The sequence below is a fragment of the Pseudotabrizicola sp. genome (assembly GCF_030656345.1).
Taxonomy (GTDB): Bacteria; Pseudomonadota; Alphaproteobacteria; order Rhodobacterales; family Rhodobacteraceae; genus Pseudotabrizicola.
The window spans coordinates 1-45593 of the sequence record NZ_JAUSNR010000038.1; the positions used below are offsets into that span (position 1 = coordinate 1).

Below are 45593 nucleotides of genomic sequence, written 5' to 3' on the forward strand. Positions count from 1 at the left end.
CTTTTGTGCCCCGTTTTCTTATGTGCCCCGAAGTCAAGATCGGTAGCTCTATCAATGGCTTCTGAGGCAAGGCTGGGCACATAACGGTGCATGCTTGTTGGCATCAGGTGTTTCTGGTTTTGGGCGACAGATGATTGTCGAGACACTGGGCGGCCAATCATGCCGCCCAGTGTCATATCGCTACAGGGATGAGAGCCACGCCAGCATGGCCGCGTCATCTCGCCATGCGGATTTTCGTGCTTTGCCACCAGCAACCGGCTCAAGCAGTTTCAGGGCTTCCGCCTTCATGCGTATGGTTATCTCGGCGTAGCGATTGGTCGTCTCCAGATTGACATGCCCCAACCAGCCCCGAATGACGTTAACCTCCACCCCTGACTCGAGGAGATGGACCGCCGTTGTGTGCCGAAACACGTGGGGCGTGATGTGGGTGCGTGAGGCTTGTACGCCCGCCGCCTCCCAGAGTTTGGCGTGATGGCGAATACGCTTGTAGATGCCGAAACGGGTCATCCCGCCGCCTGTGCCGCCGACGAACACAATGGTATCTGGCGAAAGAACTGTGGCGCGTTCATCCAGCATGTCCTGCAACGCCTTGGCGGTCTGGCTCCAAAGAGGGCAGGTTCGCCACTTTGACCCTTTGCCGAGCAGCCTGACCCGCGCCGGTGAGGCTAAATCGAGTTGGCCCACCTTCAGTTGCGCGACCTCTGAGACGCGCGCACCGGTGTTGTAGAGCAGCATGAGGAGCGCGCGGTCGCGCAGCGAAAGACGATCCTGGGCGGGGATGCAGGCAAAGAGCGCCTCGACCTCATCACGTGCCAGAAACTTCATCTCTGGGCGCTGATGGCGCTTCATCGGTATGGCTGCAACCTTGGCGCTGACCGGCAACATCTCTGGTGCGGTCCGGCAGAGATATTCGAAGAAAACGTGCAGGGCCGTCAGGCGCTGGTTGCGCGTACTGATGGCGTTGCCGCGCTTGACCTCCATGTTGTTTAGGAATGCCTGCACAGCAGAGTAGTCCAAATGCTCGAACCCGAGGCCACTGACCCCGATCCGATTGGCATCCGCAACGAAGATCAGGAATAGACGCAGGCTGTCTCGATAACTGCGGATCGTGCTGGATTGCAGGCCTTTGTGGCGCGGCAGATACTCCAGAAAGTAATGGTGAACGGCGGTGGGAAGGTTCAGCTGTGTCATGCTTGGCCTCCACCGCTCAGCGTCGGTGCGAAGGCCTCGAAACGCTGATTGGCGGCATCGAAAAGATCGTTAGTGATGGTCAGATAAACTGCGGTGCTGCTGGGATTGAGGTGCCCCAGAAATGTGGACAGATGATGGAGGCGGTCTGCCGGCGTGATCCCTTGGCGGTACCAGTTCAGCAGGGTGCGCACCGCGAATGAATGGCGCAGGCCATGAACGTGGGGACCGAAAACTCCAGGCGGGATCACAAGGGCGAGTTGCGGCAACAGGTCATCGCGAAAAGTGTTCCGGATGCTGTTGGTGCTGATCGGTGTACGGCCATTCCAGGAAAATAGGTAATTGGTGCCCGAGCAGGCGAACCCATGTTGCTCGCGTTGCGTCAGGTAGCTGCGTAGCCTGGCGGCCAACTTGGGGCCAAAGGGCACAAGTCGATCCTTGCCAAACTTGGTATTGCGGATCTCCAACACTTCGCGGGTCAGGTCCACATCGCCCCACTGAAGGCGAGCGACCTCCCCGACCCTCAGCCCAAGGCCAGCGAGCAAGGCAAAGATCATCTCGTAGAGAATGCCGCGCTGTGGTGCGCGTGAATTATCTGGCAATGCTGCGGCCAAAGTCAGCAGTAGCCGGATAGTCTTGTCAGAAAACAGGTAAGGCAGCTGTCGCGCTGTTTGCGGCTGAGGCTTGATCGTTACCGGTGAGGCACCAAGGATTTGTTGGCTGGCGATCCAGTCGAACAACCGTCGAACATCTCCGAGCAGATTATTGTAGCTCCGCGGGTTGGTTCGGTTGCGGGAATCCAAGAAGTCCTGCAGGCACTGTGCGTCAATCGCCTCAATGCTTTCCACGCCGCGGTTGTTGAGAAATCGATCGAGCAGCCGAAGTTGGCGATCTTCGCAGGCGAACTTGCATCCCATGGCGCGTTTTGCACGCAGGTATTGTTCGATCTGAGGGGCCAGGATGCTTTGAAAGCTGTTCCAGGGGGCGGTCATAGCACGTCCTCCCCTTGGGCAATGACCATCTCTCGCAGCTTGTGCACCGCCACCTTGCCATAGACCAATGTGGATGCGGGGTGGCGATGACCGACGTAATCGCCAATGACTTTGAAGGGCAGGTCGGCTTCTACAAGGTGCTGAACGCAGGCATGGCGCAATGTGTGCGAGCCGGCACGTGCAACCTGAATGCCAATACTGCGCATGCGGCCAGAAACCATGCACGACACCCCCGTATGCCTCATAGGTGTATATGGCGATCTTGCGGCCAAGAAGACTTGGCGATCGGCGATATCCGTGCGCCGAACGTGCAAATAGGCGATTATGGCTTCGCCGACGGTCGCTGACAGCGGATATCGGGTCGAATGGCCGCCTTTGCGCATTGGGATGCTGATCTGGTCATGCACCCAATCAATATCATCGAGGCACAGGGCCGCGATCTCTCTTGCACGCAATCCGTAGCTGGCCAGCAATGTCAGAATGGCATAGTCGCGTTTGCCCACGTCGGAGCGGCAATCGACGCTGGCCAGCAGGCGCTCGACATCAGGCCATGAAATGGCACGTGGAATGGATGCTTGTCGATAGGCGCGGCCGCGCGGAAGACTGCGTGTGAGATCGTTCGCAATGATGCCTTCACGGTGCAGATAGGCGAGGAAGACGCGCAAGGCGCCGGTCGTGCCGAGCATGCCGGACTTGTGCAACGTCTCCGCGCGGGTGTTAATGAAATCAGTGATGGACGCCGGGGTAAGCGCCGACAGGGTTATGCCCGTCTGCGCCAAGTATGACTCGAACGGGCGCAGGGTGTAGGTGTATTTGTGTAGCGTGGCTTGGCGCAGTCCTTTCTCGTTGAGAAGGAAAGGGAAAAAACCAGGTGCGCTGACACAGAAGGGCATGCGGGGACGATGGCTCGGACGTGTGAAACCAGGCAGAGCTAGGCAAAGCATTCGCTCCACAGGCAAACGGCTTTGGGAAGCGATTGCCGCCCGGTCCTGTGCGCTCTTGCACCACTTGCCGTGTTTAGCAAACCAGTGGCTTACAAACGCATCTACGTGATCTGGAAGCTGATCAAGGCGTTGAACACCACGTCCAACGACGAACTCGTTGAAGTGTCCGAGGGCCCGAACATTCTGCTGAATAGTAGCGGTACCGGTATGTAACTCATCAAGCGATTGAACGTAGCGCTCGATCTGCGGCCCAAGCCACTGGGCTCTGATACGGTCGATCACCTTGAGCGACCTGAAATGGCGTTCCAACATGACAAGCATCCTTCTGGAAAATTGCAGGAGCTGTCATGTTGCACGACGTTTGCCGTTATGTGCCGGGCTTTAGCTCAGAAGCCATTGAAAGAGCTACTGATCTTGACGGCGGGGCACATAAGAAAACGGGGCACAAAAGGTGCACAACCATCCCTCAGGCGATCCTGAGCCGTCCGACGCCGATATTGCCATGACGAAGGAGGTGCAGAAGGCCTGCCAGGCTCTCGGCCTCGTCCTGCATGGCCACATCATCGTTGGCGCCGGCCGGGAGGTCAGTCTGCGCGGCCGGGGTGATCTTGGATGATTGCCCGTTGGTCTGCGGCCCGGGCGGCTCTGAGAGGGAAAGAAGGGAAGGGGGTTTTCGATGGGTTGGAAGTCGAGAGAGAGGCTCTTGGCGCCCGTCGGGAGATCGGTCCGATGACCAACATGCAGAAAATCACCCTCGCATCTTCGCGGGACATCCCTTTCCACAACCTGGTCCTGAGCCAGTCGAACGTCCGGCGCGTGAAGGCCGGCATCTCGGTCGATGAGCTGGCCGAGTCCATCGCTCGCCGCGGTCTGATCCAGAGCCTGCACGTCCGCCCGGTGATCGGCGAGGATGGGGCCGAGACCGGCAAATTCGAAGTCCCCGCTGGCGGTCGGCGCTTCCGGGCTCTGGAACTGCTGGTGAAGCAGAAACGCTTGGCGAAGGCCGCCCCCGTGCCCTGCATCGTCAGCTCGACCGATGACGGCGTGCTGATCGACGAGGTCTCGCTCGCCGAGAACATCGAGCGTGCGCCACTGCATCCGCTCGATCAGTTCCGCGCCTTTCAGGCCATGCGCGAGAAGGGCATGACCGAGGCGGCTATCGCGGCGGCCTTCTTCGTCGACGCGAAGGTGGTGAAACAGCGTCTGCGCCTCGTCACCGTCGCGCCTGAGCTGCTTGAGGTCTATGCCGCCGATGAGATGACGCTGGAACAGCTGATGGCCTTCACCATCTCCAGCGACCATGTACGGCAGGCGCAGGTCTGGGAGGCCGTCAAGAATTCATGGTCGAAGGAGCCCTATCAGATCCGCCGCATGCTGACGGAAACCGCGGTGCGTGCTTCCGACAAACGCGCCCAGTTCCTGGGGCTTGATGCCTATGAGGCTGCGGGCGGCTTCGTCCTGCGCGACCTCTTCCAACAGGATGACGGCGGCTGGCTGCAGGACCCCGTGCTGCTTGAACGCATGGTGGGCGAGAAGCTGAAGGCTGAGGCAGCAGCCATCGCCACCGAGGGCTGGAAATGGATCGAGGTCGCTGTGGGCTTTCCCTACGGCCACACCATGGGCCTGCGCGAATTGATGGGCACCACGGTCGACCTGACCGACGAGGACCGGGCCACCCGCGAGGCACTGCGGGATGAATACGACCGGCTGGAGGCGGAATACGCTGCGTCTGATGATCTGCCCGAAGAGGTCGACCAGCGCCTTGGCCAAATCGAGCGCAGCCTTAATGCCTTCGACAGTCGCCCGATGGCTTTCGATCCCGAGCAAGTTGGCAGGGCAGGGGCCTTCGTCAGCATCGACAGCGATGGCAGTCTTATGGTCGAACGCGGCTTCGTTCGACCGGAGGATGAACAGCACGCCGTACCCGTGGGTGGGGGTGCTGACACCGATTCCAATGGCGCTGCGGCATCGGAGGTCGAAAACGGCGAACACCATGCCGCGATGATCAGCATGGCGGACGAAACCCGCCTGCATGATGACGACGAAGACGAAGGCGATGCGATCAAACCGCTGCCGGAGCGGCTGGTCATTGAGCTGACGGCGCACCGCACCTTGGCGCTGCGGGACGCCGTGGCAAGCAATCCGCGCATTGCGATGACGGCGCTCCTGCACAAGTTGGTCACGGATTGCTTCGTCTCCCGAGCTTCCGGGGCCGCCCTTGAGGCCAATGTGCGCGACATCCATCTGCCGGTGCAGTCTGCCGACCTCGCCGACAGCTTCCCGGCGCAGAGCATCGACGCCAGGCACGCTGGATGGAAGGCTGACATTCCGCTGGGGCAGGGGGATGACGTGCTCTGGGATTGGCTCCACACCTTGGATGAGGCCAGCCGGCAGGCGCTCCTCGCCCATTGCCTCAGCTTCGGGGTGAACGCCTTCTATGAGCGTCCGAACCCCTATAGCAGCATGGGGATCAGCCAGCACGGTCTCGACCGCCGCCTGCGTGAGGCTGACCGCCTGGCCCGCACCACCCGGCTTGATCTGGTCGAGGCGGGCTGGAAACCCACTGTCGCCAATTATCTCGGCCGCGTCACGAAAAGCCGCATCCTGGAAGCCGTACGCGAAGGGGCAGGGATGCAGGCCGTTGAACTGATCGACCACCTGAAGAAGGGCGACATGGCGCGCGAGGCTGAACGGCTGCTCGACGGTTCCGGCTGGCTGCCTGAGCCACTGCGCCTGGATGATCCGGACGTTGGCTCAGAAGCCGTGACAGAGGATGCCAGCATCGAACTGCCCTCCTTCCTCGCCGAAGACGACGATGTCCAACCCGACGACGACGAGGAACGCCAGCACATGATCGCCGCTGAATGACTTTCAACGGGGCGGCTTCGGTCGCCCCGTTCTTTCATGTGAGCGCATTGAGGGAGCTATTTCAGGCCAGTCGTTCGGAATAGCGCTTCTTCACGGCGCGATTGATGAACTGGTTCAGCCCATCGCCTGACCGCGCCAGCACGATCATACGGTCAAGATTGGCCTGTCCTGCCGACACCGAGGTATAGCGGTAGATCGCTCCATCCTTGAACTCGACATCCATATGCGTCGATCCGATCTCGTAGGCCCGGATGCCGGAATCCTGATCCCAATCACGATATGGAGTCATTTCGCGCGCCTCGTTAAACGATGTGGCGTGATCATAGGGTTTGTTCGTGTTTCGTTCAAGCGCGGGTGCAGCATCATGGCCCCGGATTTCGACGGACCTTTGCCAAGCGATCTTCGACGCAGCGGTTGGTTAGGGCAGGAGGGGCAGAGCACTGGTCTAGCCGTCAGATCGTCGCCGAGTAAGCGGATTGCTCAGTTAACCCAGTCTGGATCGACAAGCTCCTCGGCCAGTCGTAGCACTCGTTAGAGGATCGTCCATTGCATCGCCATAACGCTGGCAGACCTGAATCCGGTGGAGCGGCGGGGCCGCGAGGCAGCAGGGCAGGGGGAGCGCAAGCTGGCCAAACTGGCTAGAGTGATCTCATCGCCGGTAGTACCTGTCCTGTCTTCCTGACGGGCCTTCAGGTTTGCCTTGATCTCCGTGGTTTGTCTGTCCAGCCCGCGTCCAACGGCCTCTGGTGATGGGCTGATCTGCCCGAAGGACGGCTTCACCTCGACCGCTTCGACGCAACAGCGTCGTCACAACTTTCTTCCCCTGCCGGTGCGGGCACCGTCATTCCTCGCGCGGCAAGAAAGTTCCTCCTGTGCTGTCCAGCCCCCGGGGAGGGGGTGCGCCAGCGGTCGCCTCCGGGCTGTCGATCGCCATCGAGGCCGCAAGGACGCGGGCCCGAAACAGCAAAACGGAGAAAGAACATGGCAACCATCGGCACCTTCAAGAAGACCGGCAACGACTACACCGGCGAAATCTTCACTCTCAGCCTGCAGGCCAAGGGTGTGCGCCTCGTCCCCGACCTGCGGGCCTCGGGCGAGAACGCCCCCTCCCACCGGGTCCTCGTCGGCCGCGCCGAGATCGGCGCCGCCTGGACGAAGACCTCGAACGAAGGCCGCGCATACCTGGGCCTGAAGCTGGACGATCCGAGCTTTGCCGCTCCGATCTACGCCAACCTCTTCGATGACGAGGACGGCGAGGGCGCGAGCCTCATCTGGTCCCGCCCCAACACCCGCCGCGGCGACTGATCGCCACGGCAAAGGCCCCGGTCGAAAGACCGGGGCCAACACTTCAACCGGAGCAAAATTTCAACGCTTGTTGAAAACCCGCATTTCGATGAAAGACTCGCGTTGCCGGAGACGCTCTATAGCATCTTTCGGATTTGATCCGCGCGTTGCATAGAGTCCGTGATGATCGGATCGCTCACACTGCCTGGCACCTGATCCGCCGCGCCAAGTCTGGTTCTCTCCAATGCCGGACCAAGACGGTCCGCCATCTCTGCGAGAAGGTCCAGAGCACGGTTTTTCGGAAGGCCACTGGCTTTGCCCTCGGCCTCAAAATGGCGTGGTACAATCTCGTCGATGCCGTAGTGGCCGTCGATGGACATGGCGAGCCGGTACCGTTTGCGCTGAAGGCGTCCGGCATGCACGACGGGTGCTACACTCAGGATGTCATAGAGCGGTGCGAGACGGAAACGTCCGCGGCGGCCCAGTTGCAGGCTGAAATTCTTGGCATGCCCGTCAGAGGCACCGATCAGGAAATAGAAGATCTGGGCGCGGAAGAAGGTTTCACGATCCGTTATCGGATCGTCTGATTCCCGCAGGAGTTCCATGATCAGGGCAATGCCCGGACCGCCCGCTTTTTGGTACTTCCGGGCGGAGGGGTAGCCCAGGGATTGGCAAATATCTTCCTGCGGTAAACGCTTCAGGGTTTCGCCTTCCCAATGCCGGTCGAAGCGTTCGACAGCCAGCACGACTAGCCGCGGCAGAGCGATCTTCTCGACCTTTGCCACCGGCAAACCAATCTCGCGGCCCAGCGTCATGCAGAACAATTCGTTCTCGACGCTGTCGCTCATGTCGATTTCGTCAGGGCCGGGCAGGATCCCCATCGGGGTTTTGAAGATGTGGCTTGTCGGCGTGATACCGCGCGGTTTCGCCCAATGGCCGCCAATGCGAAGGTAGGCGGTTTTTTCCTGTGCCCCGGCGATGGATATCCTGAAATCCTCGTCGTCCCCGAGTGCCAAGGGCGCTGCCGCAAGGTTCTTAAGATCGGCGACCATCTCCTCTTCGGAAATCTGACGATAATCCATATCTTGGGCTGCGGGTTCTTCTTCCAAGGGCAGGAATTGCAGCGCGCCCACACAGTCCCGCCCGAGCGCAGACAGGAGAGAGAACACGTCTTTGCCTTCGGCGCCGACCCGCGCTGCGATCTTTTCGCGCAACTCTCCTTCGGCATCGGGCAGCAGGTTGTCGAAAGCGGCAATCACCGGATCGCCTTTCCAGTCTCCTTGGGTCAGTGGCATGATACTGGCGACGGGGAAGGCCAGGTCCGAGGCCAGCCAGGCTGGATCGTAGGAAAAGGCAACGCCGCCATCGGTGGCCTTGATCAGCGTGCCGACCCGTGTCCGTTCATACCAGACTGCCGTCTTGCTACGCCGGATGCCGACCCGCCTGCGTGCCAAGCGTGCCATATCAGTTCGTATCCTGGTCAGGTATGCGCCCGGTCACGACCAACTCAGCACCGAGGGCTTCGAGAAGGCGCAGATAGACGTCGAGGCTGACCGAAACGACGCCCGTCTCGATATCCGAGATGGTGGATTGGGCAGTACCCGTCGTTTCAGCGAGTTGCTTCTGGGTCATCCCCTGGGCACGCCTGCGGGCGCGAAGGGCTGCTGCCGCGTGCCGGAGGCTACGTATGGAATGGGTGAGGGGCTTTTCCATACCAAACTGATAGTCTGTCGGCGATATTTCGTCAATATAGCCAAAAGACGATTTTTCCGTGATATCCCAGTTGAGCTATAATTATGAAATATCGTTCAAGGGCGATGCGGAAGTCTCAGCACGGCGCAAGAAGAAGTAGAACTCGGCTAAGCCGCGCCGGAAAGATAAAGCTCAGCCCGTTGGGATTCCTGGCCTTCCATCGCCGCATTCCGGGCAACGGCGCTGAAAAACGTCTGAACCGTTCGCACCGTACCGCGCCCCGCAGTGGCGACATTGCAGGATGTAGACGATCTGGTTGTGGTCGGTACCCGGCTGTCCGGTGCGGGACAGCACTTCCTGACTATTGCGGTTCACGTAACCTGTTGCCGTAGTTGAGGATCTGCGAGGGCTGTCACTCTTTGGGCGGGAGCGGGGCTTGTCAGTCGGGGGCCAAGTGGTTCCGAGAATCCAGCCTTCGACCTGAGCTGTCATCGCAACACTTTCCGGCTGTGGCGGCGCAAACGCCTGATTGATTTCACCGCTGATACCGGCCTCCTGAAGCCAGCGCGCGATTGCATAGGCATCGTGCTGATCGGGAGTTCTGGCCTCGCTGCCATAGAGGCTGCTCCACAGCCTCGGATAGGCCTCGAGGATCACGGAGGCGTCCTGAGCGGGTTCCCAACCATCAAAAGGCCAGAAATGGATCTGCGGGCGAGCCTGTCGAATTTTGCGCAGCCATGGGATGCCGGCATGAGTTGATTTGGCGACCGTTCCCTGAACGTCGAAATGGAAAACTGACTTTGCCGATCCGGCAGCCTCCTCGGTCAGCCGCCGCCAATGCCTCTCCCCTTGCCGCGCCGCGCCATTTCCAACTGACCCGTCGCGCACGAAATCGACATAAGTGTGCTTGCGATCTGTCGGCCAGTGCGCACAGAAATCGTCGAGGAAATTCGGCCAATCGGGCTCAAGGCCATGCCGCTCGAAGTAGCGTATGGGGAATGAAAAGCCGTGATCAATGCCGACAACTGTCGGCACCGATCCATCCAAGGTTTCGATCAGCCAATCGGCGAGGCTGTGCCTTGTCCAGTATTTCTTGGGGCCGGCGGGCGGCAATACCTCTTCGGCGACGCTGTTGCCCAAGGTCTGATAGCCGCGCAGCCCTTTCAGGCTGGCCTCGGCGGTTTCTGCCCCTGAATAGTCGATGCCGATGGTGCGACGGAATCTGGGACTACCGATCATTGGAAGCTCGCCTGAAACTGTGTGGCGGTCAGCGAAACATGGGCATCAAGTGGCGGTCGCAGCTCAAACGCCTGCGGGGTCCGCGCGAAATCGTACAGACGGAAGAGATACCAATCCTGACGACGCTCCTCTGCCACAGCAAGCTCGTTGCGCGAAATGTGGAACGGAGTACGGTCCCAGCCGTTGGTCGTTTTGACCTCGATCAGACGGTCACGCCCGTCATGGCTGAAGCTGGCGATGTCATATCCTGCTCCATCGCCATCCTCGCGCGAAACCCAGCGGACACGACGCGCCAGATCGTCCCGGCCGTGGTGACGCAGGGTTTCGCGCTCATGATGAAAGACACGCTCTTCTCCTGCGCCACCCAGAGTGCGATTGCGCTCGTCCCGGGCGGCAACGTCGAAGCGGCGGGCAACTGCTTGCATCTGGTCGAGTTCGGGTGGTGACAAATTGCGAAAACTAGGGGCAGTCCCGATGAAGAGGGGCGCGGCTTCAGCCATAGCGCTGGAGTGGGTCCTAATCAACGACGGCTCCCACTCAGGGTGTCCTGCCAGCCAGCGTGACACGGCCACAGCCAGCGCCATCTGGAAGTTAAAGCGTGGTTGATAGCCCCTGATCGTGGGCAGGCCAAACCCACGGAACGCGGCTGAGATGTTGCAGAGTTTGAATTCGATTGATCCCCGACTGCGGCCAGTCTGTTCCTGCAAAAGCCGGTTCTGCGCCGCCTTGTTGTATGCCTCGCCGGCCAATTCCTGCCCGAGCATCGCGAAGTAACTCGCAACGCAGGCATCGTTCTCAAGATCGGTCCAATCGTCTGCACTCATGGGACGAGGCTAGTCGGGCTGCGCTTGGCTGTCATCCTGAAACCCTTTGGATTGCGATGGTTTCCCGTCTGGCCTGGAGTGATCATTGATCAAGGGGAGTTTGGCCAAGACGTAAAACTGTGCCTCGAAGGTGTCGTGTGACTTGGACCAGCATCGCCTCCAAATCGTTTTGACGGGCCTTCGCCAAGCCATCATTGAAGCGGCAGGAACTGGTGCGGAGAACGAGGGCATTGGCCATGCCGTTAGATCATCATCGAGTTGCGCGAGCTGAAGTGGAGTCTCAGCCATTATTGGCCTGCATCTTGGCCCAGTCGCAGCCCTCGTTCGAAAATCGTCCTTTACCTGCCATCACGCGGCGCGACCTGAACCGGGTGGAGTGGCGGGAGCCACGCGCCAGCAGGGGCAGGGGAGAGGCGCAAGCTGACCTGACTGGTCGCTGAGGGGATTTCATCGCCGCTAGTGCCTGACCTGTCTTTCCTGATGGGCCTTCAGGTTCGCCCTGATCTCCGTTGTGTATCTGTCCCAGCCCGCGTCCAACGGCCTCTGGTGATAGGCTGATCTGCCCGAAGGACGTCTTCGCCTCGACCGCTTCGGCGCAACAGCGTCGTCACAACTTTCTTCCCCTGTCGGTGCAGGCACCGTCATTCCTCGCGCGGCAAGAAAGTTGCGCCTCGGCTGTCCAGCCCCCGCGAGGGGGGTGCGCCAGCAGTCGCCTCCGGGCTGTCGATCGCCATCGAGGCCGCAAGGACGCGGGCTCGAAACAACAAAATGGAGAAAGCATATGGCAACCATCGGCACCTTCAAGAAAACCGGCAACGACTACACCGGCGAAATCTTCACCCTCAGCCTGCAGGCCAAGGGTGTGCGCCTCGTCCCCGACCTGCGGGCCTCGGGCGAGAACGCCCCCTCCCACCGGGTCCTGGTCGGCCGCGCCGAGATCGGCGCCGCCTGGACAAAGAAATCGAACGAGGGCCGCGCATACCTAGGCCTGAAGCTGGACGATCCGAGCTTTGCCGCCCCGATCTACGCCAACCTCTTCGATGACGAAGACGGCGAGGGCTCGAGCCTCATCTGGTCCCGCCCCAACACCCGCCGCGGCGATTGATCGCCAAAGCAAAGGCTCCGGTCGAAAGACCGGGGCCGAAGTCTTCAACCTGATAGCCCCAATAGACACGCAGGGCGGTTCTCCGGTGGGTCCGAAAATCCCTACCAGCTACAGCCCGAGTGCGGCATCCATGCGCTCATGTTCGAAGGCCGGGGCACAAGCGTTCAACTCCGTGCCGCCCAGCCCTTGGCGGCGCAACTCGTCCCGCCAGTTGTCGCGGATGCTTCGCCCCATGTCCCGAGCCAAGATCCGGGCTTCCTGTACTTTGAGATCGAAAAACTCGGCCGCTTCGATTGCGGCGGCGATGTCCGGCTCATGCCCATGGATCGGGCTGATCCCGGTTTCCATCTGAGCGTGGCGCCGGGGCTGAGGATTGACGTCGAAAAGTGGCGAAAGACGCCATAGGTTCTGCCCCGCATAGATGAACCCGTGGTTCTTCAGGTGGTCATCCGTGTTAGTGACAAGTATCCCGAAAACCATCCGGCGCCAGATTTCCAGCAGATCATCGCTGGGCCGGGCCGAGATGGTGCGAATGATGTCGGCAATGTCCGTGTAAAAGCCGCTCGCATGCCCAACCTTGCCCAGGGCGGTGCGCGCAGAGATATAGGGAACCCGGCCGCCATCCCGGCGATCAAAACGGCTGAAGAGACCGATTGGGTGCGAGCTGCCGGGCAACTCGAGCCGGCATTCCGGCGTGCGCAGTCCAAGGATCCCCGCAAGCTTCATTGTTGCCACCTCGAGACGTTCCACAGGCCATGTGTCGTTGATGGATGTGAACTTCGCGAGCCAGAGCCGGTCCCCATCCCTCATACTGGCCTTTGGTCGCGCTCCGCCCGGCGTGCCGGCGGCGCCGACGAGATCCAGCGCATCCTGCTCCGCGCCGGCCGGGTCGCGTTCGAACCTTTGTGCGATCTTGAGCAGGTCCTCGATTTCAGCGAGGCGCGGGACGGGTTTTCCGATCTGCGGGAAGGGCTCGCCATTTTCCTGCAGCAGGCGCAGCGCGCCTTGGCGCGCAGTGTCGTCGCATGTGGTCAAGAAGTCGAACTCGGTTGCCCCCTCGCCCAGAACCCGGCGCATCAGCTTGCGGCCCCAACTGTCCGGGGAGGTATCCGCAAAGGGCCCAGCGATGACATCGCGCTTCCGGCTTTCGCGCCCGCCGGAGCTGGCATGATAAGGCACGCTCGCCCGCGGCATTTGCGGGCAGAGGTCGAAACCACGTGGGTTGTCGATCCATTCTTGGTCATAGATGAAGGTGGAATGCGCGCGCCGCCCGTCCGTTTCAAAGACCAGACGGCCGACCGGAACCAGCCCATTCCCAAGAACGACACGCGCCACGACCATCAGAACGCGCTCCCTTCATCATCGATCTCATCAGATCGGTCCTGCGTTTTGGCCGATCTGCCGGACGGCGGCTTGCGGCGGTTGGCGATCCGCTCCGGCAGGCGGGCCTGATCAAGGACCAGGCCAGTATCGTCCTTCGCCGGATCCAGCATTTCGCCGAGCCGGTGGAGCTCGCCCAGGACCATGAGCGCCATGGCCAAGGTCTCAAGGCGCACACCACCATCGCCCGTCTCGAGCTTGGCGAGCGTCTTGTCGGTCACGCCCAAGCGCTCGCAGAAATCCGCAACAGACATCCGCCGCTTCTTGCGGGCGACACGGATGTCATGGCCAAGGCGTTTGAGGGTTGTCTGCACTTGGTGCGATGACATGATTGGACCGGAGAAATATCCGCCTTATGCTGCTATGTCCGTATTTTTGTCCGTGTTAGGTCATTTCGCAGGGGAAGTCAACCAAGCGGGAACTAAGACGGACAATAGTCCGGATTAAATAACTTAGACCGGAATATTATCCGGTTTATCCCTACTGGACCTAGGGGCCGGGGGCACATCCGTGGATCAGGTCTCCTTGGCATTGACGGCTCGCTTATCCAAGGTGGTCGTTCGGCCCGAGATCGGCAATCGACAGCAAGGTGGCACGCATCCAAGCGGGCGCTTGGGCGGCGCTTTTGGCGAGTATCTTCTTGTCGCTGTCCGAGAGGTTCCTGACGGCCACCTGCAGCACATCTGCGGCGCGGGAAGCGCCCACATGGCGCAGCGCCTGAACAACGGTCCCTGCCGGGCTACCGGGGGCAATCAGATGCTTGGGTGAGGCGTGTCGGAGATCGACCACGCGATCGCCAAGGACCACGCGCCGGGATGGCCCATCTGTGAGCCACGAACTTAGCGCAGCGACCTGCGTGGAGAGGCCAAGTAGATTCGCGGCGCGCGCACCATCGATCTGCAAATGCGAGCCGGTTTCCCGTGCTAGGGCCTGCGCCACGTCATCGGGTGCGGGGGTAAGGGCGCCGAGCTTGGGGTGCAACTTGGGAAAGTCGTAGAGTCCGCGCGCAAGCCGCCTGAGATGGCCTGCCTTGGCCAGGCGTGACAGGGCCTGATCAACCGCAGCACGTGCGGCCATGTCGAGGAAGTCGCGCGGCGTGAACACGCTGCCGCGTCCGCTTGCGCGGACACGCTTCATGACCCGATCAGGAACGGAGGCGGACGTCGTCATCATATGTCAGAAAATCGCCTATGTTTTTCTGACAATCAAGTGCGGAGATTTCAAGGTGGGTTTCGCATTGATCGATTGCAGAACTTCGGCAAGGAAGACGATGGCACATCCCGGCAAAGCCGGGACCGGGCTCTGGTCGTCCCGACTGGAGCCTGCCGGGCAGTCTTCCCCCTATTCGGGCAACGATCCCTTGCGCGACGGCCGGTCCGGCCGGCAGGAGGCCGATGGCCTGAGGTTCGGCGCGTTGCGGCCTCGTGCCAGAGGTCGGGTGGTGCGCGTGGCCCCCCTTCGTATTCATGGGCAGCATTGAAATTCGTGAGACCCCGGTCTGGAACATGACGATCAATTGAGAACAACTTGGCGACACGGCTGGCGAGCGGTGGGCATCCCGTGACGGGGCAGGGCGCCTGTCCCCGGGTCAAAGCCCCATCCCCCGCTTTCATTCGCTGTCCTTGGTCTGATCCGTCTCTTTGACACTCAACCCCAGAGGGGTCGGCTACGCGAGCGTGCCGCCCTCGCGGATTCGGACGAGCCGAACGCACGAGAGTGATTGCAGATCCGGTCAGACACTTCGGGCGCCTGTCGCGCGGGGGATGGTCCTCCGCCCCCAAGAAGACAGGAGCCCACCCCATGTCCTACAAGGATGCCACCGCTTTCGCCGCCTCCCTCGCCGCCACGTTGATGGTCTCGATCGTCGTGTTTCAGGCCGGGGACGGCACCCACGGTGCGATGCCGTCCGATGAATACGACGGCGACGAGACCCTCGTCGCCCTGGAAATCGACCCCTTTGGCTGAGGCGCGCAAGCGCCTCACCCACCCCTCCGGGGGCGCTTCATCAGCGCGACCGTCCGGGGACACGGCGCCGAACCGAGGGGTCCGGCAAGGGAGAGGTCGAGGGGGGAGCGGGCAGGGCGAGCCCGCTGAGACAGAGAGAGCGGCGGCGGGCTCACATGTCACCCGCTCTTCCCGGAGATCCCGAAATGACCATCCATCTTCCCAGCCGCGCTGCGCCGGCCCCTGAAACCTCGTCCGAACTGGCGCAAATCCTCGCGGAGCAGGCCGAACGCAACGCTGCTGAGGTGGCGTTGCACGCCCGGAACAAGGAGGTGCTGTTCGACGGGCTGCGCCATGTTGGCATCGCCCATGTCCTGGTCAACTTCGATGGCTCGGGCGACAGCGGGCAGATCGAAAGCATCGAGGCCCGCAATGATGCCGGCCACAGCGTCACGCTACCCGCCGCTCAAATCACCTTTGCGGGCATCGACTGGCAGAGCGGGGCACCCACCGAGCGCCGTCTGACCTTTGAGGCCGCCGTCGAAGAACTGGTCTACGATCTCCTCTCCGATACGCATTCCGGCTGGCAGGACAATGACGGCGCCTATGGCGAGTTCTGCATCGATGCCCGCGCGCGCTCGATCCATCTGGAGTTCAACGAGATGGGGTGGTTGCCGCCCTCCCCAGCGGCCACGCCTGTGTGTCAGGATGACCTGGGGCAGCAACCTTCATGCGGAGAGGACGAAGAATGTTGGAAACGATGATCGGTGTTGATTTGGCTAAATCGGTCTTTCAGGTACACGGCGCTTCGATGACCGGCGTCGTGAGGTTTCGCAAGCGGTTGACCAGAAGCCAGTTTCGCCGGTTTTTTACAACTGAGCCCAGAGCCGTTTTTGTGATGGAAGCTTGCGGAAGCGCGCATTACTGGGCGCGCGAGATGGTCAAGATAGGCCACGAGGTGAAGCTGATTGCCCCGCAATATGTGCGCCCTTTCGTCAGGCGACAGAAAAACGACGCGGCTGACGCGGAAGCAATTGTAGTCGCAGCTCAGCGTCCTGAGATGACTTTCGTAGGCACGAAGGACGAAGATCAGCAGGCAAGCGCGGTACTGTTTCGGTCACGGGAGCGCTTGATCCAGCAGCGCACGGTCGCGGTGAACGCGCTGCGGTCGATCCTCTACGAATTCGGACATGTCGTGCCTTCAGGCATTCGCAACATTCGGCGGATCGAGGAAATTCTCGCTGCAGAAAACAGCGATCTGCCATCTCTGGTTCGGACCGAGTGCTTGGATATCATCGCGCAGATCCGGGAACAGACGGCCCGGATCGAGGCGAAGACCAAGACGGCCAAAGAACTCGCCTCGAAGGATGATGTCGCGCGGAGACTTCAGACGATACCGGGTGTTGGTCCGCTGACGGCACTTGCTGTTGAAACTTTCGCTCCCGAAATGTCGACATTCAAGGGTGGTCGAAACTTTGCCGCTTGGCTCGGGCTCGTCCCACGCCAGTTTTCGTCGGGAGGCCGCGAAAAGCTCGGCCGTATCTCCAAGGCAGGCCAGGCGGACATACGACGGCTCCTGATTGTCGGTGCCATGTCACGTTTGAACTGGATGGGCAGGAAGACGGTCCCCGAAGGGTCATGGCTCGCTCGCATGATTGCCAAAAAGCCGCGGATGCTTGTGGCAATTGCGCTGGCAAACAAGATGGCCCGGATGGTTTGGGCGATGCTGACCAAGCAAGAGGATTACAGAGAGCCAGCAACTGGCTTGGCGACGTAAGAGAATCTGGCGCCGGTTATTGCTGGCGACAGAGGTGTAGGAAGTCGACGACCTGAATGGGCGAAATGATCGAACAGATCTGGGTCAGGAAAACCAGCGAAGCGCTCGGAGCGGAAAAGCCCGTCAACGAGTTCTGGACCTGATCCGCAGATCACCATACCGGCCCGCAGCCAATGATACGGCTACACATCAAGGCCTGACACAAGACCGCACTCGATCTGATCCTCGTCGGTTGAAAACTCCTTGCATCACGGGCGGCAACCACACAAGCGCTTTACCTCGTCCGAACTCTTCACCCACGATTTCTGAGGGGCGGCGATGGCACATCCCTATCACCATGCCCTGTCGTCGGTGAAGAAATGGGGCGGGACGGTCGAGGACTATCTCGCCTGTCATGAATTCTTCGATGCCTCGAAGCTCATCCTGGCGGATTTCCGGCATCGCGCCCTCCGTCATCATGCCGAGGGGATTTTCCTGCTGGAGCAGGTCCACGGGAAAACCCTGACCCTGTCGTCAGGCCGGGTCATTCCGACCCGCTGGGTCGGCGAGCAGCATGTCCGGGAGGATCTGGGCTTCATTCCCAGCTTTGCCGACTGGGCGCGGTCGATCCGGGCCGAGCCCTGGATGGGTCGGACCCAGAAGATCGAGACCGACGTCGATCCGCATCTGGCTAGCCCCATGCGGGAGATCACCTGAGATGAGCCGAGTATATCAGAACCTCGGTCTTCCGTCTGAAGCCTCTCCCCTCACGGTCGTCCGCACGGCGATCCGCCGGTTGCATCCCGACACGCTCGCGGTTCGCAGCTGGCGCGAGGCGCGCAAGCGCTACTACCGCGACATCTTGCAGGCCCACGCCGCGGCGCAGGCCGCCGCAGAAATCCCCCAGCCCGCAGAAGCGGGGCTGATCTCTCCCCCCAATCGCAATCCACTGTGACCCGGCCTCGTGGCCCGGGTTTCTCATTCTGAAAGGAGCCTATCGTGGCTGACTATTTCACACACTTTTCCTGCGTCATGGACGTGGGCACGCCTGAAAAGGCCATTGCGGCGCTCAACCTCTTTCTGCGCTTGCGCGAGGAAGACGAGGCCTTGGGCGATCCGGAATTCTCGGGCTTTGCCCTGTCGCTTCAGGATGGCCCGGGCAGTTCGGTCCTCTGGTTCCACGACGACGGGCAGGGCGATGTCGAAGGCGTCATCCGCTTCGTGCTGCGCCTCGCGGAAGATCTCGACCTCACCGGCCTCTGGGGTTTCGACTATGCCCACACCTGTTCCCGGCCCCGATTGGAGGCGTTCGGCGGCGGCGCGCATGTCGTCGACCTCGGAGCGCGCAAAAGTATCGGCTGGATCAGCACCCATGAATGGCTGACTGCTGCGCTGAACGGCGAAGACATCGACGCGGTGGAGGCGCTTGTCGCATGAACACGGCTGTTTCTTCCCGCAAACCCACCTCTTTCCCCGTCCCAGAATTCGGTCGCAGTGCCGATGGCATGCCCGTCGCCCGGATCGGCGATGCCGCCTATGCCATGATCCCCACGGCTGACGGGCGGCATTACCTCGGCAGCGGTTGGCGCCTCTCCAAACCCCTGTCGGACTGGAAGCGGTCCGACTTCTATGGCCATGGTGGCGACGTTGCCGATGAGGCTGCTTTCCACGCCGTCGTTCAGGGACAGATCGAGCATCAGGGCGAGAAGGCTGCCCTTGGCCGCCAGGAGTTCCGCGCCCATGCCAGCACGCCCTGGGGACCATCGCAGGGCGCGGTCCGCTACGGCGAGGGCGTGGTCTTCCACTCGACCTCCGGTCATGGTGGGTTCCACCTGTCGGCGGACCGCAATGCCCAAGTCCATCCCCTGCTGCGAGAGGCTGGTGGCTGGTACGAGGAAGATGCCGCCTGTGCCGCTGTCGCAACCGCTTGGCCGGATCTCTTTACCGGGTTGGAGAGGCGCCAAGCCGAAGAGACCCTACGCCACAGCTGGCCGGATGCCTGGGAGGCAATCAAGGGCCAGGCGCTGCGCCCTGGTGAATCCCTCACGCGTGATGGCGAAGCCTTTGCCCGCGATCACGCGAAAAACTGGGTCGTGATCTCGGCGATCTATTCCGACCAGCATCGCGGTTTCACTGAGGTGATTGCCACGCGCGGCGGGCGGCGCGATCCCCAAGCCGAGAAGCGTCGCTTCCTTGTCCCCTCTGGGGACTACAAAGTTGGCACCTTCGGTTTCGTCATCGATGAGGCGCGCCACGCCGTCTATGACGGCCCGTCGAGTTTCATCGGCTGGCGGGGCAGGGCAGGGGGGTGATCCCCAGATGGCCGGCGCACGGCTTCTCGGTCGGGCACTCGCCAGAGGGAGAGATAGGCGGGTGGCTCCGTGACGGGTTTCAGGGTGGGAGAGAGTCTCCTGCCGCCTGTCGCGGAGTGATCCAGATGACCGCACCCATCCCCCAAACCGCCTTCCGGGGTCCCGGCGACAACTTGATCGGCGGAGTTCTTGCCCATCTGCGCCTTGCGGACCGCTTGCCCCTGCGGATCAGTTGCCACTGCCGCGCGCATTGGGACGATCCGGCGCTCGATCAGCTGCACTTCGAGCGCGAGGTCGATCTCGGCACCTTCGGTGACCTCGCGGCTGCAATGATCGTAGCTCGCACCGCAGTAACTTCCGGTCTGATCGCCGCAGGCAACGATCCGGCCCTGCGTCTGGCGCCGCAGTTCATCACCATTCTCGATGCCCAGCAATGCCTGGTGCTGGCAGGTGACGTGCAGGCAGGCCTGATCCGCTGGTGCGCGCCGGTCGACAGCGATGCCGAGGCGCGGCGCGTGGTGACCGACGCCTGCGGGCTTCGAGCCGAGGCCCGCGTGGCGAACGACATCGGCGATCCCGCGTCCGCCGCTGCGCTGCTCACCCGCGCCCGCTCGCTGGAAGGCCGACTGGTCGAGCCGTTCTGGCGCGACCTTGCAGCCGCTGCAGTCGATCACGCCCTTGTGGCCTGATCTTCGCCCCTTCCGGAAACTCGCCCCAGCCGTTCTGCGGGGCCATACAAGACAGGGACACGCTCATGCCCCAATTGATCGCAACGACCGTCTATCGGATCGATGAACTTCCCGAGGGCGCCAAGGACAGTGCCCGCGCCTGGTATCGCGAGGGCGGTTTCGACCATGACTGGTATGACGCCGTCTACGAGGATTTCCAGCGCATCGCGGAAATCCTCGGCATCCGCCTGAAGACCCGGACCACTCGCCTTATCGGTGGCCGCACGCTGCAGGATCCCTCTGTCTGGTTCAGCGGCTTCTGGTCGCAGGGCGATGGCGCGGCTTGGGAGGGCTTCTATTCCTACCGGAAATACGCCGCTGCCGAACTTCGCGCCTATGCGCCGAAGGACAAGACCCTGCACCGGATCGCGGAGACCTTGCAGGCGGCGCAGCGGCAGAATTTCTACCAGCTGCGCGCCGAGGTTTCACATCGCGGCAATTACTACCATGCCTTCACCATGGCGGTCTCTGTGTCCCGGCACAGTGTGGCTGCGGTCGAGATCGTTGGCGATGCCGAGTCCATCGTCACCGATGCCCTGCGCGACCTCGCCAATTGGCTGTACCGCCAGCTTGAGCAGGAATACGAATATCTGACATCGGACGAGGCCGTGGATGAAACGCTGATCGCCAATGGCTATACTTTCACAGAGGAAGGGCGACGGTTCAGATAGAACGGGGCCGTATGATCGCGCTTGCAGAATATCCAGAATATCTGTATATTCTGTTCAAATGGAGGTTCCGGTATGCAACACCTACCCGAGTTCAAGGCCGCAGACCTGACGCGGCACACCAGCGAGCTTTTCGATGCGGCGATCCGCTCTCCGGTCGCCATCACCAAGCATCGCAAGCCGAAATTCGTGCTGATGAGCATGGATCATTACCAACAGCTCGCCAAAGGTGCGACCCAGCAGGTTCACATGCTGGATGAAATGCCAGACGACCTCAAGGCACTGATGATCGAAGGGCTCGAGCGGGACATGAACCAGGATGCCGAATAAGCCCACAGCCGGAGAGGTCTTCCGCTACCCGTTCCTCTGGAAGCGGGAGGAATTGTCCGGCGAAACCGAGGGCCGAAAGAAGCGCCCCGTTTGCATCGCCGTGACTGTCGCCAAGCAGGATGGCGAGACAGTGGTCTTCATCCTGCCGATCACGACACAGCCGCCGCAGCCCGCGCGACATGCCATTGAGGCCCAACAGGCCCGAGCGTGCATATATGGACATTTTAGAGAATATAACATGAACGAACTGTCTGTTGACCGGACAGCTTGAAGACGGGAGGCTGTTTCTGGCGTTGTTTGGGGGATGACGGGTTGGAACGGTCTTTTGTCGAGGTTTGGAGCCTATCCTTTGATGACATCGGATTGATCGAGGGGATCAATCGTTCCGGCCGGGTCTGGTTTGCGTTTCAGCTGAGCTTCTTCCGAGCGCGGGCGCGATTTCCGTCTCGGTCGGGCGATGTCCAGGCCGATGTCTTGCGTTACCTTGCCGCGCAGCTGGGGATCGCCGCGCCGGAAGCGCGGGATTTCGAGTGCGGTCATGTGACGGCGCGCAGGCACCGGGCAGCAATCTTGAGGTATTTGGATATTCGACGTGCCGCTGATCGAGATCGGCAAGCGTTGCGGAATGAACTGGCTTTCGTGTTTCGGGGATCCTTCGGGAAGATTGAGGATCAGGTCGAACTTGGGTATCGCAAAAGCCGCGCGCAGGGGTTCTTCGTTCCGTCGGACAAGATCATGGAGCGGCTTGTCCGCGGTGCTCGGCATGATGCCGTTGAACACCTGCTCAAGAGGATTGCAGACAGCTTGTCCGGTGAGGCCTGCCGGAAACTGGAGGCCAGCCTGGCCGGCCCCAAATGCGCAACGGGGTTTCTGAGTTTGAAAGCGGATGCGGGTGCCGCCACTTTGGAAAACATCCTGGCGGCGACAATGCGATTGGCATTCGTGAATGCGCTCGATTTACCATTCCAGATCATGGAAGATGTCGACCCCGCCCTGGTCCAGCGACTGTCCCGCCGCGTCGATGGTGAGACCGCGGCCGAGATGCGCCGCCATGGCGACACGCGTCGGCTGGGTCTCTTTGCGCTCAATCTCATGCATCGCCGTGGCGAAATGATCGACGCGCTGATCGACCTGCTGCTTGAGATCATCCACCGGATGCAGACACGGTCGCGCCGCCGGGTAGTGGGGGCGATTGCGCGGGATATCGAGCGGGTCCATGGCAAGGAGCGCCTGCTGGTCGATATGGCTATTGCAGCGGTGGATGAACCCGAGGGCCGGGTGCTTGAGGTCATTTATCCTGTCGCGAGCGTGGCCAAGCTGAAGGCCGTGATTGAAGAAGACGGCGCCAAGGGCACGCTGGACCGGCGAATTCAAACGGCGATGCGCGGCTCCTACGCAAGCCACTACCGTCGGATGGTACCAAAGCTTCTTGCCGCGCTGCAGTTTCGATCGAACAACGCAAGCTGGCGCCCGATCCTGGATGCACTCGATTTGATCGAGCGGTGGCAACAGGATGGACGACGGGTCGTGCCTGTCGATCTGGCTCCTCAGGGTTCCATTCCCGCCAAATGGCGCGAGGCCGTCATCGATGCATCCGGCCGTCTGAACGTGATTACCTTCGAGCTCTGCGTATTGGCACAGTTACGTGAGAGGGTGCGCGCGAAGGAAATCTGGGTCGATGGCGCTGACCGCTACCGCAACCCGGACAATGACTTGCCGACCGATTTCGAGGCGCAAAGACACATATATTATCAGGGCCTTGGCCTCACCCAGGATGCCGGAGCGTTTGTCTCGCAGGTGCGCGATGAGCTGACGCGCGAACTCCACCTTCTGAACCGAACCCTGCCGGAAAACGAACAGGTCCGGTTGCGAACATTCGGGGAAAACCGGATCAGAGTAACGCCCTTTGCCCCGGTGCCGGAACCACCGGGGCTGGGAGCTCTCAAGCGCGAGGTCGAACGCGTCTGGCCGATGACCGGCCTGCTCGATGTCCTGAAGGAAACGGCATTGGACACGGGGTTTCTGGATTGCTTCGAGACGTCCGCCAGCCGCGAAGCCTTGGCCCACGCAGACCGGGACCGGCGGTTACTGCTGGCGCTCTATGCTGCGGGGACCAATGCCGGGATCAAACGCGTCGCCGCCGGTGTCGGTGACATTAGTTATGACGAACTGCTCCACATCCACCGCCGCTATATCGACCCAAACGCGCTGCGTGCCGCTGCGGCGCGCGTGGCTGATGCGACACTGAGGGTCCGCAATCCCGCGATCTGGGGCGCGGCGGGCACGGCTTGCGGTTCGGATTCCACCAAGTTCGGTGCCTGGGACCGTAACCTGATGACTGAATGGCACGCGCGCTACGGTGGGCGCGGGGTGATGATCTACTGGCATGTCGAGCGTCAGGCGACCTGTATCTATTCGCAGCTCAAGAGGTGTTCGTCCTCGGAGGTGGCGGCGATGATCGAGGGGGTGCTCCGGCACTGCACCGACATGGAAATCCAGCGCCAGTACGTCGATAGCCATGGTCAGACTGCTGTCGGTTTTGCCTTCTGCCATCTGCTCGGGTTCGAATTGGCGCCGCGCCTGAAGGCGATTGCCCGCCAAAAGCTGGTCCTTCCCGCCGCGGGCATGCGGACGCACTTGCCGCATCTGGCGCCGATCTTGTCGAACGTAGTCGATTGGGCCGAGATCGAGCGGCAATACGACGAGATGGTCAAATACGCCGCCGCCATGCAGCACGGCACCGCCGACCCCGAAGCGATCCTGCGCCGGTTTGCCCGGACCGACGTGATGCACCCGACCTACAAGGCACTGGCTGAACTGGGTCGTGCCATCAAGACGATCTTCCTGTGCCGCTATCTGCGATCAGAAGCCCTTCGCCGGGAAATCCACGAAGGCCTGAACGTTGTCGAGAACTGGAACAGTGCGAACGGCTTCGTCTTCTTCGGCAAGGGCGGCGAGATTGCCTCGAACCGGATCGCCGATCAAGAAATCTCCGCCCTGGCGCTGCAACTGGTCCAGGCATCGATGGTTTATGTGAACACGCGCATGGTCCAATCGGTCCTGTCGGACCCGAATTGGCAGGATCGACTGTCTCCAGAGGACTATCGCGGCCTGACGCCGTTGATCTATGCGCACATCACACCCTATGGCCGCTACGATATCGATTTGGAGACCCGGATCGATTACGAGCGTATCGCGGCTTGAGCGTTACTATGAGTATACCCAAAATAACGCAAGGCATGAACAGCGAAAGCACCCATTTTATGTTCACTTTGGGTATGTTTCGAGATAATGAACACATCATCTCAAAGGCACACCCAAAATGAACAGATCGAGCCCCAAAATCGGCTATGCCCGAACATCGACCGTCGATCAGAACCTCGATGCCCAAATTGAGGCGCTGACAGCCGCAGGATGTGGGATGGTGCGCCAGGAACAGCGCAGTGGCGCGACGCTTGAAGGCCGCCCTGAATTGAAAACCATCCTCGACTTTATTCATCCTGGCGAAACCCTGGTGGTGACGCGGATCGACCGGCTTGCCCGCTCAATGCAGGATCTTCAGACCATCGTTGCGCGGCTGAAAGAAAAGGGCGCGCATCTGGCGGCCACCGAGCAGCCCGTGGACACCTCCACGGCGACGGGCAAAGCGTTCTTTGACATGCTTGGCGTCTTTGCGGAATTTGAAACCAATCTCCGCCGCGAGCGGCAGGCTGAAGGGATCAAGGCCGCGAAACGCAAAGGGGTCTATCGCGGTCGCCCACCCAAGATCGACATGGCCACCATTCAGGCCAAGCTTGGTGCAGGCCTCTCTCCAACGGAAATTGCCCGCGAAATGGGGATCTCGCGCGGTACTGTCTATAAAGCAAAGGCTGAAATGCTGACGGGCAATGATATCATTGAGGGGCGGACTGCATGAAAAAGCCCCCACGCAAGCGACAGCCTTCCGCGCCCAAAGTGCCTGTGCAAACAGGGGCCAAGGTCCCACCACCACGCAACCTGACCCCAGAGCTTTGCGACCGGCTGCGCCGGGACATGATGAAGGCCTGCCTCGCCGTGGCAGAAACCCACGGGCTGACGGTCGAAGGCGGGGATCTCTCGGATATCGATCTGCGCCATAGCTTCGAGATCAGCTTCCGCGTCGGAATCCCGCAAGAGAGCGGCGAGATCTACTCACCAGAGAAGGCCCTGTTCGAGGTGCTCGCGCCTCATTTTGGCTTGGAGCCCGAGGATCATGGCCGCACCTTCCGATCGAAGGATGAACTCTTCCGCATCGTCGCCATCAATCCAAACAGGCCAAAATATCCGATCAGCGCAGAACGCGTCTCCGATGGCCGAGGCTTCAAGTTCCCCGCCGAAAACGTCGTCATGTACCTGCAGCGTTCAGGCGCATAGTTTGTACGCCTTTTGTCCCATCAAACGATCAAATATGCACGCTCGGGCCTGTTACGCCAACACGGCCGAAATCACAGCGCAAAATCATTCCTGATCAGAGCTCTAACTTCGGGCCAACCACTCTGATTGGCAAAGTCTTGTCCGCAACAATGCCCCGCTTGTGTCCACGAACTCGGACAACCTTACCACTGTAGTAGCGCCGCTCATGCTCGCTCACCCAGTGTTCGGTCGGTGTCGCGCGGTCCGATGAGATCACTCGCGGACAACGTTGCGAATTTGAAATCGAGAAGAACTTCGAGGATCTGGCCGACGGTAGCGTTGGCCTGTCGATTGATGACGGCAAAGCGATTCTGGCATCACTTCAACGGCACCTCGTCCAGCAGCAGAGCTCCCTCTATATTCTGTTTCGACGTCATTGCCAGGGATGCGGCGGAACCCGGCCGATCAAGGATTACTCGACCAGAACGATACAGACGGTCTACGGCGCTGTCACCGTGCCAAGCCCTCGGCTGTACCCATGCAGACACTGCATCCCCGGCGTCGACTTCACAATCACCCCTGTTTCTGAGCTCTGCCCAGATCGGGCAACGCCCGAACTGATGGCGCTGAACGCTAAGTTGGGCGCTATGATGCCCTACCGAACGGCGGCGGATGTTCTGGCTGAATTTCTGCCAGAGCAGTCTCCGAAGAGCTTTACGACCCTTCGGCATCGCACCTTGGCAGTCGGGAGGCGTTTGGAAGAAAAAGAAAAGCTGCGTATGTTCCATGAAAAGTCGGACACTCGGGAACGACGCCAAGGCGAACTGCTACTTCCAGGTGATCTTGAGCGGGAGTTCGTTCTCAGCATCGATACTGCACATATTCCGAAGGTTAGAGGGCGTGAAACCCGCAGTTTCGAAGCCGTCATTTGCCATGCGAGCCGGGGCGGCGTGGGAAGCAAAGGCGGAACTCTGTTCGTGTTTCCAGGGACATCACGAACTAGAATGCGCGCAGAAGCGCTGCATGCGCTCACATATCTGGGGTATCAGGGCAAAGGTGAGATCACTGTAATCTCGGACGGTGCGGAATGCTTGAAGCGTTTGAAGACCGCGTTGCCACAGCCAGCAACGCATATCCTCGACTGGTTTCATATCGCCATGAAGCTGCGCCCGATTGAACAGATTGCGGCCAGCGTGTCGCGGCGACCACCTCCAGATGCGCCCGACAACCTTGCTGAAACAGTCGAATCAGTCCGATGGCTACTGTGGAATGGCCAGACAGATCGGGCTCTTGATTTGATCAATCATCTCCTCCGCCTGTCTAAACTGGAGGCCCTTGGCAGCACCATCTGCCACCTGTTCCGACAGGGCCTGATGAACCTGACAACCTACATCGAGCAAAATCGCAGCTCGATTGCCAATTATGGTGAGAGGTACCGTGCCGGAAAGCGTATCGCCTCGACGTCAGCCGAAGCGAGCGTCAACAACCTTGTCGCCAGGCGAATGGTCAAAAAACAGCAGATGCGCTGGACTGAAAAGGGCGCAAACCTGCTCCTTTAGGTTAGCGTTGCAATTGCCAACGGCAACCTCAAAGAACGCCTCGCCTACCAGTCCCCGACACAGTCGAAGCTACCTGTCATTTCTCACTTTGTATCAGTGCCTCTCTTCCAGCGCGCGGCGTGACCCCAGATAATTGAACGGTCCCCATATCGGATAGGTCATTCTTCCATCGTCGCTATTGGGGGCTTGCCGAATCGTTCATTCGGTTTGTAGGCTAATGGTAGCAGCAATGAGCTCAACGCTGAGATCGCTGCGGATTGTACTGAAAATATCGCTCTCATGCGACCTGGCAATGTGGCCTCTGCAGTATCACTGCCAGAGGCTTTTTTTTTGGTAACCCTGATGCAACGACTTGAAGTCCCAACGGGTCTCTTGATCTCACACAGCGGATCGTATGGTGCGGTAAGTCGTGCCATGCTTGCTGGTGCGCTTCTTGCAATTGATGAAATCAATGCAGACCCGACAAGAAAGGTCAGCATAAACCCCGTCGCCATCGACCCGGCTGGCCAGATCTCTGGCTATGTGGAGGGTGCACGCAAGTTGATTCATGAACATCGGATCAGCCATGTTATGGGGTGCTACACATCCTCAAGTCGTAAGGAAGTGCTGCCGCTTTTCGAAAAAGCGGACGCACTTCTTTGGTACCCGTCGCATTACGAAGGGTTCGAAACATCTGAAAACGTGGTGTATGTCGGCGCTGCACCAAACCAGCATATCGTGCCTCTGACACAGCATTTGCTGACCGAGTTTGGTTTGCGTGGCTGGATGGTCGGATCCAATTATATCTGGGCGTGGGAAAACAACCGCATCCTGCGCGAGGCGCTGACGGCATCGCAAGGGACGGTCCTGGGTGAACGCTATTTCACCATTGGTGAAACAGACTTTGAAGCTATTGTCGCTCAAATCATCGCGGATCGACCTGACTTCGTCTTTACAACGCTGATAGGGCAGTCAGGGTTTGTGTTTCTTAATCTGCTGCGAAACGCCTGCAAGGCAGCGGGGATCGAACAGTCTGAAGAGATTCCGACAGCGAGTTGTAGCCTGTCCGAAGCCGAGTTGCCGCTGATCGGAGATGCGATTGAAGGCCATCTGTCTTCTTCGGTCTATTTTTCCACCGTAAATTCTGCAGAGAATGATCGTTTCATAGCTCGGTGGAAGGCGCAGTTTGGTGGCGAGACTCATGCCTCGGCAGATGCTGAAAATGCCTATGCGGCCGTCCATCTTCTGGCCAAAGCGGCAGAACGCGCTGGTAGTGCCAGCTTTAACGACGTCCGCGACGCGGTGCGCGGCCTGACGTTCGATGCGCCTCAGGGCAGAATAAAGGTTGACGAAGAAAATCTGCACTGCTGGATGCGGCCCCGGATAGGCCGATCCCGCGCAGACGGGACATTCGATATCATCCAGGAAAGTCCCGTTGCTGTACGGCCCGATCCCTACCTGACCTGGAGCAATGACAGCCTTGACGTGCGCGGCGCCAAACTGCGACTTGTGAAATGAGCAGGATTATTCACAAGAATTTCCGCGGGCTGCGTGCCTTGTTGGTGATGGGCCCAAACACGGCGCGCGAGGGGCTGGAAAGCGCGCTGGTCAAACTGGGTCTGACGGTTGAGATGTCCGAAATGGCACCTTGCCCGCGCGAAACGTCAGTGAACCATGATCTTGTCTTTTTTGATGCGGATGACGGTGCGGAACCGTCGCTTGAGGGGATAGCGCTACCACTTGTAGCTCTGGTCGGGAGCGAAGCCCCAAGCCGTCTGGCCCGCGTGGTGCGCTACCGTGCCGCCAGTCATATTCTCAAACCATTGCGCAGTTCGGGGGTATTTCTGGCCGTTTTCTTGGCAGTGAACGAGCACAACCACAGATCAAGACTTGAGCAGGAAACACAATCGCTTCGTCGACGGCTCGCAGGGCGGCGTACGGTCATTCAAGCGGTTCTATCGCTTATGGGCCATGGCCTGACCGAAGATGAGGCTTACGAACGCCTTCGTCGCGAAGCGATGGAGCGTCGAATTCCGATCGAGGACATGGCGCGCCTTGTTCTCAGCATTGCTCCCGATGCGGGGCCGGAAAAACTGCGCGCGATAGACCCAATCCGTTTGGGCCTGAAAAACCCGGTGAGCCCGAACATCTGGGCCGATAATCAACAGAGGAGACAGAAAAAATGACACGCAACCGGACACTAAAGGCTTTGCTGGCGAGTGCCGCGTTGGCGCTTTTCGTCAACGCCCCCGCATTCGCCCAGGATGGCCCGATCAAGATCGGCGTTCTGGAAGATCAATCCGGCGACTTTGCTGCCGCAACCATCGTGAAGGTGCATGCCATCGAGCTGGCCACAAAAGAGATCAACGATGCTGGCGGAATCGGCGGGCGGCAGATCGAACTGGTGACGTATGATACCCAGTCCGACAACCGCCGCACACAGGAATTCATGCGCCGCGCCTTGCAATCAGACAAGGTGGACGTTGTTTTCTCTGGTTTTTCTTCAGCCGCCCGCGAAGCGTATCGCCCGATCGTCAATCAGTTTGATGGTCTTGCCTTCTATAACAACCAGTACGAAGGTGGTGTCTGTGACGCCAACATGATCGTCACGGGTGCAGTCCCTGAACAGCAGTTCTCAACCTTGCTGCCATGGATGATGGAGAAATACGGCAAGAACGTCTACACTCTCGCCGCTGACTACAACTTCGGCCAGATTTCCGCCGAATGGGTCCGCAATATCGTAAAGGAAAATGGCGGCACGATGGTGGGTGAAGAATTCATTCCGCTTGGTGTGTCGCAGTTCGGTCAGACCATTCAGAACATCCAGGCGGCCAAGCCGGATTTCGTTGTGACGCTTCTGGTCGGTGCAGCTCAGGCATCGTATTATGAACAGGCAAATTCTGCAAACGTCGGCTTGCCGATGGGTTCGTCGATCAACGTGGGTCAGGCGTATGAGCACAAGCGTTTTACCCCGCCCAGCCTTGCGAACATGTTTGTGACCACGAACTATATCGAAGAGGTGGACACACCCGCCTCCAAAGACTTCGTCGCACGTTTCCGTGCCATGTTCCCCGACGAGCCGTACATCAATCAGGAAGCCGCAAACTCGTACATCGCGGTGTATCTTTACAAGCAAATGGTTGAACGCGCAGGCAGCACCGACCGTGAAGCGCTGCGCGCTGAAATCGCCAAAGGCGACGTGTGCTTTGACGGGCCGTCAGGAAAGACCTGCCTTGACCCGAAAAGCCAGCACATGTCGCACACCATCTATCTGGCACAGGTTGGCGAAGACCATTCCATTACCTTTCCAAAGGTTTGGGAAAACATTCAGCCCTACTGGCTGGGTGATGCAGGGTGCGACCTGACAAAGAACGACCCGAGCGCGCAGTACACGCCTTCGTCGCCTCCTCCGAAAAACTGAACCTACACTGAAAAACCGGTCGGGCGAACCAAAGGGTTCGCCCGACCTCTGATACTCATTTCGACTTTAGGAGACGATCGCAATGGCGCTGTTTCAGAGTATATTTGCCATGCTCTATCAGTTCGGAGACACTTTTGCCTTTCTGGTGATTTCATGTGCCGGGCTGGCGGTGATCTTTGGAATGATGGGCGTCATCAATCTTGCCCATGGTGAATTCATCATGTGTGGAGCCTATGTGACCGCCAGCTCCGTTCGCGTCGGCATGCCCTTGCCGCTGGCCATTCTGACCGGTGCGATTGTCGCTGGAGTAATCGGAATAATCATCGAGCGTCTGGTTATCCGACATTTGTACCACCGTCCCCTAGATTCGATCATCGCGACTTGGGGAATCAGCCTTATCGCAACACAAGGCGTTCTGATAGTTCTGGGTTCAACCATGCAGGGTGTGGGCACGCCCTTGGGCAGCATTACGGTGGGGGAACAATCCTTTTCGCTGTACCGCCTAGTCCTTATGGCCACAGCCACGCTACTGTTGGGGGGGCTGTATGTGCTGTTTTATCATAGCCGCTTTGGCGTCATTGCCAGAGCCACCATTCAGAAACCCAATATGGCAAAGGCACTGGGAGTCAACACAAGCCGAATGTACAGCCTCACCTTTGGACTGGGCGCGGCATTGGCAGGTCTAGCGGGTGGTCTATACGCTCCGACCATGACGATGGTTCCGACAATGGGCGCGACCTTTATCGTCGAAAGCTTTGTCACAGTGGTCGTCGGCGGCGCCGATATCTTTGTGGGCGCGGCACCTGCAGCCGCGATCCTTGCGCTGATCAAAACCGCACTGACAGCTTGGTACGGGCAACTGTTCGGCCAGATCGGACTGCTTGTTACGGTCATTCTCGTCATTCGTATTCTTCCCGGAGGTCTTTCGGGCTGGCTCAAGGGAACCAATCGATGACGCCGACGGATCTTACCCCAAACACACCCGGGCCGCGCAGTACGCTGACGCGATTTCTGTCGCGGCTTGAAGGGCCACAAACCATGGGCCGGGGACCGGCTTTCTGGGCTGCGTTTATTGCCGCAGTGGCGGTCGCAGCGGCCTACCCGCTTTTGGCGGACTCATGGACAGTCGGAAACACGGCCTACTTCCTGATCTGGACTTTCATGGCCATGGGTCTGGGGGTTGTCTGGGGCTATGCCGGTGCGCTCAGCTTCGGTCAGACCGCCTTCTTCGGCGTTGCAGGCTATGCTTATGGTGTTCTGACCCTGAACTTCGGGGCTGCATACGGCTTTACCCTAGTGGCCCTTGTTGCTTCAGTAGGGATAGGGGCGCTGTTTGCGCTCGTGATCGGATATTTCATGTTTTACGGGCGCATCCAGGGCGTCTTTATTGGCATCGTTACCCTGTCCGTCACGCTGGTCCTTGAGACATTCATGGCGCAAACCGCAGCACCGCATTGGCGTATCGGTGATGCGCGATTGAATGGTTTCAACGGTATGTCCGGCATGCCACCCTTGACGCTCCCTTGGCCGGGCGGGGGGCTGGAGCTTTATCCAGGTCCTGCGTTGTTCTATGTTGTGCTTGGCCTTGTGGTCATATGCTACCTCGGACTGCGGATCACACTGAACTCGCGATTTGGCAATGTTTTGGTCGCCATCCGTGAGAATCCGCATCGGGTCGGGATGCTTGGGTATGACGTTCGCCTGTATCAAATGCTGGCATTTGCTATCGGTGGCGGCTTTGCGGCCCTTTCGGGGGTGCTGTATACCGCATGGGGACAGTATATCACGCCTTCAAGCATGGGGCTGACATCGGCGGCACTGCCTATCGTCTGGGTAGCAGTTGGGGGCAGACGCGACATCACCGCGACGCTTATCGGGACCTTGGTCGTTCTGGCGGGCTTTCAATTGCTGACAATCTACGGCAGCCAATATGCGCTGGTTGTCATGGGGGCGCTGCTTTTGGTCACCGTTCTTGCCGCACCCGAAGGGCTGATTGTCGCGGCCATGAAGATGATCGGTCGCATTTTTCAAAGGAGCAAGCCATGACTGAGATCCTGAAGGTTCAGGGCCTGCGCAAGGCTTTTGGAGGCGTGGTCGTAGCGAACGGGCTGGATTTTTCGCTGTCGGCGGGCGCGATGCACTGTCTGATCGGGCCAAATGGCGCGGGCAAATCCAGTTTTTTCCGCCTTCTTTTGGGAGAGCATGCCCCGGATTCCGGCACCGTTACCTTTGACGGGAAAGACATCACAAAGCTTCGGTCATTCGAACGTATTCGGCGTGGCATATCGGTCAAGTTTCAGGTTCCGGGCATTTTCAAGGCATTGTCCGTGCGCCAGAACCTTGAGGTCGCATTTCAAGATCACCTTAAAAGCCAAAGCCTTGACACTACGATTAAGGAGATGCTGGCGTTCACCGGTTTGACGAAAGAAGCCATGACCCCAGCAGGCATTCTTTCACATGGCCAGCAGCAATGGCTCGAAATCGCCATGGCCGTCGGAGTAGAGCCGAAACTGTTGCTACTGGACGAACCAACCGCCGGGATGTCGCCCGACGAAACACGCAAGACCGGGGATATGCTGCACGAATTGAATGCGCGCGGCATTACCATTCTGGCGGTCGAGCATGATATGGCTTTTGTCGAACAAATATCGAAACGGGTCACTGTGCTGCATTTTGGATCAATTTTTGCCGAAGGTACGATTGCTGAAATCGTCGACCACCCGGGCGTACAAGAAATCTATCTGGGGGCTGCCGATGTCTGATCCGCTTCTGAAAGTGACCGGTCTGCGTGGTGGCTACGGTGGGGAAACCGTTTTGCAGGGCGTCGATCTGACCATTGCCCCCGGCGAAATCGTAGCCGTCATCGGCCGCAACGGTGTTGGCAAAAGCACACTTATGCGCACCTTGACGGGGCTTTTGAAGCCAAGTGACGGTAGGATCCTGTTCAATGGCCGGGACATGACATCACAAAGCGCCGATGCGCGTGCACGTGGCGGGGTCGGCTATATCCCCCAAGGCCGCGAAGTCTTTCCCGAACTGACCGTGCGGGAAAACCTGCTGGTCGGCGAAGTTGCCGGACAGGGCCGCGCGAAACCGGACTATGACATGGTCTATAGATTTTTCCCGATCCTCAAAGACCGCAGCCGCCAAAGGGCGGGTACCATGTCGGGCGGGCAACAACAGCAACTTGCCATCGCACGCGCGATGATCGGCAATCCGCGGCTGATGCTGCTGGATGAACCGTCCGAAGGAATTCAGCCCTCGATCATCAAGGATATTGCCCGGAATGTGCGCACCCTCAATCAGGAAACCGGGGTGGCGGTTTTGCTTGTCGAACAGAACCTCGATCTGATTGTTTCGCTGGCTGATCGCGGGCATGTGATGGAAAAAGGCCGCATCGTGGCTGATCTTGGCTTTGACGAGATCCGGTCTCGCCAAGAGGTGCGCAAGCATCTCACCATCTGAACAAATACAAGAATTGACCAAAAGAAACGGGAAGGACTCATCATCATGTCATGGCTCAGCACATCCATCATGGCCCGCAAAGGTGTCGCAAAAGGCGTCGAGGGCGCACGTCACACGATCACCATCGAAGATCAGGGTAAGTTTCACTATGTTTACGGCCCCTATGCCGATCCGGTCCTTGAAGTGGAACCGGGCGCCGTGGTTACGGTTGAGACGCATGATGCGTTCGAAGGCGCGATTACAGAAGTGGTCGACAATCCATCGGCTTTGCTGAACTTCCCCTTTTTAAATCCGCAGACTGGGCCAATTTACGTCAAAGGCGCAAAAAAAGGCGACGCCTTGGCTGTTCGGATCATCTCGATCAAGCCGCGTGGTCCACAGCCAGTTGGCACCACCTGTCTGTTGTCCGAGTTTGGTGGGCTGGTAGCCACAGGCGATACCGCCATGCTGAATGCGCCTTTGCCAGAAAAGGTCAAAAAGGTCAGGGTAGATGAAAACGGCGTCTACTGGTCTGACACACTGACACTGCCATATGAGCCTTTTATCGGAACCATCGGAACCTCACCGCAGATCGAGGCGATCTCGTCTTTGCAGCCAGATTACTATGGTGGCAACATGGATGTGCCGGATGTCGCACCGGGGTCGATCATCTACCTGCCGGTTAATACCGACGGCGGCTACCTGTACTTGGGTGACTGCCATGCCATTCAGGGCGACGGAGAGCTGTGTGGTGTGGCCCTCGAAATCCCGGCAACGGTTGAAATTCACATTGATCTGATCAAGGGTCATGGAAATTCGTGGCCGCAACTGGAAACCGAAGACAAGATAATGTTCATCGGGTCGGCACGGCCTATGGAAGACGCCGCCCGTATCGCATACCGCGAACTGGTACGCTGGGTTGCGGCCGAAACTGGACAGTCGGAAGCCGACGCCTACATGCTGCTGACGATGTGCGGAAAGGTGCGTCTGGGGAATATGGTCGATCCAAAATACAGTCTCGGTGCGTCGATCGAGAAAAAGTATCTCAAATAACTCGCAGGGGACTGTCGAATGGATCTGGGTCTTGGAGGGCTTCGTGCCCTTGTAACTGGAGGCAGCAAAGGCATTGGCCTGCGTTGCGCCGAAATACTTGCAGCAGAAGGCGCGGCGGTATCTCTTTGCGCGCGCACTGCACCTGATGTGGAAAGAGCCGTTTCCAGCCTGAAGGCATCAGGCGCAATCGCGTTCGGAACACCGGTCGACGTATCCGACAAGGGCGCGTTAGAGACTTGGGTGCGCAGCAGTGCCGAGGCCTTGGGCGGAATTGACATCGTTATCGGCAATGTCTCGGCACTTGCCGTGTCAGATGACGAAGACGCATGGAAGGCTGGTTTCGACACTGACATTATGCATTCGGTGCGGTTGGTGAACACCGCCATGCCGTGGCTTGAGAAAAGCAAGGCGCCGTCCATTACCCTGATCTCATCGGTGTCTGGCCGTGAGGTGGATTTCACCGGCCCGGCCTATGGCGCCTTCAAGGCAGCATTGGTTCATTACACAAAAGGCCTTGCGTGGAAACTGGCGGCAAAGGGCATTCGCGCCAACAGTGTGTCACCCGGCAACACCTATTTTGATGGCGGCATCTGGCAGGGAATTGAAACCGGCAATCCCGCGCTTTTCGCCGAGGCTTTGGCCCTCAATCCGACAGGACGTATGGCAAAACCCGAAGAAATCGCGCGCGGCGCGGTCTTTCTGGCGAGCCCCGCGTCCAGCTTTACCTCGGGGACCAACCTGCTGATCGACGGTGCCCTGACCAAAGGCGTGCAACTGTAAGGCCAAACCTGACACCGCAAGTTTTTGCTCGCGGTGTCAGGTATTCTAAAATCCCCGAGCGGTCCGCGCCCCAAATCTGCCAAAACAGGTTTGTGGGGGCGGGCTTTTTTCATCAAATAGCCGCTTTGCGGTGAAGCGTGCTTTGCTCATAGGCATAGGCCATGTTGATGATGGCCGCATCGTCCCATTGGCGGGCAAGGAAGATCAACTCAAACGGCGCACCCGAGGCGTAGTAGCCCGCAGGGACGGTGATGCCGGGAATCCCTGCAATGTTCAGTTCGCCCACCGTAGTTTCCAGAATAGCATCACCCGAATGGAGACCGGGCAATTCGCAAATCATTTGCGGGTAGGCCAGCGCATCCAAATTGTGCTGCGCGAAAACTTGATCTATCAGACGCAGATAAGTTTCTTTCAACGCGGTGAACGCCGGAAGGGCGGGCGGCGTTTCGGGCGATTTCAGCGCCTCGACAAAATCGGGTAGCTCGTGCATGTAACCGAGTATCGCGCCTTTGGCGAAAGGGTTTTCGGATTTCGTGGCCTCGACAAATTCGGCCCATGTTTTCAACGCGGCATCCGGGCCAAGTCGGCGCAGATAGCAAGTCATGTCATAGGGCATCGACTCTAACCCACGACCATCGAAAAACGGGGTGCCAAGTGTGATTTGTCGATATGTGTTGAAGTCCGTGTCGGCAAACGGGTCTTCGACCAAGATTGCCCCGGCCGCGAGCAATTCCTTTTTGGCGCGCTCATACAAAGCAGATGTTTCATCCGACAGTGTGTTTTTACGCCAGCCCGGTCCATAAAGACCGATACGCTTGCCTTGCAGCCCATCGCGCGAAAGATTTGCCGCAAAGCCACCCGGCGGAATATGACCGACAGATGCCAGAGTTTTCGGGTCTTCCGTGGTAAAGCCCGCAATCGCATCAAGACAGATTGCGGCGTCTTCGACTGTGCGTGCAATCGGGCCAACCATATCGCGATTGCCTGACAACGGCACCACCCCCGCATTGGGCACCATGCCAATCGTTGCCTTGATGCCCACCAACCCTTGCGCCGACGCAGGATTCTGGATGGAACCGCCCGTTTCCTCGGCCAGTCCAACCAGGCACATATGGGACGCGACGGCACTTGACGTACCGGCGCTTGAGCCACCCGGAGCGCGATCTTCGATGGCCACATTGATCGTGGGCCCTGCCCAGCTGTCGTTGGCATGTGTTCCCGTCCAGCTCAGGATCGGCACATTGGTCTTGCCCAGAATCACCGCATCCGCAGCCTTCATCCGCGCGGCCACCGGTGCATCGCGGGCTGGCATCAGATCAACCCCGCCTGCGCCGGAATACAGCAATCCCCACCCAGCTGTTGATGGATAGCCAACCATGTCAACCGTATCCTTGATAACAACCGGGATCCCAGCCAGAGGGCCAAGTTTCTCGCCCGCCGCACGCCGACGGTCGACTTCGCGTGCGGTCGTGACCGCGTCGGCACATTCAAAAATAATGGCGTTATACTTGCCGTTAAGGGCTTTGATCTGCGCGATGGATGCAAGGGCAAGATCTTCTGCCGTAAAGGTGCCATCCGCAAAGGCAGTTCGTATCTTGGCGATCGTCAGACCGCCAAGATCCGAAAGATCTGCGCCTTTTACGTCTTTTGGGAGGGTTGTGTTGGCCATGCCAAATCCTTTCTGCGCACGCGAGGCGCACGTAACATCCGGAACCGGCTCCGGAAACCAAGGGTGATTTTCGCGCAAGATACAGCCTGCCAGGCCCAGTGGTCTTGGCTGCTTATTGCGACTGAAACGACTGACCTCACTGTCAGCAGGGATAGGATCTATCCCTTTCCTACAAACGGGCTTCTTTGCCGCGCAACGTTCGTGGCCTTTTAAAACGGCCGCAAGGCGGTCGCCAGTCGAGGGGACGAACGCGAACAAGATGCACAATCCCGCCGCCCGCCGTCAAGACGAAACCTGTGCCTTGGGTGCAAATCTCAATAACGCTGTGGACGTTATTTGACACTGTGGTCCGCTTAGGTCTTGATACTTGCATGATTGAGCAGGGCAGCTCTCCCCCGATTAGAATCGGGAGGGAGCTTTCTGCTTTAACGGGGCTGATCTGGCCCTCTATGACGGATGGATTGATGTCTGAGGCACCATGGAGGATCGGGGTCATCATGTCGCAAAGCGGCGTGACAGGGGCAATCGAGCGCAACCAGCTTGCGGCCACCCAACTTGCAATCGCAGAAATCAACGCAATGGGCGGGGTGCTGGGGCGCAAGCTTGTGGCCGTGTTTCGCGACCCGCAATCCACCCCGGCACTCTACCGCCAGCACGCCCAGGATCTGTGCCGCGATGAGCGTATTCAGGTCATATTCGGTGGACATATGTCCAGCACCCGCAAAGCAATGCTACCCGAAATAGAGGCACACAACGCGCTATTGTTTTATCCAACGCTTTACGAGGGTTTCGAATATTCGCGCCACTGCGTCTATTGCGGCGCTGCCCCCAATCAAAACTCTGTGCCGCTGGTGGATTATCTGCATTCAACCTTTGGAAACCGGCTTTTTGTTGTCGGGTCAGATTATGTCTATCCCCACGAATCCAACCGCATTGTGTCGGACTTGCTCCGCGCAAAGGGCGGTGTCGTGGTGGATGAGGTCTATGTACCGCTGGATTTGCAGCCCGACCACATCGCCATGATCATCGACCGTATCCGCCAACATCAGCCAGACATGATCTATTCAACTGTGGTGGGCGACGGGATCGTGCCATTCTATACCGCATTTCATGCAGCTGGGTTCGATCCACGCCGCCTGCCCATCGCAAGCCAGTCAACCAGTGAAGTAGACGTGGCGCGCATGCCCCCCGGCGTGGCAGACGGTCATGTGATCGCGGCTACCTTTTTCGACACGCTCAGAACTCCGGCGGCTTTGGCGTTCGCGCGGGCCTTTCGCCTTGCCGCAGGCGGGCCGGTCGCGGCAACAGCCCCTGCCGAGGCGGCCTATTTCTCGGTTCACCTGTATGCCGCAGCACTTGCGCTGGCAGGTGATGATGGGATCGAACGCCTGCTGCCCGCGCTTTATGAGGTTGAAGTCGATGCGCCGCAGGGCGCGGTTCGAGTGGACCGATTGACCAATCATACCCACCTTTGGCCGCGTGTCGCCCGGATCTGCGAACAAGGCCCCTATGAGATTGTCGGCCAGCCCGCCCAACGCGTGGCACCCGACCCTTATCTTGTCAGCATTTCCAGCATCGACGATGAACGTCAGCCTTCGGATTTCAATTTCACCGAGTCACGTTTCAGGGGTTTGCAATGACATACGCCTTTCTCAAGGATTTGCGGAACCTGTCGGTCGTTGTCTTGCATCCGCTGGATGACGAAGGCCTTGCTTTGACCGAGCATTTGCGCCGGATCGGCTGTGCGCCGCAGCTGTTATGGCCCGTACCTGACAAGCTGCCGCGCCATACCGACATTTTGCTTGTTGCCATCGTGGACGACCAGCGGGACGCGCTGCGACGGCTGTTTCGCAACATGGGCAACCCTACCCCGACCATTCTGGCCATCGTCAGCTATGAAAACCTCGCAACGCTGCAACTGGTGCTTGAGAGCGGCGCCATGGCAGTGATCGGCCGGCCGATAAAGCCCTTTGGTCTTTTGACCAACCTTGCTATTGCACGCAATATTTGGTGCCAGACCCAGAACTTGGCCCGTGACGCGCGGCGCTACAAACGCAAGGTCAACGGTGAACAGGTCGTCAGTCGGGCAAAGACCATTCTGATGGCCGCGCGTGGAATCGATGAGGATCAAGCGCACCGTGATCTGCGTGCCCAGGCAATGAGCCGCCGCCTGTCGATCGAAGCAGTGGCCGAAGAAATCATAAGCACGGCCTCGGCGCGATAGCATCTACCGGCGTCATTGCACGCCAGAGCGCAACAACAGCCTAGAGGAGTGGTGCGTGATTTCATCCGTCATAAAGGCCATGATGGCACGTTCGCGGCGCATCTGTCGCGTGTCGGCGTGGCAGGTCAGCCAGTAGCTGCGTCGTAGACACACTTCGTCGCCCAATACAGGCAAAAGATCGGCCATGTCTTGCGCCATGTAACAGGGCAAGACACACAGCCCCAGCTTTTGCCGCGTCGCCGCAAGTTGATTGAAAATACTGGAGCTTTTGAAGGTCGGGCGCAATGCGCTGTGGATCTCGGCCAGATAATCCAGACTTGGCGTAAAAAGCGTCTCCTCTACATACCCAAAGAACCGATGATGCCGAAGATCGTCGCGGCTTTTGATCGGTTGATGCGCGACAAGGTAGTCGCGCGCGCCGTAAATGCGCAGATTGTAATCTGCCAGATGCTCGGACCGGTAAGCACCCTTTGCAACGGGATCGAGTGTCACAGTCAGGTCGGCTTCACGGCGCGACAGGGACAAAACTTGGGTCATGGTGATCAGTTCAAGCGAGATTGCGGGGAAGCGATCCAGAAAGCCCGCCAACATCTGATCGGCAAAAAAGCTGGAAAATCCTTCGGGCACCGCAATCCGAAAGCTGCCCGCAAGGCCGGAACCCGCGACCTGCCCGGCGCTTACGCCTTCGGATGCCTCGTCCATACGCTCGGCCGCGGCAACCAGACGCCGACCGCTGGCGGTCAGCTCGTATCCACGAGCACTCCGCTCAAACAGACGCTGGCGCAGTGATGTTTCCAGACGCTCAATGCGACGCGCCACTGTCACATGCGACGACCCGAGTTGGCGCGCGGCACCCGTCAGCTGCCCATCGCGCGCCAGAGCGAGGAAAAACTGCATATCATCCCAATTGAACCGTGTCATATTGTTCATAATCGTTCACGTAATGTCGGAAATCAATCCGCCGCCTCCGATTGCATGCCCGCTTTATTTGCCCCACTCTGCCGAGATAGCGAATGTCCTGCGGTTTCACGCACAATTATGAACACGGCGACGCATCGGGCGGAACAAAAGGGGCCGTAATGGAAAGCTATGATTATATCGTGGTTGGCGCGGGCAGTGCAGGCTGTGTGCTGGCAAACCGCTTGTCTGCCAATCCCAAAACCCGTGTTCTGCTGCTAGAGGCTGGGGGCCGCGACACCTACCATTGGATACATATTCCCGTCGGCTATCTTTACTGCATTGGCAATCCGCGCACTGACTGGTGTTTCAACACTGAGGCTGAACCGGGGCTGAATGGACGCTCGCTGCTCTATCCGCGCGGCAGGGTGCTGGGTGGCTGCTCGTCGATCAACGGCATGATCTACATGCGCGGCCAATCGCAAGATTACGACAACTGGCGCCAGATGGGGTGCACCGGCTGGGGATGGGAGGACGTGCTGCCCTTGTTTCGTGCACAAGAGGATTATCACCTTGGATCCAATGAGATGCATGGCACAGGCGGCGAGTGGCGGGTTGAAAAGGCCCGGCTGCACTGGGATGTGCTGGATGCGTTTCGCGACGCGGCGCTTCAGGCAGGAATCTCCCGAAATGACGACTTCAACCGGGGCGACAATGAAGGCGTCGGGTATTTTGAGGTCAACCAAAAGCGCGGCATTAGATGGAACACCGCAAAGGCTTTTCTGGGCCCTGTGAAAATGCGGCCCAACTTGCGCATCCTTACAGGCGCGCTGGCCGAACGGCTGATCATCGAGGAGGGTGAGGTTCGTGGCGTCACCTTCCACCATCAAGACCAACGCAAGGATGCCCGTGCCATGCGCGAAACCGTGCTTTGTGCAGGGGCCATCGGTTCACCCCAACTGTTGGAACTTTCAGGTGTCGGGCGCGGCGATGTGCTCTATGCGGCGGGAATAACCCCTCAACTGGATGTCGCGGGGATTGGCGAGAATTTGCAAGACCACTTGCAGTTGCGTCTTGTCTACAAGGTGCATGGCGTGCCCACGCTGAACGAAAAAGCTTCAAGCGTTTTCGGCAAGGCTGCAATCGGGCTGGAATATCTTTTCAGGCGATCGGGGCCCATGTCCATGGCGCCCAGTCAGTTGGGCATTTTCAGCCGCTCGGGGCCGGAAAAGGCCAGCGCTGATCTGGAATGGCATGTACAACCCGTCAGTTTGGACAAATTCGGTGATCGGGTGCACCCCTTCCCCGCGATCACGGCAAGTGTCTGCAATCTGCGCCCGGAAAGCCGGGGCTCGGTTCATGTCAAAAACGCCGATTTTCGCGCGGCACCTGCGATCCGTCCGAACTATCTGTCAACCGAAGGCGACCGAGATGTTGCCGTGCGTGCCATACGGATGACCCGCGAGATTGCGGCACAACCTGCTTTCGCACGCTACCAGCCACAGGAATACCGGCCCGGCCGCGCCGCGCAAACCCGAGATGATCTGGAACGCGCCGCGAGCGAGATAGGCACTACGATTTTTCACCCTGTCGGCACCTGCAGAATGGGCGCGGATCAATCCTCCGTGGTTGACCCTCGACTGCGCATGCGGGCCTTGGGACGCCTGCGGATAGCGGATGCGTCGGTGATGCCTGTCATTACAAGTGGCAATACCAATTCCCCAACAATCATGATCGCAGAAAAAGCTGCAAGAATGATTTTGGAGGATGAGCGTGCTAATTAACGCATGAAGTACTGTGAGTAAATGGGAGCGCCTAGCAACTGTGTTTACGCGACCGGGTTTTGTCGCCATGGGACACCCGTTTTGAGGATTGCGTTTGCGATCGTGACCAGCCTGCGAGCGATGGCGACAATGACGAGCTTGTGCGGCTTGCCCCGCATTTTGAGGTGCTGCGCGACCGGTTTGAGAACCGGATTGTGACAAGCGGCGGCAAGTGCGGCTTGGAACAGGACATGTCGCAGTGCTCGCCGTCCTCCTGCGATTGCCCGTCTGCCTCGCATCGTTCCACTGTCGTGTGGGACAGGTGCAAGACCGGTCATGGCCGCGGCCTCGCCAGATGTCATCCGGCCGAGTTCCGGCATTTCTGCAATCAGCATGGCCGCGGAGACCGGACCAATCCCGGGGATAGACCGCAGAAGCCGCGCTTTTGCTGCCGAAGTTTCCTCCTGCGCAATGACGCTTTCGATCCGTCGCTCAAGCTCACTGATCTGGGCGTCCAGCATGGCCCGGAGGTCCGCATCCATGCCCTCGACGTCGGCCGGGACGTCTTGCTTCCTGCGCGCCGCGATCTGCGCCGAAAGCCGCTTCCGCATGTCCACAATCTGCGCCCTGCGCGTAGTCAAACTCCTGAGAATACGCAGATTCTCGCTTGGCAGCCCTCGACCGGCATCTGGTCGGAACTGCATGAACCGGGCAATCATCTCGGCATCGATCCGGTCTGTCTTCGCCCGCGTGCCCCGGGAAAGGGCAAAGGCCTTGATCTGTGCCGGGGGCAACTGGCTTGCATCGATCCCCGCCGCAACAAGCGTCGCCCAGAGCACCCATTCCTGGCCGCCGGTCGCCTCAAACCCGATCTTGACCGGGCCAGGCATCTCCCGGATCGCCGCGACCAGCAGTTCGTGGCCCTCTGCCGAGTTCGCCAGTCGGAACCGCTTCTCGCTGGGAAGGCAAAGCCCATCCAGCCAGTCACGGGACACATCTATCCCGACCACAGTCGTTGCTGTTATCATGTCACTCTCTCTTCCTTATGGTTCGCGGTCCCGGAAAACGGGCCGCCGTCAACTGTTCGAGACGGTGAGGAGAGGCGGGATCAGCCTGCTAGAAAACGTGGTCAGGCCACAAGATGTTCAGCGCTGTATCCAACCCCGTCGCCGGTCCTGGCCGGGAGCGGTGACGGGGTATCTATAGCAGGGCCGAGACACATAAGGTGTTTGATCCCGCGTCTTCAGGGCCAGCGACAGAAGCGGCGGGACATGATCCTGCCCCAGTGCCTTCGACAGCACGGCATCGGCCAGGATCAGGGCCGCCGTCTCGGCGCGGGGGGTGCCTTCCAGCACGGTTTCGATCCCCTGCGCCGCTCGGTCCACCGGCGTTGGCCCGGTGGCATCAAGGCAGAGGGCGATCCGCGCAGGCGTAACACCCTCGAGCGCGCGGCCAAGCCCCGCGACCGAGATTGGCCGCGCCACAGCCTGCGTCCATTGCCGCAAGACCCGCCCCGCCGGGCCCGGATCGTCGCCGGATCGTGTCAGATGCAGTGCATCGCGCAGGTCTGCCGCCGAGTCGCGCCGCCCCGATAGTGCTAAGCAAGCCGTGGCCGCTGCCAGTGCCAGCCGCGCGCGCCACAAGGCTTGCGGCACAGCGTCATTGCGCACCGCCAACCCCACATATGTCAGCGCGGCACCAGACCGAAATGCCGCGTCTTCAACGGTTTCAGCCCGCGCTGCCGTCACCCACGATGGCATCTGGTGCAGATTATCCGGGCCAGCGTCATGAAGGGTGGGGATATTTCTCATGCAAGTAGCCTAGTCTGGCACGGCGCTTATTGCCGGATATGTCGATCTTAAGCGCCCTGCCATGGGAAACCTTTTATGTCCAATAAGATTGCATTATCGGACACAAAGAAGATATGCTACGAAGCATGACCGAAACACCCGAGAAATCGCCTTCAGAACCCCCGGAACGTCCCGATCGGCCTGAAGGGAACGACAGCGCGGATATGGTGCGCGACACGATCGCCCTGCCTTCCCATGTCGCTGGCTCGGGCACTCTCGACCGCCTGGTCGAAACCGCGCGGGACTATGCGCGTCAGGCAGCGTCGGAGAATACGCTGAAGGCCTATGCCAAGGACTGGGCCCATTTCGCCCGCTGGTGCCGGATGCGCGGCGCGGACCCTCTCCCCTCGTCGCCCCAGTTGATCGGCCTCTACATCGCCGATCTGGCAGCGCCGGGCGGCAGGTCCCCTGTCCTTTCGGTTTCCTCGATCGAGCGCCGCCTTTCCGGCCTGGCCTGGGGCTATGCGCAGCGCGGTGAGCGCCTCGACCGCAAGGACCGGCACATCGCCACTGTCCTCGCCGGCATCCGCCGCAGGCACGCCCGCCCTCCGGTGCAGAAGGAGGCCATCCTGCCGGAGGACTTGCGCGACATGCTGGCCACCCTGCCCCACGATCTGCGCGGGTTGCGCGACCGGGCGATCCTGCTGATCGGCTTTGCCGGTGGCCTGCGCCGTTCCGAGATCGTCTCCCTTGATCACGGCAAGGATGACACGCCCGACAGCGGCGGATGGGTCGAGGTGCTGGAGGAAGGCGTCCTCATCACCCTGCGCGGCAAGACCGGCTGGCGAGAGGTCGAAATTGCCCGCGGCTCGTCCGAACAGACCTGCCCGGTGCATGCCCTGACACAGTGGCTGCATTACGCGAAGATCGACTTCGGCCCAATCTTCGTCGCCACGTCCCGCAACGGCCTGAAAGCTACGGGCGAGCGGTTGTCGGACAAACATGTCGCCCGGCTGATCAAGTCCTGCGCCCGCGAGGCCGGGCTACGCCCTGATCTGCCTGAAGCCGAGCGCGTGCGGCTGTTCTCGGGCCATTCCCTGCGTGCAGGCCTTGCCAGCAGCGCGGAAGTTGATGAGCGCTATGTTCAAAAGCAGCTCGGTCATGCCAGCGCAGAGATGACCCGCCGATACCAGCGACGCCGCGACCGGTTCCGGGTCAACCTCACCAAGGCCGCGGGCCTGTAAGCCCCCTGCCCTTCCGACGAGTTTTTGCTGAAATGCCAAGCTGCAACCTGATCGCTCAGGTTTCACCTAACCGCTTCAATTGAAATCGGGAAACAAACGCGACACACAGAGAGCATCCTTGCATCTTTTTACAAACGGTCGTTTA

General features: G+C 59.6%; 46 protein-coding genes. 31 read left to right on the forward strand and 15 right to left on the reverse strand.

What is annotated here, in order from left to right:
• Positions 1 to 180: 180 nt before the first annotated feature.
• From Q7J44_RS19660 to Q7J44_RS19670, 3 genes are read right to left on the reverse strand one after another with little or no spacing between them, the layout of a single operon-like run.
• The gene (locus tag Q7J44_RS19660; protein WP_045682664.1) at positions 181 to 1191 is read right to left on the reverse strand and encodes a tyrosine-type recombinase/integrase; all 1011 of its coding nucleotides are present in this window, start codon (positions 1189 to 1191) and stop codon (positions 181 to 183) included.
• Positions 1188 to 2180, reverse strand: coding sequence for a tyrosine-type recombinase/integrase (locus Q7J44_RS19665; protein ID WP_045682666.1), 993 nt, complete (start codon positions 2178 to 2180; stop codon positions 1188 to 1190). Before Q7J44_RS19665 ends, Q7J44_RS19660 begins: the two co-directional genes overlap by 4 nt.
• Positions 2177 to 3436, reverse strand: a complete 1260-nt coding sequence (locus Q7J44_RS19670) for a tyrosine-type recombinase/integrase (RefSeq protein ID WP_045682747.1) — start codon at positions 3434 to 3436, stop codon at positions 2177 to 2179. The genes Q7J44_RS19665 and Q7J44_RS19670 overlap by 4 nt, the downstream gene beginning before the upstream one ends.
• A 139-nt stretch (positions 3437 to 3575) precedes the next feature.
• Between Q7J44_RS19670 and Q7J44_RS19675 the strand changes: the two genes are divergently transcribed.
• Both Q7J44_RS19675 and Q7J44_RS19680 read left to right on the forward strand, forming a co-directional pair.
• Positions 3576 to 3740, forward strand: a complete 165-nt coding sequence (locus tag Q7J44_RS19675; RefSeq protein WP_304882821.1) for a JAB domain-containing protein — start codon at positions 3576 to 3578, stop codon at positions 3738 to 3740.
• 113 nt (positions 3741 to 3853) lie between these two features.
• Complete coding sequence (locus Q7J44_RS19680) at positions 3854 to 5992, forward strand: ParB/RepB/Spo0J family partition protein (protein WP_304882822.1); 2139 nt, start codon at positions 3854 to 3856, stop codon at positions 5990 to 5992.
• Positions 5993 to 6053: 61 nt separating this feature from the next.
• On the opposite strand, the gene Q7J44_RS19685 is transcribed toward Q7J44_RS19680, so the two are convergent.
• Positions 6054 to 6281, reverse strand: coding sequence for a hypothetical protein (locus Q7J44_RS19685; RefSeq protein ID WP_304882823.1), 228 nt, complete (start codon positions 6279 to 6281; stop codon positions 6054 to 6056).
• Positions 6282 to 6973: 692 nt separating this feature from the next.
• Between Q7J44_RS19685 and Q7J44_RS19690 the strand changes: the two genes are divergently transcribed.
• Positions 6974 to 7297 (forward strand): DUF736 domain-containing protein, encoded by a 324-nt coding sequence (locus Q7J44_RS19690; protein WP_304882824.1) that lies wholly within the window; start codon positions 6974 to 6976, stop codon positions 7295 to 7297.
• A 116-nt stretch (positions 7298 to 7413) separates the two neighbouring features.
• Here Q7J44_RS19690 and Q7J44_RS19695 read toward each other — a convergent pair whose 3' ends face one another.
• From Q7J44_RS19695 to Q7J44_RS19710, 4 genes are all read right to left on the reverse strand, one after another.
• On the reverse strand, positions 7414 to 8739 hold the full coding sequence (locus Q7J44_RS19695; protein WP_304882825.1) for a HipA domain-containing protein: 1326 nt from the start codon (positions 8737 to 8739) through the stop codon (positions 7414 to 7416).
• A 1-nt stretch (position 8740) separates the two neighbouring features.
• Positions 8741 to 8989 carry a helix-turn-helix transcriptional regulator gene (locus Q7J44_RS19700; RefSeq protein ID WP_304882826.1) on the reverse strand — a complete coding sequence of 83 codons (249 nt, stop codon included), beginning with the start codon at positions 8987 to 8989 and terminating at the stop codon, positions 8741 to 8743.
• Between the two features lie 171 nt (positions 8990 to 9160).
• Complete coding sequence (locus Q7J44_RS19705) at positions 9161 to 10207, reverse strand: hypothetical protein (protein WP_304882827.1); 1047 nt, start codon at positions 10205 to 10207, stop codon at positions 9161 to 9163.
• The gene (locus tag Q7J44_RS19710; RefSeq protein ID WP_304882828.1) at positions 10204 to 11031 is read right to left on the reverse strand and encodes a DUF3883 domain-containing protein; all 828 of its coding nucleotides are present in this window, start codon (positions 11029 to 11031) and stop codon (positions 10204 to 10206) included. The genes Q7J44_RS19705 and Q7J44_RS19710 overlap by 4 nt, the downstream gene beginning before the upstream one ends.
• A gap of 781 nt (positions 11032 to 11812) precedes the next feature.
• Between Q7J44_RS19710 and Q7J44_RS19715 the strand changes: the two genes are divergently transcribed.
• Entirely contained in the window at positions 11813 to 12136 is a 324-nt protein-coding gene (locus Q7J44_RS19715) for a DUF736 domain-containing protein (RefSeq protein ID WP_304882829.1), read from the forward strand.
• Positions 12137 to 12244: 108 nt separating this feature from the next.
• Here the strand turns inward: Q7J44_RS19715 and Q7J44_RS19720 are convergent, their stop codons facing one another.
• The 3 genes from Q7J44_RS19720 to Q7J44_RS19730 form a co-directional block, all read right to left on the reverse strand.
• Positions 12245 to 13477, reverse strand: a complete 1233-nt coding sequence (locus tag Q7J44_RS19720; RefSeq protein ID WP_304882830.1) for a type II toxin-antitoxin system HipA family toxin — start codon at positions 13475 to 13477, stop codon at positions 12245 to 12247.
• On the reverse strand, positions 13477 to 13845 hold the full coding sequence (locus Q7J44_RS19725; RefSeq protein WP_304882831.1) for a helix-turn-helix transcriptional regulator: 369 nt from the start codon (positions 13843 to 13845) through the stop codon (positions 13477 to 13479). The genes Q7J44_RS19720 and Q7J44_RS19725 overlap by 1 nt, the downstream gene beginning before the upstream one ends.
• Positions 13846 to 14059: 214 nt before the next feature.
• Positions 14060 to 14689 carry a DUF6088 family protein gene (locus Q7J44_RS19730; RefSeq protein ID WP_304882832.1) on the reverse strand — a complete coding sequence of 210 codons (630 nt, stop codon included), beginning with the start codon at positions 14687 to 14689 and terminating at the stop codon, positions 14060 to 14062.
• A 627-nt stretch (positions 14690 to 15316) separates the two neighbouring features.
• Here Q7J44_RS19730 and Q7J44_RS19735 point away from each other — a divergent pair.
• The 23 genes from Q7J44_RS19735 to Q7J44_RS19845 all read left to right on the forward strand — a co-directional run bounded on the left by Q7J44_RS19735 (position 15317) and on the right by Q7J44_RS19845 (position 35861).
• Entirely contained in the window at positions 15317 to 15481 is a 165-nt protein-coding gene (locus Q7J44_RS19735) for a hypothetical protein (protein WP_304882833.1), read from the forward strand.
• Between the two features lie 185 nt (positions 15482 to 15666).
• Positions 15667 to 16224, forward strand: a complete 558-nt coding sequence (locus Q7J44_RS19740; RefSeq protein WP_304882834.1) for a DUF6878 family protein — start codon at positions 15667 to 15669, stop codon at positions 16222 to 16224.
• The gene (locus tag Q7J44_RS19745; RefSeq protein WP_304882835.1) at positions 16209 to 17237 is read left to right on the forward strand and encodes an IS110 family transposase; all 1029 of its coding nucleotides are present in this window, start codon (positions 16209 to 16211) and stop codon (positions 17235 to 17237) included. The genes Q7J44_RS19740 and Q7J44_RS19745 overlap by 16 nt, the downstream gene beginning before the upstream one ends.
• Before the next feature lie 318 nt (positions 17238 to 17555).
• Positions 17556 to 17933, forward strand: a complete 378-nt coding sequence (locus tag Q7J44_RS19750) for a hypothetical protein (RefSeq protein WP_304882836.1) — start codon at positions 17556 to 17558, stop codon at positions 17931 to 17933.
• A 1-nt stretch (position 17934) separates the two neighbouring features.
• Positions 17935 to 18171, forward strand: a complete 237-nt coding sequence (locus Q7J44_RS19755; protein ID WP_304882837.1) for a hypothetical protein — start codon at positions 17935 to 17937, stop codon at positions 18169 to 18171.
• A gap of 44 nt (positions 18172 to 18215) precedes the next feature.
• Positions 18216 to 18653 (forward strand): hypothetical protein, encoded by a 438-nt coding sequence (locus tag Q7J44_RS19760; protein ID WP_304882838.1) that lies wholly within the window; start codon positions 18216 to 18218, stop codon positions 18651 to 18653.
• Positions 18650 to 19528 (forward strand): hypothetical protein, encoded by an 879-nt coding sequence (locus Q7J44_RS19765; protein ID WP_304882839.1) that lies wholly within the window; start codon positions 18650 to 18652, stop codon positions 19526 to 19528. Before Q7J44_RS19760 ends, Q7J44_RS19765 begins: the two co-directional genes overlap by 4 nt.
• A gap of 125 nt (positions 19529 to 19653) precedes the next feature.
• Positions 19654 to 20217, forward strand: coding sequence for a hypothetical protein (locus Q7J44_RS19770; protein WP_304882840.1), 564 nt, complete (start codon positions 19654 to 19656; stop codon positions 20215 to 20217).
• A 65-nt stretch (positions 20218 to 20282) separates the two neighbouring features.
• Positions 20283 to 20927 carry an antitoxin of toxin-antitoxin stability system gene (locus Q7J44_RS19775; RefSeq protein ID WP_304882841.1) on the forward strand — a complete coding sequence of 215 codons (645 nt, stop codon included), beginning with the start codon at positions 20283 to 20285 and terminating at the stop codon, positions 20925 to 20927.
• A gap of 72 nt (positions 20928 to 20999) precedes the next feature.
• Positions 21000 to 21254, forward strand: coding sequence for a type II toxin-antitoxin system prevent-host-death family antitoxin (locus tag Q7J44_RS19780; protein WP_304882842.1), 255 nt, complete (start codon positions 21000 to 21002; stop codon positions 21252 to 21254).
• Between the two features lie 363 nt (positions 21255 to 21617).
• A complete protein-coding gene (locus Q7J44_RS19785) occupies positions 21618 to 24458 on the forward strand; it encodes a Tn3 family transposase (protein ID WP_304882861.1) in 2841 nt (946 codons plus the stop codon).
• A gap of 118 nt (positions 24459 to 24576) precedes the next feature.
• Positions 24577 to 25170, forward strand: a complete 594-nt coding sequence (locus Q7J44_RS19790; RefSeq protein ID WP_304882843.1) for a recombinase family protein — start codon at positions 24577 to 24579, stop codon at positions 25168 to 25170.
• Complete coding sequence (locus Q7J44_RS19795) at positions 25167 to 25646, forward strand: hypothetical protein (protein WP_304882844.1); 480 nt, start codon at positions 25167 to 25169, stop codon at positions 25644 to 25646. Before Q7J44_RS19790 ends, Q7J44_RS19795 begins: the two co-directional genes overlap by 4 nt.
• Positions 25647 to 25927: 281 nt before the next feature.
• Complete coding sequence (locus tag Q7J44_RS19800; protein ID WP_304882862.1) at positions 25928 to 27184, forward strand: ISKra4 family transposase; 1257 nt, start codon at positions 25928 to 25930, stop codon at positions 27182 to 27184.
• A 342-nt stretch (positions 27185 to 27526) separates the two neighbouring features.
• The gene (locus Q7J44_RS19805) at positions 27527 to 28681 is read left to right on the forward strand and encodes a transporter substrate-binding domain-containing protein (RefSeq protein ID WP_304882845.1); all 1155 of its coding nucleotides are present in this window, start codon (positions 27527 to 27529) and stop codon (positions 28679 to 28681) included.
• A complete protein-coding gene (locus Q7J44_RS19810; RefSeq protein WP_304882846.1) occupies positions 28678 to 29349 on the forward strand; it encodes an ANTAR domain-containing response regulator in 672 nt (223 codons plus the stop codon). Before Q7J44_RS19805 ends, Q7J44_RS19810 begins: the two co-directional genes overlap by 4 nt.
• Positions 29346 to 30584 carry an urea ABC transporter substrate-binding protein gene (locus Q7J44_RS19815; RefSeq protein ID WP_304882847.1) on the forward strand — a complete coding sequence of 413 codons (1239 nt, stop codon included), beginning with the start codon at positions 29346 to 29348 and terminating at the stop codon, positions 30582 to 30584. The genes Q7J44_RS19810 and Q7J44_RS19815 overlap by 4 nt, the downstream gene beginning before the upstream one ends.
• A gap of 82 nt (positions 30585 to 30666) precedes the next feature.
• Entirely contained in the window at positions 30667 to 31539 is an 873-nt protein-coding gene (locus Q7J44_RS19820) for a branched-chain amino acid ABC transporter permease (protein ID WP_304882848.1), read from the forward strand.
• Complete coding sequence (locus Q7J44_RS19825; protein ID WP_304882849.1) at positions 31536 to 32630, forward strand: ABC transporter permease; 1095 nt, start codon at positions 31536 to 31538, stop codon at positions 32628 to 32630. The genes Q7J44_RS19820 and Q7J44_RS19825 overlap by 4 nt, the downstream gene beginning before the upstream one ends.
• A complete protein-coding gene (locus Q7J44_RS19830; protein ID WP_304882850.1) occupies positions 32627 to 33346 on the forward strand; it encodes an ABC transporter ATP-binding protein in 720 nt (239 codons plus the stop codon). Before Q7J44_RS19825 ends, Q7J44_RS19830 begins: the two co-directional genes overlap by 4 nt.
• On the forward strand, positions 33339 to 34049 hold the full coding sequence (locus Q7J44_RS19835; protein ID WP_304882851.1) for an ABC transporter ATP-binding protein: 711 nt from the start codon (positions 33339 to 33341) through the stop codon (positions 34047 to 34049). Before Q7J44_RS19830 ends, Q7J44_RS19835 begins: the two co-directional genes overlap by 8 nt.
• A gap of 45 nt (positions 34050 to 34094) precedes the next feature.
• Positions 34095 to 35081, forward strand: coding sequence for an acetamidase/formamidase family protein (locus tag Q7J44_RS19840; protein WP_304882852.1), 987 nt, complete (start codon positions 34095 to 34097; stop codon positions 35079 to 35081).
• Between the two features lie 18 nt (positions 35082 to 35099).
• Positions 35100 to 35861: an SDR family NAD(P)-dependent oxidoreductase gene (locus Q7J44_RS19845; RefSeq protein WP_304882853.1), complete on the forward strand. Its 762-nt coding sequence runs from the start codon at positions 35100 to 35102 to the stop codon at positions 35859 to 35861.
• Positions 35862 to 35973: 112 nt separating this feature from the next.
• Here Q7J44_RS19845 and Q7J44_RS19850 read toward each other — a convergent pair whose 3' ends face one another.
• Positions 35974 to 37530, reverse strand: a complete 1557-nt coding sequence (locus Q7J44_RS19850; RefSeq protein WP_304882854.1) for an amidase — start codon at positions 37528 to 37530, stop codon at positions 35974 to 35976.
• A gap of 296 nt (positions 37531 to 37826) precedes the next feature.
• Between Q7J44_RS19850 and Q7J44_RS19855 the strand changes: the two genes are divergently transcribed.
• Positions 37827 to 39170 (forward strand): transporter substrate-binding domain-containing protein, encoded by a 1344-nt coding sequence (locus tag Q7J44_RS19855; RefSeq protein ID WP_304882855.1) that lies wholly within the window; start codon positions 37827 to 37829, stop codon positions 39168 to 39170.
• Positions 39167 to 39754, forward strand: coding sequence for an ANTAR domain-containing response regulator (locus Q7J44_RS19860; protein ID WP_304882856.1), 588 nt, complete (start codon positions 39167 to 39169; stop codon positions 39752 to 39754). The genes Q7J44_RS19855 and Q7J44_RS19860 overlap by 4 nt, the downstream gene beginning before the upstream one ends.
• Before the next feature lie 12 nt (positions 39755 to 39766).
• On the opposite strand, the gene Q7J44_RS19865 is transcribed toward Q7J44_RS19860, so the two are convergent.
• Positions 39767 to 40675, reverse strand: a complete 909-nt coding sequence (locus Q7J44_RS19865; RefSeq protein ID WP_304882857.1) for a LysR family transcriptional regulator — start codon at positions 40673 to 40675, stop codon at positions 39767 to 39769.
• Between the two features lie 158 nt (positions 40676 to 40833).
• Between Q7J44_RS19865 and Q7J44_RS19870 the strand changes: the two genes are divergently transcribed.
• Entirely contained in the window at positions 40834 to 42435 is a 1602-nt protein-coding gene (locus Q7J44_RS19870; RefSeq protein WP_304882858.1) for a GMC family oxidoreductase, read from the forward strand.
• A gap of 44 nt (positions 42436 to 42479) precedes the next feature.
• On the opposite strand, the gene Q7J44_RS19875 is transcribed toward Q7J44_RS19870, so the two are convergent.
• Positions 42480 to 43442, reverse strand: coding sequence for an IS110 family transposase (locus tag Q7J44_RS19875; RefSeq protein WP_304882859.1), 963 nt, complete (start codon positions 43440 to 43442; stop codon positions 42480 to 42482).
• 117 nt (positions 43443 to 43559) lie between these two features.
• The gene (locus Q7J44_RS19880) at positions 43560 to 44225 is read right to left on the reverse strand and encodes a DUF1403 family protein (protein ID WP_304882860.1); all 666 of its coding nucleotides are present in this window, start codon (positions 44223 to 44225) and stop codon (positions 43560 to 43562) included.
• Positions 44226 to 44350: 125 nt separating this feature from the next.
• On the opposite strand from Q7J44_RS19880, the gene Q7J44_RS19885 reads away from it, so the two are divergent.
• Positions 44351 to 45448 (forward strand): tyrosine-type recombinase/integrase, encoded by a 1098-nt coding sequence (locus Q7J44_RS19885; RefSeq protein ID WP_370693042.1) that lies wholly within the window; start codon positions 44351 to 44353, stop codon positions 45446 to 45448.
• Positions 45449 to 45593: the final 145 nt, after the last annotated feature.

Bases quoted from the DNA above. Each gene is read 5' to 3' on its own strand.
- Q7J44_RS19840 (WP_304882852.1), top strand. From the start codon at position 34,095: ATGTCATGGCTCAGCACATCCATCATGGCCCGCAAAGGTGTCGCAAAA.
- Q7J44_RS19685 (WP_304882823.1), bottom strand. From the start codon at position 6,281: ATGACTCCATATCGTGATTGGGATCAGGATTCCGGCATCCGGGCCTAC.
- Q7J44_RS19820 (WP_304882848.1), top strand. From the start codon at position 30,667: ATGGCGCTGTTTCAGAGTATATTTGCCATGCTCTATCAGTTCGGAGAC.
- Q7J44_RS19695 (WP_304882825.1), bottom strand. From the start codon at position 8,739: ATGGCACGCTTGGCACGCAGGCGGGTCGGCATCCGGCGTAGCAAGACG.
- Q7J44_RS19830 (WP_304882850.1), top strand. From the start codon at position 32,627: ATGACTGAGATCCTGAAGGTTCAGGGCCTGCGCAAGGCTTTTGGAGGC.
- Q7J44_RS19815 (WP_304882847.1), top strand. From the start codon at position 29,346: ATGACACGCAACCGGACACTAAAGGCTTTGCTGGCGAGTGCCGCGTTG.
- Q7J44_RS19720 (WP_304882830.1), bottom strand. From the start codon at position 13,477: ATGGTCGTGGCGCGTGTCGTTCTTGGGAATGGGCTGGTTCCGGTCGGC.
- Q7J44_RS19740 (WP_304882834.1), top strand. From the start codon at position 15,667: ATGACCATCCATCTTCCCAGCCGCGCTGCGCCGGCCCCTGAAACCTCG.
- Q7J44_RS19810 (WP_304882846.1), top strand. From the start codon at position 28,678: ATGAGCAGGATTATTCACAAGAATTTCCGCGGGCTGCGTGCCTTGTTG.
- Q7J44_RS19865 (WP_304882857.1), bottom strand. From the start codon at position 40,675: ATGACACGGTTCAATTGGGATGATATGCAGTTTTTCCTCGCTCTGGCG.
- Q7J44_RS19870 (WP_304882858.1), top strand. From the start codon at position 40,834: ATGGAAAGCTATGATTATATCGTGGTTGGCGCGGGCAGTGCAGGCTGT.
- Q7J44_RS19680 (WP_304882822.1), top strand. From the start codon at position 3,854: ATGACCAACATGCAGAAAATCACCCTCGCATCTTCGCGGGACATCCCT.
- Q7J44_RS19690 (WP_304882824.1), top strand. From the start codon at position 6,974: ATGGCAACCATCGGCACCTTCAAGAAGACCGGCAACGACTACACCGGC.
- Q7J44_RS19725 (WP_304882831.1), bottom strand. From the start codon at position 13,845: ATGTCATCGCACCAAGTGCAGACAACCCTCAAACGCCTTGGCCATGAC.
- Q7J44_RS19705 (WP_304882827.1), bottom strand. From the start codon at position 10,207: ATGATCGGTAGTCCCAGATTCCGTCGCACCATCGGCATCGACTATTCA.
- Q7J44_RS19790 (WP_304882843.1), top strand. From the start codon at position 24,577: ATGAACAGATCGAGCCCCAAAATCGGCTATGCCCGAACATCGACCGTC.
- Q7J44_RS19795 (WP_304882844.1), top strand. From the start codon at position 25,167: ATGAAAAAGCCCCCACGCAAGCGACAGCCTTCCGCGCCCAAAGTGCCT.
- Q7J44_RS19665 (WP_045682666.1), bottom strand. From the start codon at position 2,180: ATGACCGCCCCCTGGAACAGCTTTCAAAGCATCCTGGCCCCTCAGATC.
- Q7J44_RS19860 (WP_304882856.1), top strand. From the start codon at position 39,167: ATGACATACGCCTTTCTCAAGGATTTGCGGAACCTGTCGGTCGTTGTC.
- Q7J44_RS19715 (WP_304882829.1), top strand. From the start codon at position 11,813: ATGGCAACCATCGGCACCTTCAAGAAAACCGGCAACGACTACACCGGC.
- Q7J44_RS19775 (WP_304882841.1), top strand. From the start codon at position 20,283: ATGCCCCAATTGATCGCAACGACCGTCTATCGGATCGATGAACTTCCC.
- Q7J44_RS19880 (WP_304882860.1), bottom strand. From the start codon at position 44,225: ATGAGAAATATCCCCACCCTTCATGACGCTGGCCCGGATAATCTGCAC.
- Q7J44_RS19710 (WP_304882828.1), bottom strand. From the start codon at position 11,031: ATGAGTGCAGACGATTGGACCGATCTTGAGAACGATGCCTGCGTTGCG.
- Q7J44_RS19770 (WP_304882840.1), top strand. From the start codon at position 19,654: ATGACCGCACCCATCCCCCAAACCGCCTTCCGGGGTCCCGGCGACAAC.
- Q7J44_RS19845 (WP_304882853.1), top strand. From the start codon at position 35,100: ATGGATCTGGGTCTTGGAGGGCTTCGTGCCCTTGTAACTGGAGGCAGC.
- Q7J44_RS19825 (WP_304882849.1), top strand. From the start codon at position 31,536: ATGACGCCGACGGATCTTACCCCAAACACACCCGGGCCGCGCAGTACG.
- Q7J44_RS19700 (WP_304882826.1), bottom strand. From the start codon at position 8,989: ATGGAAAAGCCCCTCACCCATTCCATACGTAGCCTCCGGCACGCGGCA.
- Q7J44_RS19850 (WP_304882854.1), bottom strand. From the start codon at position 37,530: ATGGCCAACACAACCCTCCCAAAAGACGTAAAAGGCGCAGATCTTTCG.
- Q7J44_RS19875 (WP_304882859.1), bottom strand. From the start codon at position 43,442: ATGATAACAGCAACGACTGTGGTCGGGATAGATGTGTCCCGTGACTGG.
- Q7J44_RS19660 (WP_045682664.1), bottom strand. From the start codon at position 1,191: ATGACACAGCTGAACCTTCCCACCGCCGTTCACCATTACTTTCTGGAG.
- Q7J44_RS19750 (WP_304882836.1), top strand. From the start codon at position 17,556: ATGGCACATCCCTATCACCATGCCCTGTCGTCGGTGAAGAAATGGGGC.
- Q7J44_RS19745 (WP_304882835.1), top strand. From the start codon at position 16,209: ATGTTGGAAACGATGATCGGTGTTGATTTGGCTAAATCGGTCTTTCAG.
- Q7J44_RS19755 (WP_304882837.1), top strand. From the start codon at position 17,935: ATGAGCCGAGTATATCAGAACCTCGGTCTTCCGTCTGAAGCCTCTCCC.
- Q7J44_RS19730 (WP_304882832.1), bottom strand. From the start codon at position 14,689: ATGATGACGACGTCCGCCTCCGTTCCTGATCGGGTCATGAAGCGTGTC.
- Q7J44_RS19735 (WP_304882833.1), top strand. From the start codon at position 15,317: ATGTCCTACAAGGATGCCACCGCTTTCGCCGCCTCCCTCGCCGCCACG.
- Q7J44_RS19885 (WP_370693042.1), top strand. From the start codon at position 44,351: ATGACCGAAACACCCGAGAAATCGCCTTCAGAACCCCCGGAACGTCCC.
- Q7J44_RS19835 (WP_304882851.1), top strand. From the start codon at position 33,339: ATGTCTGATCCGCTTCTGAAAGTGACCGGTCTGCGTGGTGGCTACGGT.
- Q7J44_RS19765 (WP_304882839.1), top strand. From the start codon at position 18,650: ATGAACACGGCTGTTTCTTCCCGCAAACCCACCTCTTTCCCCGTCCCA.
- Q7J44_RS19780 (WP_304882842.1), top strand. From the start codon at position 21,000: ATGCAACACCTACCCGAGTTCAAGGCCGCAGACCTGACGCGGCACACC.
- Q7J44_RS19670 (WP_045682747.1), bottom strand. From the start codon at position 3,436: ATGTTGGAACGCCATTTCAGGTCGCTCAAGGTGATCGACCGTATCAGA.
- Q7J44_RS19805 (WP_304882845.1), top strand. From the start codon at position 27,527: ATGCAACGACTTGAAGTCCCAACGGGTCTCTTGATCTCACACAGCGGA.